The following is a 57671-nucleotide window of genomic DNA, read 5'->3' on the forward strand; positions in this document are numbered from 1 at the left end:
TCCCGTTGCAGACGCCGCGACAGGTCAACGTCGACCTCATGGGTCGCCTCGCCGCCTGCAAGCCGACCGTGTTCCTCAGCCTGCATATCGACCACCCGGACGAGCTGACGGACGAAGTGGTCGACCTGATCGGCCGGTTCCGCGCGCAGGGTTACATCCTGATCAGCCAGAGCGTGTTCCTGAAGGGCGTCAACGACGACGTGGAAACGCTCGCCACGCTCTTCGGCGAACTGTTCTTCCTGGGAGTGCGCCCCTATTACATCTACCACTGCCAGCGCATCGAGACGACCGCGCGCTTCGAGATGGAGTTCGACGACGAGATCAAGATCATGTCGACGCTCCGGGAACGCCTGAGCGGCCTGGCGTATCCCCAGCACGTACTCGACCTCCCCGGCGCCCGCGGCAAGGTCGTCGTGCCGACCACGCACTGGGACTTCGACCACGCCAGGACCCGGGACTTCGACGGCCGCGAACTGAGCACCGACACCTGGCAGGTCACGACGGCCGACGAGCAGAAGTCGTGACCGTCCTGCTCTACGACGTCCCGCGGACCGAACTCCACGACGAGGAGTCGATCGAGTACGAGATCCGGCGGAACTTCGAGACCGAGGAGAGCATCAAGGCCCTCGCCGACCACTGCCGGAGTTTCCTGCCCGGCCTGACCACGCTCAACGTCGCCGACGAGAACTGGACGGGCCGGCTGCACGGCCGGCGCGTCCTCAACTACACCTACGCCTTCGGCCTGCTCGACACGAGCGTCCGGCCCACGCTCCTCCTCGAAGCGGCCGGCGCCGACTACCTCGGGGCACGCCCGGCCGGCCTCTACCTCAGCGCCAACAAGCCGCACGTCTCGGACCTGATGGCGAGCCTCGGTTTCTCCTGTCCGCGCCAGCAGCTCGTCTGCGGGCCGCTGTCGCCCGCGGACGCGGAACGGCTTTCCCGGCGGCTGGAGCCGGCCGAGCACCTGGTGCTGAAACCGGCGTACGAGGAGTCGAGCATCGGCCTGGCCCTGCTGCCGAACGAGCCGAAGGCGCTGCGGGAGGCGGTGAACGGTCTCCAGCGCCGGCTGCCGTGCGTCGCGCTGCTCCAGGAGTACGTGGACGGGGTGGACGTGACGGTTCCGGTGATCGGCAGGTCGTCACCGCGCTGCCTGCCGGCGGTCGTCCTCGAACGCGACACCTGGGGATCCGTCCCGGCCGTGATGGACGCCGCCACCAAGGCGACGAAGGCGACCGTGCACTACGCGTCCACGGCCGGCTGGGACGGGGAGCTGCAGGCCCGGATCTACGCCATGGCCTTCGCCGCCACCGAGGTCGCCGGACTGCGGGACTACTCGCGACTCGACTGCCGGGTCACTCCCGCCGGCCGGTGCGTCTTCCTGGAGATCAACGCCAACCCGCAACTGGGCCTCGGCAAGGCGTCGTTCGCGGTGTCGGCGGGCGTGATCGGCAAGGAGGTCGGCGAGGTCGTCCGCGCGATCGTGCGGGACACCCCGGCGGCACTCCCCGGGACGGTGGGCCGGTGATCCCCGGGCCCGGCCGGCGGCCTCCCCGCCGGATCGCCCTGTGGTCGGGCCCGCGCAGCCTGTCCACCGCGCTGCTGCGCTCGTGGGAGAGCCGGGCCGACACGGCCGTCAGCGACGAGCCGTTCTACGCGTACTTCCTGACGGCGACCGGTGCCGACCGGCCCAACGCCGGCGACTCCCTGGACAGCCAGCCGCACGACTGGCGCGTCGTGCTCGGCCGGCTGCTGGGCGAGGTGCCGGACCGCCGGCCGATCTGGTTCCAGAAGCACCACGCGATGCACCTGCTGCCCGAGGTGCCCCGGTCCTGGATCGCCGGGATGACGAACTGCTTCCTCGTCCGCCACCCCGCGCGCGTGGCGGTGTCGTACGCCCGGATCAGGCCCGGGTTCACCGCGGAGGATCTCGGCTTCCGGCAGTTGCGTGCGGTGTTCGGCTACGTGACGGAGCACTGTCCCGGCACGCCTCCGGTGCTGAACGCCGCGGATCTCGCGAGGGACCCGCCCACGGCGCTCAAGGCCCTGTGCGCGGCGCTCGGCGTGGACTTCACCGAGGACATGCTCGCGTGGCCGCCCGGCAGGCACGAGCACGACCCCTCGCTCGGAGACCCCTGGTACCGGAACGTCCAGGGCTCCAGCGGCTATCTGCCGTACACCGAGGACGAGCCGCAGGTGCCGGCGGAACTGCGCGGAGTCGTCGACGCGTGCATGGACGACTACCTGCACCTGGACCGGCACCGCATCCACTGCTGAACAGACCGCACCCCACCCACCGCACACGGAGGCACGATGGCTGCGTCAACCGACCTGCGAAGGGAGCTGTCGGCGCTCTGGCTGGCGGCCCTCGCCCTGCCGCCCGGCGAGGAGGTCGCCGGCGGGGAAGCCTTCTTCGACGCCGGCGGCGACTCGCTCGCGGTGATCATGCTCCACACGACGATCGAGGAGCGGCTGAGGCTGGACATCGATGTCGGCGAGGTCTTCGACGTTCTCGCCACGCGCGACTTCGACGCTCTGGTCGCACTGGTCTCGGCAACCGCCGGACCCGGGGCCGCGGCTCCCGCCGCCGCTGACGCCCCCGGTGCCACCGCCGCCGGCGACGGGGACGGCGTACGCGCGCACCAGCACATCGGCGAGCGCATCGGCGTGCTGGCCGCGCGCCATCCCGACCGTACGGCCGTGATCAGCGTCCGGCCGGACGGCGCCGAGACCTCTGTGACCTGGGCCGAACTTCAGGCGCGCAGCAACGCCGCCGCCCGGGCGCTCGCCGCCGCCGGGGTCGGCGGGGACGACGTGGTCGTGGTCTGCCTGCCCAACGGCATCCCGCACATCGTCTCCACGCTGGCCGCCTGGAAGGTCGGCGCGCTCGTCGTGCCCGTCAACCCCGCGCTCCCCGAGCGGGAGCACGCGGAACTGCTCGCCCGGGTTGCGGGGGCCCATGTCATCGGCGGCCGCTCCGGTTCGCCACCACCCGCGGACCTGCCGGCCACCGCGGCGGACGGGGCGGAGTACCCGTCCTCCGGGGTGCCGCGGTCGGCGGCCCTGACCGGCGGAAGCACCGGCACCTCGCGGATCGTGCTGCGGCGGCATCCGTGGACGTACGACCCCGACGCACCCGCGCCCGCCGGCTACAGCCTGGAGGGGATGCGGACCGGCCAGGTCCAGTTGGTCTCCCTCCCCATGTACCACGGCGGTTTCCTGGAGACCCACAACGGGCTCGCGATGGAGCACACCGTCGTGGTGATGGAACGGTTCTCGCCGACGTTGTTCCTGCGTCTCGTGGAGCGGCACCGGGTCGCCTTCCTGGTGCTGGTGCCGACCCTCATGCGTGCCATCGCCTCGGTGCCGGACGTCGAGTCCTTCGACCTCGGCAGCATCGAGGCCCTGTACCACGGGTCCGGGGGCTGCCACGAGTCGGACAAGCGCCGGTGGCTCGACCTGCTCTCGCCGGAGCGCGTGTACGAGGACTACGGCTCCATCGAGGACATCGGCTTCCTCACCATCAGAGGCGACGAGTGGCTGAAACATCCGGGAAGCGTGGGGCGGCCGTCCGGGGACGTGACCGTACGGATCCTCGACGACGACGGCGCCGGCGTGCCGGCCGGGACGGTCGGCAACGTGTACGTCCGTTCGTCGCGCTCGACGCAGCCCCGCTACCTCGGCGGCGGGCCGCCCCTCGCCGGGAGGGACGGGTTCCTGACCGTCGGCGACCTCGGTTACCTGGACGAGGACGGCTACCTGTATCTCGTCGACCGCCGGGCGGACATGATCAACGTCGGCGGGATCAACGTCTATCCGGCCGAGATCGAAGGGGTGCTGGCCGAGCTTCCCGACGTCGCCGACGTGGCGGTCGTGGGACGGCCCCACGACGTCCTCGGCGCGGCCGTGCACGCCGTGGTCGTACCGGCCGCGGGGAGCCGGCCGCGCGAACAGGACCTCGACGCCCACTGCCGCGGCCGGCTGGTGCGCACCAAAGTCCCCGTCTCCTACACGTTCACCGACCGGCTCCCCCGGGACGCGGCCGGCAAGCTCCGCCGACGCGACCTGTGACCCTTCGCCCGCGAGACGCCCCGGAGTACCGATGACCACCCGGACCCCCGCCGACGACGTGCTGCTGCACGCCCGCGGCCTGGTCAAGCGCTACCGCAGGAGCCGGCACGGCGAGCCGTTCACCGCCGTCGACGGCATCGACTTCGCCGTACGGCGCGGCGAGGCGTTCGGCTTCCTCGGCCCCAACGGCGCGGGCAAGTCCTCCACCATGCGCATGATCGCCTGCGTGTCGCCCGCGACGGCCGGCACCCTGCGTATCCTCGGCCGCGACCCGGCGACGGACGGGGCACTGATCCGCAGCCGCATCGGCGTCGTACCGCAGGACGACACGCTCGACGCCGAACTGACCGTCCGGGAGAACATCCTCGTCTACGGGCGCTACTTCGGCCTGCCCCGCCGGGCCGTCCGTGAGAAGGCCGCGGAGCTCCTGGAGTTCGCGCAGCTCGGCGAGCGGGCGGACAGCCCGGTCGAGAGCCTCTCCGGGGGCATGCGCCGCCGGCTCACGATCGCCCGTTCGCTCGTCAACGACCCCGAGGTCCTGCTGCTGGACGAGCCCACCACCGGACTCGACCCGCAGGCGCGGCACGCCCTGTGGGACAAGCTCTTCCGCCTCAAGCGCGGCGGCATCACCCTCATCCTGACCACCCACTACATGGACGAGGCGGAACAGCTCTGCGACCGCCTGACGGTCATGGACCACGGCAGGATCGTCGCGACGGACACTCCCGCCGGGCTGATCGAGCGGCACTCCACCCCCGAGGTGCTGGAGCTGCGCTACCACCCCGAGGTCCAGTCCGTCATGGCGGAGAAGCTCGCCGGCCTCGCCGAACGGATCGAGGTACTTCCCGAGCGCCTGCTGCTCTACACCGGCAACGGCAGGGCGACGCTGGCCCGGGTCCTCGCCGGGAACGACGAGCCGCTCACCAGCCTGGTGCGGCGGGCCACCCTCGAGGACGTCTTCCTCACCCTCACCGGCCGCAGCCTCGTCGACTGAGGAGCCCACCGCCGTGAACGCCCCCGCCCTGCGCGAGTTCTCGTACCGCATGATCCGCTACCGGCGCACCTGGCGCGGCACGGTCGTGGTCAGCGTCGCCAACCCGCTGATGTTCCTGCTCGCCCTCGGCGGCGGGCTGGGCACGCTGATCGACCGCAACGCCCCCGCCTCCCTCGGCGACGTCTCCTACGTGGCCTTCCTCGCCCCGGGGCTGCTGGCGGCGGCCACGATGCAGACCGCCGTGCTGGAGTCGACCGGCCCCGTCTACGAGTCGACGCGCGGGCGGGGCAACTACCGGGCCGCTTCGGCGACCTGCGTGGAGCCGTTCCAGATCTATCTGGGCCATCTGTTGTTCATCGCCTTCCGGGCGGTGACCAGTGCCCTGGCCTTCGTGGCGGTCATGGCGGCCTTCGGCCTGTCGCGATCGCCCGGCACCGCGGCGGCCCTGGTGGGCGCCGCGGCGCTGACCGGGGTGGCGTTCGCCGCCCCGATGGCGGCCTGGGCGGTGGGGGTGCGCCGCCCGGCGTCCCTGGACAGCGTCTTCCGGTTCGTCGTCATGCCCCTGTACATGCTGTCCGGCACCTTCTTCGCCGTGGACCAACTCCCCGCCGCGGTCCGGCCGCTGGCCTGGGTGACACCCCTGTGGCACGGGGTGGACCTCTGCCGGACCGTCAGCCTCGGCACCGACCGGCCGGCCATGACGATCGTGCACGTCTGTTGTCTGGTCGCCCTCACCGTGGCCGGCTGCGCGGCCGGCCGGGTCACCTACCGGCGACAACTGCACCCGTGAGAGAACGAGGAGCAAGGCGTGAGCACGGAGACTTCCGGCGGGGCGTTCGCCCACCGGCCCGGTGGGTGGAAAGACCTGTCACTGCGCCGCTCCGGCCGGCTGGTGGAACGCCATCTGCTGATCTACCGGCATACTCCGGGGGTGCTGGTGGCGGAGATATTCGAGCCCCTTCTCTACCTGCTCGCCATCGGCGTCGGAATCGGCCATCTCGTCGGCGACGTGCCCGGAGTCGAGGACTCCGCCGACGGCTACAGCGCCTTCGTCGCGCCCGCGCTGCTCGCCACGGCCGCTATGAACGGAGCGATGAACGAAACCACCTTCAACCTGCTGCGCAAACTGAGGGTGGACAGAATCTACGACTCGGTGCTGACCACCCCGATGACGGTCTCCGACATCGCCCTGGGGGAGGTCTGCTGGGCGGTGCTGCGCGGCACCCTCACCTCCACCGGATTTCTCGCCGTCATCGCTGCCCTCGGGCTCGTCCAGTCGCCGTGGGCGGTGCTGGTGATCCCGTGCGCGGCCCTGGTCGGCTTCGCCTTCGCCGCCGTGGGACTCGCCGTGACGACCTTTCTGCGGGGCTGGCAGGATTTCCAGTACATCCAACTGGCCATGCTCCCGATGTTCCTCTTCGCGACGACCTTCTATCCGCTGGACGTCTACCCGCGCCCGGTCCAGGCCGTGGTCGCGTGTCTGCCGCTCTACCAGAGCATCGAGCTGACCCGGGGGATCGCGCTGGGCCGCTTGGCTATCTCTTTGCCGGTAGCCGTCGCCTACCTGGTGCTCATGGGACTGGCCGGCCTGGTGATCGCCCGCGGCAGGCTGGCCCGGGTACTTCTCCGTTAGGAGCCGTCCCTGGCCGCCCGTCGCCCGGTCACCCTTCGGGGTACTGCTTGCAGTACTCGTACAGCGCCATCGCCGTCGCGGTCGCGACGTTGTAGCTGTGCGGCATTCCCCAGACGGGAATCTCGACGCAGTCGTCGACGAACTTCAGTTCCTCCTCGGTGAGGCCGAGCCGTTCGTTTCCGACGGCGAGGGCCGTTTTCCGGGGGAAGGAGAAGCTGTGCAGGCTGTGCGAGTTCGTCGTCTGCTCCAGGCCGATCGTCCGGTATCCCGCCGCGCGGAGATCCCTGAGTACGGGGGGAAGCGTCCGCCGGACCTCGATCGTGACGTGCTCCAGGCTGTCCCGTGCGACGTCCGGGTCGATTTTCGCGTTGCCGCACGCGATGACCCGGGTGATTCCGCAGCACCCCGCGGTGCGCACAATGCTGGACAGATTCGCGCGGGTACGGAGAGGAGCGCAGGCCAGCACGATTTCGCGCTCTCTGGTCAGCGTCGCCGGTGGCCGATGCCGAATGTGGTCGAACATGATCGGCTCAGTCTACAAGGGGCACCCCCGCCACCCGCCCCCGCTACCCGCGCCCGGACAGCGCACGGCGGTGGACCGGGAAGTCGAAGTAGGTGTCGGGGAACGGCTCGTCCGCGAGCCCGAAGTGCCACCATTCGTACTCGTAGTTGACGAAGCCGGCCGCCTCCAGTCCTTCCTTGAGCCGCAGCCGGTTGGCGCGCTGCTCGCCCCGCACCCGCTCGTCCAGCGTGTGGCTGAGGGTGTCGAAGCAGTCGTAGCCGGTCGCCATGTCGACCGAGTTGTCGGGGAAGCGCTCCTGCCGCGGGGCGGCGCAGTCGACGAGCGGTTCGCCGGGGACGTACGGCCGGGTGGGTTCGGCCGGCAGCTTCACCAGCGTGAGGTCCACGACGCTGCCCCGGCTGTGCCCGGAGCGTTCGGCGATGTAGCCGTCCTCGAAGAGCCGGGACTTGTCCACGCGCGGGTAGAACTCGTCCTTCATCCGCTGGTCGTCCAGGTCCTCGGCCCACGCCACGAACTGGTCCACCGCGCGCTGCGGGCGGTAGCAGTCGTAGACCTTCAGCGAGTAGCCGTCCCTGCGGAAAGCCCGCTGCGCCTTCTTCAGCGCCCGGGCGGCGTCCTCGGTGAGGATGCACATCGGCTGGCGGTAGCCGTCGATGCGCTCGCCGGTGAAGTTGTGCCGGGTGACGTAGCGGATGTCGTGCAGGATCGTGCGGTCCACGTCGGAGAGCGCGACGAACTCCTTCGGGGCCTTCGGCTCCGGCTTCGCGGTGGCCGGGGGCGCCACCGTGGCGGTGACGGCGAGAGCCGCGGCGGAGGCCAGGACGGCGAGCCGGCTCAGGGGGCGCGCGAGGGCGGCGTTCTTTGGCATGGCCCTTTCACTATCGCGCTCGCGGGCGTGTGGGAAGGGGGCGGCGGCGGCCATTCGGGTGGCCGGTCCCGCCCGCGCTCACTCGCCCCGCACCCGCACCGGCAGGTCGGGCTCCGCGCCGTCCTCGCGCTGGACCGTCGTACGGCCCGTCCACCGCGTCACGTACCGGTCGAGGCGCGGTGCCTCCCAGCCGTCGCCGTCGTTCCGCACGACCACGCCGCCGCCGGTGACGCCGGGCGCCGGCGCCCAGACCTCCAGCTCCATGCCGCCGTCCGCGCCCGTGACCGGCAACACCGCGCCCGCCCGGGCCAGCACCGGCACGCGGTCCTGCGGCGCCGCCAGCTCCACGGTGCCCGGGCCCCTCAGCGCGCGGCCCGTCGCCGTGTCGTACCACCGCCCCGCCGGCAGCCGCACCGCGCGCCGCCGCACCCCCGCGGCCAGGACCGGCGCCACCAGCAGCGCGTCGCCGAGCAGAAAGGCGTCCTCCGTCTCGCGCAGCGCCCGGTCCGCGGGGTCGTACCACCACACAGGACGGACGAAAGGCGCGCCTGTGCGCTCCGCGAGCCGGGCGAGCGTCCTGAAATACGGCCGCAGGCGCTCCCGCTCGCGCAGCGCCGCGCCGGCGTGCGCCAGCACCTCGGGCCCGAACTCCCACGGCTCGCGCCGGCCCGCGTCGAACGCGCAGTGCGTGCGGAACAGCGGAAGGTACGAGCCGAGCTGGAGCCAGCGCAGATACAGCTCCGGCTCCGGCCGCCCGTCGAACCCGCCGACGTCCGGTCCCGAGTACGGCACCCCGCACAGGCCGAGGCCGACGACGAGCGCCAGCGACGCCGCCAGGCCGGGCCAGCCGGTGGCCACGTCGCCGGACCAGGTGCCGCCGTAGCGCTGCAGGCCGGCCCAGCCGGAGCGGGAGAACAGGAAGGGGCGGCGGTCGGGCTGCAGACCGGTCAGCGCCCCGTACGCGGCGCGGGCCATGAGCAGTGCGTAGACGTTGTGCGCCTCGCGGTGGTCGCCGCCGCGGCCCTCCAGGGCGTGCCGGGCGGAGCGGGGCAGGGTCTGCTCGCCGAAGGCCGCGAAGGACGCGGGCTCGTTCATGTCGTGCCAGAAGCCGGTGAAGCCCTGCTGCAGCCGCTCGGCGTAGAGCCCGCCCCACCACTTGCGCGCCCGCGGGTCGGTGAAGTCGGGGAAGACCGCGTCGCCCGGCCACACCACGCCGCGTACGGGCCTGCCGCGCGTGTCCCGTACGAACGCGTCGGCGGCCACGCCCGCGTCGTACACCGGATAGCCCGGCTCCGCCTTCACCCCCGGGTCGACGATCGAGACCATGCGCACGCCGTCGGCGGCCAGCTCCCGGGCCAGCCGGGGCAGGTCGGGGAAGCGCTGCGGGTCGGCGGTGAAGACGCGGTGGCCGTCGTAGTGGTCGATGTCCAGGTGCACCGCGGCCAGCGGCAGACCGCGCTCGCGGTACCCGCGCACCACGCGGCGCACGCCCTCGGCGCCGCCGAAGCCCCAGCGGGCGTGCTGGTGGCCCAGCGCCCAGCCCGGCGGGACGGCGGGGGCGCCGGTGAGCGCCGTCCAGCTCTGCAGGACGCGGGCCGGGGAGCCGGCCATCACCCAGTAGCGCAGCGGGCCGCCGTCCATGCGCACCTCGACGCGGCCGGGGCGGTCGTGGCCGGAGCCCGCGCCCTCGGCGCCGCGGTACAGCTCGACGCTGCCGTCCCAGGAGTTGTCGTGGAAGAGCAGATGGCAGCCGGCGTCGGAGACGACGAACTGCACGGGCATCGTCAGCGACAGCGGATCGTCGCCGGGGGTGAAGGCGCCGCCGGGATCGGTGTTCCACAGGCGGTAGCGGCCGTCCGGCAGGGAGGGGCCCGCGGACCGGCCGCCCAGGCCGAAGAACCGGGCGTCGGGGGCGACGTGCGCGCGCTGCACCCAGCGCCGTACGCCGCCGGCCTCCGGGCCCGCCGGGCCGCCGGGCGACTCCCACCAGCGCGGCGGCTGCTCCCGGCGCAGCGCCACGCCGGCCGGCGTGCGGACCTCCACCGCCCCCCGGCGGGACACCGCCACCGTGACCCGCTCCGACACCACCCGCCAGCCGCCGCCCGCCGCGTCCGGTTCGAGCTCCACGCGCGCGTCCGTCTCCGGCCCGCGGGCGAGCGCGTACGAAGGCTCCGGCTCGGTACCGTCCCAGCCGCAGAACACCGCGCCGGTCGTCGTCACCCGCAGTTGCAGCGTGGAGCGGCCGAAGCGGATCACGCCCCCGCCGGGGGCGGGTTCGGCCGCGACCGCGAGCCCCGGCACCCGGGCCCGTTCCACACGGCGGCGGGGGAGCGCGGCGGCGTCGGCCCGCCGGTTCCGCACGGCGGCGCGCAGCGCGCGGGCACGCCGGGTGAGGACGGAGGGATCCATGCTGATCAGCCTGCCACCGCGCACTACGGCGAGCGAGAGAGTTCAACCGCTGTTCACCGGGAGTGCGGTCGCGCGCCCCCTGCGCACACCGCACCACGGCCCGGCCGGGTCGTACTGGTGCCGCATTCGATCACGTGGCATCGTCTCACCGGAGCACCGGCCACCCTCGCCGGGCGCTCCGCGAGCGCCGCGGCCGCCCCACCGGACCGGCGGCGGCGCAGACCCTCATGCGGATGCCGTACCACGGGAGTCACGCCATGCCGAGCCAGCCGCCCACAGAACCGCCCGCGCCGACCGCGGCTTCCTCGCCGGCTGCGTCGCCTCCGTCAGCTCCGCCGCCCGCGGCGCTGTGGCGGCCGGGGCCGGAGCGCGTCGCGCGGGCGCAGCTCACCCGCTTCCACCGCTGGGCCGCCGCGCACCACGGCGCGCCGGAACCCGTGCCCGGCGACCCGGAGGCGGACTACGCGGCGCTGCACCGCTGGTCGGTGGCGCCGGACGGCGGCCTCGCGCGGTTCTGGCAGGCGGCGGCCGAGTGGTTCGACGTCCGGTTCTCCAGCCCGTACGAGACGGTCCTCGCGGACGCCGCCATGCCGGGCGCCCGCTGGTTCCCCGGCGCCCGGCTCAACTACGCGGAGCACGCGCTGCGCCACGACGTCGGCGACGGGGGCGGTGCCGCCGCCGGGCCGGCACTGCTGCACGTCGCCGAGGGCGCCGAGCCGCAGCCCGTGAGCCGGGCGGAGCTGCGGGCGCGGGTCGGCTCGCTGGCGGCGGAGCTGCGCCGGCTCGGGGTGCGGCCCGGAGACCGCGTGGGCGCCTACCTGCCGAACATCCCGCAGGCCGTCGTCGCGCTGCTGGCGACCGCGGCGGTCGGCGCCGTCTGGACCTCCTGCTCGCCGGACTTCGGCGCCCGCAGCGTCCTGGACCGCTTCCGCCAGGTGGAGCCGGTGGTGCTCGTCACCGTCGACGGCTACCGCTACGGCGGCAAGGAACACGACCGCCGCGAGACCGTCGCGGAACTGCGCCGAGAACTGCCCACCCTGCGCGCCGTCGTGCACGTACCGCTGCTCGGCACCCCGCCGCCCGACGGCGCGCTGGAGTGGGACGCGCTGGTGGCCACGGGCGCCGAACCGGTCTTCGAGCAGGTGCCGTTCGACCACCCGCTGTGGGTGCTGTACTCCTCCGGCACCACCGGCCTGCCCAAGGCGATCGTGCAGTCCCAGGGCGGCATCCTGCTGGAACACCTGAAGCAGCTCGCGCTGCACTGCGACCTCGGCCCGGGCGACCGCTTCTTCTGGTACACCTCCACCGGCTGGATGATGTGGAACTTCCTCGTCTCCGGCCTGCTGGTGGGCGCCACCGTGATCACGTACGACGGCAGCCCCGGGCACCCGGACGTGGCCGGGCAGTGGCGGGTCGCGGAGCGCACGGGGGCGACGTTCTTCGGCACGTCCGCGGCGTACGTCATGGCCTGCCGCAAGGCGGACGTGCACCCCGGCCGCGACCTGGACCTGGCGCGCGTGCGCTGCGTGGCCACGACGGGTTCGCCGCTGCCGCCGGACGGATTCCGGTGGATCCACGACGAGTTCCACCGGGCCGGGCCTTCGGGCCCGGCGGACATGTGGATCGCGTCCGTCAGCGGCGGCACGGACGTGTGCAGTTGTTTCGCCGGCGCGGTGCCGACGCTGCCGGTGCACGTCGGCGAACTGCAGGCGGCGGGCCTGGCCACCGACCTGCGGGCGTGGGACCCGGCGGGCGAGCCGGTGACCGACGAGGTGGGTGAGCTGGTGGTGACGCAGCCGATGCCGTCGATGCCCGTACGTTTCTGGAACGACCCGGACGGCGGGCGCTACCGGGACAGCTACTTCTCCACGTACCCCGGCGTCTGGCGCCACGGCGACTGGATCACGCTCACGTCCCGCGGCTCGGTGGTCATCCACGGCCGCTCCGACTCGACGCTGAACCGGCAGGGCGTGCGGATGGGGTCCGCGGACATCTACGAGGTGGTGGAGCGGCTGCCGGAGGTGCGGGAGTCGCTGGTGATCGGCGTGGAGCAGCCCGACGGCGGGTACTGGATGCCGCTCTTCGTCGACCTGACCCCCGGCGCGCGGCTGGACGACGGGCTGCGGAACCGGATCCGCGACGCGCTCCGCGCGCAACTGTCGCCGCGGCACGTGCCGGACGAGGTGATCGAGGTCGAGGCCGTGCCGCACACGCTGACGGGCAAGCGGCTGGAGGTGCCGGTCAAGCGGATGCTGCAGGGCACGCCCCTGGAGAAGGCGGTCAACCCGGGGTCGGTCGACCGGGTGGAGCTGCTGAGGTTCTACGAGCGGCTGGCGCGCGAGCGGGACTGACCGCTCCCGGCGGGACTGTCAGACCCCGCGACTACGGTGCGTAGTGACTGGTTGCGCTCCGTAGAGGGGGAGTCATGGCGCGTACGAGGACGGACGCCCGGCTGGTGCGCCGGGAGATGCCGGGCACGGTGGGGCTGTTGGCGGATGCCGCGGACTTCGCGGCGATGCGGCGGTATGCGAGCTTTCTCTTCGACGATCACCCGGCGTATCTGCGGCAGGTGGGGGGTGTGCTGCGGGCCCGGGCGGCCCAGGGGGCGTACACGGCCGTGGCGCTCTTCGACCCGCCGGGCTTCGCGCGCTACTGCGCGGAGCGGGGACTGGAGCCGGACAGCCCGACGAGCCGCTGCCGGTACGTCGCGGAGGCCGCCGCCCGTGGCCCGGCGGTGCCGTACGGGGGACAGCCGATGGACCGGCTGGTGCCCGAACTGCTCGACACCGCGGCCCGCGGCCGCTCCCGCGAGCGCGCGGCGACGCTGCTGGCCGCGGCGGGCCGGTGCGAGGACTGCGGCGAGCACCGCGCGGACGCGGCGCTGGCCCGCGCGGGCGTGCTGGTCGACAGGCTGACCGAGGCGCTGGGGGCGGGCGCGCAGCACGTGGTGTGCACCGTCCGCTCGGCGGGCTTCCCCCTGGTCGCGGTGGCCCGCGGCGCGGCGTCGCCGGGGGAGGGGGCGCCGCGGCTGCGGCTTGCGGACGCGGAGGCACTGCGGCTGGTGCTGGCGGCGGGCATCGCCACGTCGGGGACGGGCGGGGTGGTGGCCCGTACGACCCGGGCGGACGGCGGGGAGCGGGTCCGCGGCTGGCGGCTGCGGAACGGCTGGCTGGAGCCGCTGACGGAGAAGGAGGTCTACGCGGCGTACTGCACCGACGCCAGGACGGGAGCCCCGCTTCCCCCGGAACCCGGTGTCGGGTACCGCGCCGGCACGCCGCTGCCCCGCCCGGAGAAGGGCTGCCACCGATGACGGCCAGGTCCGCCTCGCCGCACCCCCGTGCGCCACTCCCGTGCCGCACGCTCACCGGGGCAGTCGCGCGGCGCACACCCCGCCGGCCCGGCCGGCCGGGCGGCCTACTCGCCGGACAGGACCGTCCGTGCCGCCTCCCGGGCCTCCTGCGCCGTGTCTGCGGCCCGTGCCGCCGACGCCGCGCGCTCGCACTGCGCCAGCGTGTGCTTCGCCAGCGTCGCCCGGACGTACGGGATCGCCGCCGCCCCCATCGACAGCGACGTGACCCCCAGCCCCGTCAGCACGCACGCCAGCAGGGGATCCGACGCCGCCTCACCGCACACGCCGCAGCTCTTGCCCTCCGCCCTGGCGCCCTCCGCCGTGAAGGACACCAGGTCCAGCAGCGCCGGCTGCCACGGGTCCTGCAGCCGCGACACCGCCCCGACCTCGCGGTCGGCCGCGAAGGCGTACTGCGCCAGGTCGTTCGTGCCCAGCGACAGGAACTCGACCTCCTGGAGGATCGCCCGCGAACGCAGCGCCGCCGCCGGGATCTCCACCATGACGCCGGCCTTCGCGGGCAGCCCCGCGTCCCGGCACGCCGCCGCGAAGTCCGCGGCGTCCCGGCGGTCGGCCACCATCGGCGCCATCACCTCAAGGTGGACGGGCAACCCGGCCGCCGCCTTGGACAGCGCGGTGAGCTGCGTGCGCAGCACGTCGGGGTGGGCCAGCAGCGAACGAAGTCCGCGCACGCCCAGCGCCGGGTTCGGCTCGTCGGCAGGGGTGAGGAACTCCAGCGGCTTGTCGGCGCCCGCGTCCAGGACGCGCACCACGACCCGGCCCTCCGGGAACGCCTCCAGCACCCGGCGGTACGCCTCGATCTGCGTCTGCTCCGACGGCGCCGTCCGGCTGTCGTCCAGGAACAGGAACTCCGTGCGGAACAGCCCCACGCCCTCCGCGCCGGCCGCGACGGCCGCCGGCACGTCGGCCGGGCCGCCGACGTTCGCCAGCAGCGGCACCCTGTGCCCGTCGGAGGTCGCCCCCGGGCCGGTGACCGCCGCGAGCGCCGCCTTGCGCTCGGCCGCGACCTGCTCCATCTCCGCGCGCTTGTCGGGCCCGGGTTCGACGAACACCTCGCCGGTCGAGCCGTCGACGGCCACGACCGTCCCCTCGGCCAGTTCCCCGGCGCCCGGCAGCGCCACCACGGCCGGCACGCCGAGCGCGCGGGCGAGGATCGCGCTGTGGCTCGTCGGCCCGCCCTGCTCGGTGACGAAGCCGAGGACGAGCGAGGGGTCGAGCAGGGCGGTGTCGGCCGGCGCCAGGTCGCGGGCGATCAGCACGTACGGCTCGTCGCTGTCCGGCACCCCCGGCATCGGCACGCCCAGCAGCCGGGCCACGATCCGGTTGCGCACGTCGTCCAGGTCGGCGACCCGGCCGGCCATGTACTCCCCGGCCCCGGCGAGCAGCTCGCGGTAGGCCGCGAACGCGTCGTACGCGGCGCGCTCGGCGGAGGAGCCGACCGCGATCCGCCGCTCCACGTCCGCCGCCAGCTCCGGGTCCTGCGCGATCATGGCCTGCGCCTCCAGTACGGCCTGCGCCTCGCCGCCGGCCAGGTTGCCGCGCGCCACCAGGTCGGCGGCCACCGCCTCCACGGCCTTGCGCACGCGCTCCTGCTCCCGCGGCGCCTCCGCCGCCGGAATCTGCTTCGCCGGCGGTTCGAGCACCGCCGTGCCCATGTGCCGTGCCTCGCCGATCGCCACCCCGTGGCTCACGCCGACGCCTCGCAGGGTCGTCTCCATGTCACCAGTCTTCCGCAAGTGCGCGGCGGCGTCCCACCGCGGCTGTCGTACACGCACGGGCCGCGGCACCGGGGCCCGCCGGAGGGTCACCGCCGGCTCGTCACCCCCAGGTGAACAGCGCGTCGCCGGCCTTGATCTCCCCGCCCTCGGCCACCGTGGACAGCGCGCCGCCGGCCGCGTCCAGGGCCACCACCGGCGAGATCGGCGACTTGCCGGCCTCCTCGACGGCGATGGTGTCCCAGCGGATCACGGGCTGGCCGCGCTCGACCCGGTCGCCCTTGGCGACGAGCAGTTCGAAGCCCTCGCCGTTGAGCTGCACGGTGTCGATGCCCAGGTGGGTGAGCACGCCGTGCCCTCGTCGTCCACGACGACGAACGCGTGCGGGTGCAGGGAGACCACCAGGCCGTCGATCGGCGCGACCGCCTCGGCGGGCCCGCGTGCGGGGTCCACCGCGGTGCCCGGACCGACCATCGCCCCCGAGAAGACCGGATCGGGCACGGCGGCGAGCCCGATGGCGCGGCCGGTGAGCGGGGACGAGACTTGAGTCATGCCGGGGCCTCCAGAAAACAGCGGGGGGTCGGCGCCGCCCGCGTCCGTGGGGGCCGCGCCGCTCTTGAAGCGTAACCAATCGGAATTTGACGTTCCGCACCGAGTCGGGCCAGGCCGGGCGCACCGCCGCCCGGCCCCCGGACCGTCCACACCGCCACTGCCCGGACCCGCCCCCGCACCTGCTCCCTCACCCGCTCCCGAACCGGCTCCCGAACCGGCCTGCGCGCGGGCCCGTTGGCGCCGACGGGTAAGGTCAGAACGCATCGCCGGTGCGTCCGGCGGCACCGGCGGGAACGGACGGGGAGGCACGCGGGTGGAGGTCCAGGAGACGGCTGAAGCGAAGGACCGCGTCTTCACCGTCCCCAACCTCCTCAGCATGTCCCGGCTCGTCCTGGTGCCCGTCTTCCTGTGGCTCATCCTGTGGCCCGAGTTCGGCGGCCCCGACGCCGACGGCTGGGCGCTGGGCATCCTGGCGTTCAGCGGCGTCAGCGACTATCTCGACGGCAAGCTCGCCCGGCGCTGGAACCAGGTCTCGAACCTCGGCCGCATCCTGGACCCGGCCGCCGACCGGCTCTACATCCTGGCCACGCTCGTCGGCCTGACCTGGCGGGAGATCCTGCCGCTGTGGCTGCCGGTCCTGCTGCTCTCCCGCGACGTGATCGTCGGAGCGGCCGTCTGGCTGCTCGGCCGCCACGGCTACCCGCCGCCGCAGGTGAACTTCCTCGGCAAGTCGGCCACCTTCTGCCTGATGTACGCCTTCCCGTTGCTCCTCCTCAGTGACGCAAGTGGATGGCTGTCGTCACTCTCTGCTATTTTCGGATGGGCGTTCGCCGGCTGGGGTACAGCGCTGTACTGGTGGGCCGGCGGCCTCTACCTCATCCAGGTGCGCCGTCTCATCCGAGAGGACGCCCGCGCGGACACCACCCCCGACTAGGCGGCAGCCGGCATCGCCGTCTCACGCCCAAGGAGGACGCTTCCGATATGAAGGCCGTCGTGATGGCTGGGGGCGAAGGCACCCGCCTGCGCCCGATGACCGCGAGCATGCCCAAGCCCCTGCTGCCGGTGGTGAACCGGCCGATCATGGAGCACGTCCTGCGGCTGCTCAAACGCCACGGGCTGACGGAGACGGTGGTGACCGTCCAGTTCCTCGCCTCCCTGGTGCGGAACTACTTCGGGGACGGCGAGGAGCTCGGCATGGAGCTCACGTACGCCAACGAGGACCGTCCGCTGGGCACCGCCGGCAGCGTGAAGAACGCCGAGGAGGCGCTGAAGGACGACTCGTTCCTGGTGATCTCCGGCGACGCGCTGACCGACTTCGACCTCACCGACCTGATCGCGTTCCACCGCGAGAAGGGCGCGCTGGTCACCGTCTGCCTCACCCGGGTCCCCAACCCGCTGGAGTTCGGCATCACCATCGTCGACGAGGAGGGCAAGGTCGATCGGTTCCTGGAGAAGCCCACCTGGGGCCAGGTCTTCTCCGACACGGTCAACACCGGCATCTACGTGATGGAGCCCGAGGTCTTCGACTACGTCGAGGCGGACACGTCAGTCGACTGGTCCGGTGACGTCTTCCCGCAGTTGATGAAGGACGGCAAGCCCGTCTACGGCTACGTGGCGGAGGGCTACTGGGAGGACGTCGGCACCCACGAGAGCTACGTCAAGGCGCAGGCCGACGTGCTGGAGGGCAAGGTCGACCTCGATCTCGACGGCTTCGAGATCTCGCCCGGCGTCTGGGTCGCCGAGGGCGCGGAGGTGCACCCCGAGGCCGTCCTGCGCGGCCCGCTCTACATCGGCGACTACGCCAAGGTCGAGCAGGGCGCCGAGGTCCGCGAGCACTCGGTGCTCGGCTCCAACGTCGTCGTCAAGCAGGGCGCGTTCCTGCACCGCGCCGTCATCCACGACAACGTCTACATCGGCGGCCACAGCAACCTCCGCGGCTGCGTCATCGGCAAGAACACCGACGTCATGCGCGCCGCGCGGATCGAGGACGGCGCGGTCATCGGCGACGAGTGCCTGATCGGTGAAGAATCGATCATCCAGGGCAATGTGCGGGTCTACCCCTTCAAGACCATCGAAGCGGGCGCCTTCGTCAACACCTCGGTCATCTGGGAGTCGCGCGGCCAGGCCCACCTCTTCGGCGCCCGCGGGGTCTCCGGCATCCTCAACGTCGAGATCACCCCCGAACTCGCCGTCCGGCTGGCCGGCGCGTACGCCACCACCCTGAAGAAGGGCTCCAGCGTCACGACCGCCCGCGACCACTCCCGCGGCGCCCGGGCGCTCAAGCGCGCGGTGATCTCCGCGCTGCAGGCCAGCGCCATCGACGTACGCGACCTGGAGAACGTGCCGCTGCCCGTGGCCCGGCAGCACACCGCACGCGGCAGCGCCGGCGGCATCATGATCCGCACCACGCCCGGCGTCCAGGACTCCGTCGACATCATGTTCCTCGACGAACGCGGCGCCGACCTCTCCCAGGCCGCCCAGCGCAAGCTGGACCGCGTCTACGCCCGCCAGGAGTACCGCCGGGCGTTCCCCGGCGAGATCGGCGACCTGAGCTTCCCCGCCAGCGTCTTCGACTCCTACACCGGCTCGCTGCTGCGCGCCGTGGACGCCGGCGGCATCGCCGAGGCCGGCCTCAAGGTCGTCGTCGACGCCTCGCACGGCAGCGCCGGCCTGGTCCTCCCCAGCCTCCTCGGCCGCCTCGGCGTGGACGCGCTGACCATCAACACGGGCCTGGACGAGTCCCGGCCGACCGAGACGCCGCAGTCGCGCCGCGCCGGACTCGTCCGCCTCGGCGAGATCGTGTCCTCCGCGCGGGCCGCCTTCGGTGTGCGCTTCGACCCCGTCGGCGAGCGGATCTCGCTCGTCGACGAGAAGGGCCGGATCGTCGAGGACGACCGGGCGCTGCTCGTCATGCTTGACCTGGTCGCGGCGGAGCGGCGCAGCGGCCGGGTGGCGATGCCGGTGACGACGACACGTATCGCCGAGCAGGTGGCCGCCTACCACGGCACGCAGGTGGAGTGGACGACGACGTCCCCCGACGACCTGGCCCGGGTGGCGCGGATGGACGACGCCGTCTTCGGCGGCGACGGCCGCGGCGGCTTCATCGTGCCGGAGTTCTCCTCCGTCTTCGACGGCGCCGCCGCCTTCGCCCGGCTCACCGGCCTGGTCGCACGCACCCAGCTCACCCTCAGCCAGATCGACGCCCGCATCCCGCAGGCGTACGTGCTCTGCCGTGACCTGGCCACGCCGTGGGCCGTCAAGGGCATGGTCATGCGCCGGGTGGTGGAGGCCGCGGGGTCCCGTGACGTCGACACCACCGACGGCGTCCGGGTCGTGGAGGCCGACGGCCGCTGGGTGCTGGTGCTGCCGGACCGCGCCGAGGCGGTCACGCACCTGTGGGCCGAGGGGCCCGACCAGGCGTCGGCCGAAGCCCTGCTCGACGAGTGGGCTGCAGTTGTCGACGGGGGCGGCGACGGGAGCGGCGACTGACGCGGGCACAGCGGAGCGAGAGTTCACCCAACCCAGGGGTCGCGGCACCATAAGGCCTCCCGGCGTGCAACGATGTCCGGCATGCCGCAGCAGCCCCCCGAACGGAGCAGCGCACCGGCACGCCCCCGTCCGGACGCCTCCATGTCGCTGCTGACCCGGCTGATGGACCACAGCCTGGACGACGGGTACGCCGAGGCCGCCGCGCGCCACGGCGCCCGCCCGCGCGGCGAGCGGCTTCCGCAGCGCCTGCGCGGGCGGGCCTGGCTGGCCGCCGGCCTGGTGCTGACCGCGCTGGTCCTCACCGTCGGGGCCGCCGAGGCGCGGATCGAGGCGCCGGACCTCGCCCGCGAGCGCGAGGAGCTGATCGAGCGGGTCGAGGACCGTACCGACGCGGCGGACGACCTCGACCGCACGGTCGAGCACCTTCACGACGAGGTCGCCGACCGGCAGCGCGAGGCGCTGGAGGAGAGCGGCGGCGACCGGGCGGCCCTGCTCGCGCTGCTGGCCGGGGCCGCGGAGGCCGAGGGCCCCGGCGTACGGCTCGTGGTCGACGACGCCGCCGACGCGGGCACCGGCGCGACCGGCGGCCCGCGCAGCTCCACGAGCTTCGCCGACGACGGCCGGGTACGCGACCGCGACCTGCAGCGCATCGTCAACGGCCTCTGGCTCGCCGGCGCCGAGGCCGTCTCCGTCAACGGCCGCCGGCTCACCGCCCTGTCCGCGATCCGCGCGGCCGGCGACGCCATCCTCGTCGACAACCGCCCGCTGGCGCCCCCGTACACGGTGCTGGCCATCGGCGACGGCGAACGCCTCCTGGAGCGGTTCCGGGAGAACGCCGACGGCCACTACCTGGACGTGCTCCAGGACAACTACGGCATCAGGGCCGGGGTCTCCGCGCGCGACGACCTCCGGCTGCCGGCCGCCACCGGCCTGTCCCTCCGCCACGCAGAACCGAAGGAGAACAACCCCTCGTGATCGCCGTACTGGGCCTCGTCGCGGGCGTCGTCATGGGCCTCGTGGTCCAGCCCGTGGTGCCGGCGGGCCTGGAGCCGTACCTGCCCATCGCCGTCGTCGCCGCGCTCGACGCGGTCTTCGGGGCGCTGCGGGCCATGCTCGACGGGATCTTCGACGACAAGGTCTTCGTGGTGTCGTTCCTGTCGAACGTCGTCGTGGCGGCGCTGATCGTCTTCCTCGGCGACAAGCTGGGCGTCGGCGCGCAGCTCTCCACGGGCGTCGTGGTCGTGCTCGGCATCCGGATCTTCTCCAACGCCGCCGCCATCCGGCGGCACGTCTTCCAGGCGTGAGGCCCGTGTCCGACGAGACTCCTCCGAACCCCCCGCGCCCGGGCGACCCGCCCGCCGCGTACCCGCAGGGCACGCCGGGCGGCCCGGCCGGCGCCCCGGAGCCGCCCCGCCCGCCGGCGCCGCGGCACCAGCCGCCGCGCCACTCCCGGAAGCAGCCGCCCCAGCCGCAGCCGCCGCGTCAGCCGCCCCCGCAGCCGCCGGAGGCGCCGCAGGCGCCGACGCCGCCCGCACAGCAGCCGCCGCGCCGGCCCGACGTCCGGCAGCGGCCCCCGGAGCAGCGGCGACCTCCGGCGCCGCCGCGACCGCCAGAACAGCGGCGGCCCGCCCTGCCGCGGCCGGCGGGGCCCCCGCCGCCCGAGGGCGCGCCACCCGCGGAGAGCACCGCGCCCGCCGAGCCGCCGCCCGCCCCGCCCGAGCCGTCGCTCGGCGCCGGCCGGCGCCGCCTGGTCGACGCCGTGTGGCCGCCCCGGCTGACCCGCTCCCAACTGATCGTCGCCCTGCTGCTGTTCGTGCTCGGCCTGGGCCTGGCCATCCAGGTCCGCTCCACCGGCGAGTCCAGCGCGCTGCGCGGCGCCCGGCAGGAGGACCTCGTGCGGATCCTGGACGAGCTGGACGACCGCACGCAGCGGCTCGAGGACGAGCGCGAGCGGCTGGAGGACCAGAAGGCGGAGCTGGAGAACAGCTCCGACCAGGCGGAGGAGGCACGCCGCCAGACGGAGGCCAAGGAGCGCCAGCTCGGCGTGCTGGCGGGCACCGTCGCCGCCGAGGGCCCCGGCATCGAGATCACCGTCCGTGGCCCCGAGGGGGCGGTCGAGGCGGACATGCTGCTCGACACGATCCAGGAGCTGCGCGCCGCCGGCGCGGAGGCGATCCAGATCAACGGCGTGCGCGTGGTCGCGGGCACGCACTTCGCCGGCGCCGGCGAGGACGACGTGGCGATCGACGGCCGCAGGGTCTCCCAGCCGTACGTCTTCCGCGTGATCGGCCGCGCCGAGGATCTGGAGCCCGCGCTGAACATCCCCGGTGGGGTGGTTCAGACCATGGAGGAGGAGCAGGCTACGGTGTCCATCGAGCCCCGCGACACGGTCCTCGTGGACGCCTTGCGGCGGGAGAAGCGGCCTGACTACGCTCGGTCGTCGCCGTGACCTCAAGGTTACGGGGGGTCGACGCAACGGCCGCGGTTGCGTAAGGGAAACTGTCCGGGGGTTGTGGACGTTCAGTGAATGTCCGGTGCCGCTGATGCGCGTGTCGAGTGACCTGCTCGAACACGGGCCTGTCCGACGGTCAAGGGGAAATCGCCCGTGAAGTTGTTCGCTAAGTTGTTCGGGAGGGGCTCGGCGGATCGGCCGGGTCGGCACCGCGCCGCGTCCCAGGGCGGCGAGGCCGGCGAGCGTGCCTTGTACCGGGACCAGGCGCCTCCGCCGCCCGGCGACATTCCGGGCGGCCAGGGCGAGTCTTATGTTGACCCTGCCGCGTCGGGCCGCATAGGTTTCGGGGAACCGTCAACCTCAAGTGCGGGTGGAGGGTTCGCCCCCGGCTCGCATCCGCCCGACGCCGCTGCGGGCGTTCCGCAGCAGGAGGCTCAGTCCATGGACCTGCCCGTATGCAACAGGTGCGGGGCCCGTAACGCCCAGGCGAGCCGGTTCTGCTCCAACTGCGGCGCCCCGCTGCGGGCAGGTGTGGCCGAGCGTCCCTCGGAGACCACCACCACGATCTCCATCTCGGGCCTCGAGGCGTACGAGGCCGAGGTCGCCAGCGGCGGGCAGGCGCTGCCGCCGCTGTCGCCCGAGGCGCAGGCGGCCGTCGACGCGCTGCCGCCCGGCTCCGCGCTGCTCGTCGTCCGCCGGGGCCCCAACTCGGGGGCCCGGTTCCTGCTGGACAGCGAGCTGACCACGGTCGGGCGCCACCCGCAGAGCGACATCTTCCTGGACGACGTCACGGTCTCCCGGCGGCACGTGGAGTTCCGCCGGACGCCTGACGGCCGGTTCTCGGTCGCCGACGTCGGCAGCCTGAACGGCACGTACGTCAACCGCGAGCGGATCGACGAGTTCGAGCTGACCAGCGGGGACGAGGTGCAGATCGGAAAGTTCCGGCTGGTGTTCTTCGCCAGCCGGCGCGCCGCCTGACGGCGGGAGCGGACGACCACGGGACGGAAGCGATGGGCGACACCCCGGAGGGCGGCACCGCCGCCCCGGAAGCGGACCGGCCGGACGGGCGCCGGGAACGCGACCGGCAGCTCAGCATCGGGGGCGTCCTCGCGCTGCTCCGCGAGGAGTTTCCGGAGGTCACCATCTCCAAGATCCGCTTTCTGGAGTCGGAGGGCCTGGTGGAGCCGCAGCGCTCGCCGGGCGGCTATCGCAAGTTCGGCGCCTCGGACGTCGAGCGGCTGGCCCGGATCCTGCGCATGCAGCGGGACCACTACCTGCCGCTGAAGGTCATCCGTGAGCAGTTGGACGCCGATCCCGGGGCCGGCGCCGTGCCCGGGGCCTCCGCCGGCGCGGAGGCCCCCCACGACCCGCGTATCGACCGGGCGACGCTCCTGCGCACCGCCGCCGTCGGCGAGGACGAGCTGGCGTCGTGGGAGGAGTTCGGCCTCCTCACCCCGGACGCCGACGGGCTCTACGACGCGGACGCCGCCGCCGTCGCCCGCCTCGTCGCCGAGCTCGGCAGTTACGGGCTGCAGGCGCGCCACCTGCGCGGCCTCAAGGCCGCCGCGGACCGCGAGGCCGGCCTCGTCGCACAGGTCATCGGCCCGCTGCGGCGGCACCGCAGCCTCCAGACGCGGGCCCACGCGGAAACCACCGCCGAACGGCTGATCGAGCTGTCCGCGCGGCTGCACACGACCCTCGTACGGTCCTCACTGCGCGTCGCCGGCAACTGACCGGTCCCGTGCTCGACTACCCAAAACCGCCGGGGTCGGCCTAGGGTTGCTGTGTGAACGAGCTCGACGTTGTGGGTGTCCGGGTGGAAATGCCCTCGAACCAACCGATCGTTCTCCTGCGTGAAGTGGGCGGCGACCGGTACCTCCCTATCTGGATCGGTCCCGGGGAGGCGACGGCGATCGCCTTCGCGCAGCAGGGCATGACCCCCGCGCGCCCGCTCACCCATGACCTGTTCAAGAACGTGCTGGACGCGGTCGGCCAGGAACTCTCCGAGGTCCGGATCACCGATCTGCGGGAGGGCGTGTTCTACGCCGAGCTGGTGTTCTCCGGCGGCGCCGAGGTGAGCGCCCGCCCCTCCGACGCCATCGCGCTCGCCCTGCGCACCGGCACGCCGATCTACGGCAGCGAAGGAGTGCTCAACGACGCGGGTATCTCGATCCCGGACGAGCAGGAGGACGAGGTGGAGAAGTTCCGCGAGTTCCTCGACCAGATCACGCCCGAGGACTTCGGTACGAACCCTCAGTGACATCCGCCCCGGCAGCCCGCGGGCCTACCGCACGGGCGCCGCGCGCAAACCACCCGTAGGGTGATGAGCACCCGGCGTGCCCCGTGTGGCGTTCGTTGACGCGCCCCGGGCGACTGCCTACCGTCGGGAGGCAGGTCAGGGAGCGGGAGGTCGGCGTGGTGGTCACGGGCGGCGGGAGATCGGCCGGAGGGGGCGGACCTGTTCCGCTGTACGGTCACGGCGCGGAGCGCGCGAGGCGGCCGCAGGCCGCCTCCGCGGACCCGGACGAGGTCGGCTACCGGGGACCCGCCGCGTGCGCCGCGGCCGGCATCACGTACCGCCAGCTCGACTACTGGGCCCGCACCGGCCTGGTCGAGCCCGGCGTCCGCGCCACGCACGGCCCGGGCGCCCAGCGGCTCTACGGCGCCCACGACGTCGTCGTCCTCAAGATCGTCAAGCGGCTGCTGGACGCCGGGGTCTCGCTGCAGAGCATCAGGACGGCCGTGCGGCACCTGCGCGCCATCGACGCCGCAGACCTGCGGCGCCTGACGCTCATCAGCGACGGCGCCACGGTCTACGAGTGCACGTCGCCCGAGGAGGTCGTCGAACTGCTCCAGGGCGGCCAGGGCATCTTCGGCATCGCCGTCGGCGTGGTCTGGAGCGACGTGCAGGCAGCCCTCGCGCAGTTGCACGCGGAGCGCGTCGACACCGGCGAGACGCTGGTCGGGCACAACGCCGCCGACGAGCTGGCCCGCCGCCGCAGCCGCGCCGGCTGACGCCCGCCGCGCCGGGCCCGGCCCCGTAGGGCGCCCCGGGACCGTACGGCGCCGGCACGGGCGCCCTGCGGGCGCCGACGGGCCGATGTCGTACCCATGGGGGACCATTCGAGCGTGAGAAGCGCGCCGTCGGTCCTGCACCTGGACATGGACGCGTTCTACGCCGCCGTCGAGCAGGCCGCCAAGCCGAGCCTGAAGGGCAAGGCCGTGATCGTCGGCGGCCTCGGCCCGCGCGGCGTGGTGGCCACCGCGTCGTACGAGGCGCGGGTCTTCGGGGTGCACTCGGCGATGGCCATGGGCATGGCCCGCAGGCTCTGCCCGAACGCCGCCTTCCTCATCCCCCGCTTCCGGCTCTACCAGCAGGTCAGCGGCCAGGTCATGGCGCTGCTGGGGGAGCTTTCCCCGCTGGTGGAGCCGCTGAGTCTGGACGAGGCGTTCGTCGACCTCGAAGCCGGCGGCGTGCCCGCCGAGGAGGCGGCGCTGCGGGGCGTGGCGCGTCGGCTGCGCGCGGACATCCGCGGCGCCACGGGACTGACCGGGTCCGTCGGCCTCGCCGCCTCCAAGATGCTCGCCAAGGTCGCCTCCGAGCTGGCCAAGCCGGACGGGCTCGTCGTGGTCCCGCCGGGCGGCGAGCGGGCGCTGCTGGGGCCGATGAACGTGCGTACGCTGCCGGGCGTGGGACCGGCGACGGCGGACGTGCTGCGCCGGGCCGGGATCACCACGGTCGGGGAGGTCACGGACGCCGGCGAGGACGAGATGGTGCGCCTGCTGGGCAAGGCGCACGGCACCGGGATCCACGTGATGGCGCTGGGCCTGGACGAGCGGCCGGTGGTGGCGGACCGGGACACCAAGTCCGTCTCCGTCGAGGACACCTTCGACGTCGACCTCACCGACCGGATCCGCATCCGCACGGAGGTCGAGCGGCTGGCGCGGCGGTGCGTGGAGCGGCTGCGCCGTGCGGGGCGCTCCGGCCGCACGGTGGTCCTGAAGGTCCGGCGGTACGACTTCTCCACCCTCACCCGCTCCGAGACGCTGCGCGGGCCCACCGACGACCCGGCCGTGGTCACCGAGGCCGCGCTGCGGCTGCTGGACGGCGTCGAGACGACCGCGGGCGTGCGGCTGCTGGGCGTCGGCGTGAGCGGGCTCGCGGACTTCACCCAGGAGGACCTGTTCGCGCAGGCCGGCCAGGCGCCGGACGTGGTGCACGGGCCGGTGGACGCGGACGGCCCGGTGGCGCTGCCGCAGCCGGAGCCGCCCCCGCCGCCCGCCGCCGAGCCGGAGCCGGCGGCTCCGCACTGGCTGCCGGGGCTGGACGTGCGGCACGCGGAGCACGGTCCGGGCTGGGTGCAGGGCAGCGGCGTCGGCCGGGTCACGGTGCGGTTCGAGGTGCCCGGCTCGGCGCCCGGGCGGGTGCGTACGTTCGCCGCCGACGACCCGGCGCTCCGGCCGGCGGACCCGCTGCCGCTGGTGCCCGGCGGCTGATCAGTCGTCGGAGCCGGCGACCTCGCCGAAGTCCCGGTCCGGCTGCGGCTGCCGGTTGGGGTGGGTCTTGGCGACGTCCGGCGGCAGCGCCAGGCCGTAGTGGTGGTAGAGCTGCAGTTCCTGCGCGGGCGAGAGGTGCCGGCCGACGCCGAAGTCCGGTGCGTCCTTGATCAGCGCGCGGTCGAACGGCACCCGCAGCCCCTCGTCGGCCAGTTCGCTCGGGCCCAGCGGCACGAAGGCGTCCCGGTGGAACAGCCCGGTGCGCAGCGCCGCCCACTGTGGGGCGCCGGTGACGTCGTCGAGGTACACCTCGTCGACGGTCCCGAGCTTGTCGCCGTTGCTGTCGTACGCGCGCACGCCGATCAGGCTCCGGGGGTCGATGTCGGTCTGCACGCTGCCTCCCACGTCTCGTCACGGCTCCGCCTGTCCTCCACGTAACGCCACAACGTGCCCCGCGGCCACTCGGCGGGCGCCGCCCGGGCGCACCCGGCGAGCGCCCGCGCCGGGATGCGCTGGGGCGTGCGCTGGTACGCTGGCCGTGGCCGCAGACCCCGTGCGGGAGAGTCCTCCGTCCGCCAGCCGGAGGCGCCGAAGGAGCAACTCCTCCCCGGAATCTCTCAGGCCCCCGTACCGCACGGACGAGGTCACTCTGGAAAGCAGGGCGGGCCGCCGCGCGGCCCCACCCTCACCGACGGTGCAAGCCGGCGCGCGCCCAGCCAGGGCGTACCGGTGAAGCTCTCAGGTCCGGATGACAGAGGGGGAGGCCGTACGGGTGCCCGGCCCAGGGGCATCCGCGAAGGTCCGTGCGACCAGGAGGCCCCGTTGTCCGAGACGAACGCCCACCACATCCCGCTGTCCGCCCTGGAGCGCGGCACGCCCTTCGAGCAGCGCCACATCGGCCCGGACGCGGGCGACCGGGCCAAGATGCTCGCCCAGGTCGGCTTCGGCTCGCTGGACGAGCTGACCGAGGCCGCCGTCCCCGCCTCCATCAAGGACACCGGCGCCTTCGCGCTGCCCGCGGCCCGCTCGGAGGCCGGGGTGCTGGCGGAGCTGCGCGGCCTGGCCGCGCGCAACCAGGTGCTGACCTCCATGATCGGCCTCGGCTACCACGACACCCACACGCCGCCGGTCATCCTGCGCAACGTCATGGAGAACCCCGCCTGGTACACGGCGTACACCCCGTACCAGCCGGAGATCTCCCAGGGCCGGCTGGAGGCGCTGCTCAACTTCCAGACCGTCGTCGCCGACCTCACCGGGCTGCCCACCGCCGGCGCCTCGCTGCTCGACGAGGGCACGGCCGCCGCCGAGGCGATGGCGCTGTCCCGGCGCGTCGGCAAGGTCAAGGACGGCGTCTTCCTGGTCGACGCCGACACCCTGCCGCAGACCGTCGCGGTGCTGCGCACCCGCGCGGAGCCGACCGGCGTCGAGGTCGTCGTCGCCGACCTGGCCGGCGGCATCCCCGCGGAGGTCGCCGAGCGCGGCGTCTTCGGCGTGCTGCTGCAGTACCCGGGCGCCTCCGGTGCGGTACGCGACCTCGCCCCCGTCATCGAGGCGGCGCACGGGCTGGGCGCCGTCGTCACCGTCGCCGCCGACCTCCTGGCGCTGACCCTGCTGACCTCGCCCGGGGCGCTCGGCGCGGACATCGCGGTCGGCTCCAGCCAGCGCTTCGGCGTCCCGATGGGCTTCGGCGGCCCGCACGCCGGCTACATGTCCGTCCGCGACAAGTTCGCGCGCAGCCTGCCCGGGCGGCTCGTCGGCGTCTCCAGGGACGCGGACGGGGCGCAGGCGTACCGGCTGGCCCTCCAGACGCGCGAACAGCACATCCGCCGCGAGAAGGCCACCAGCAACATCTGTACCGCGCAGGTGCTGCTCGCGGTGATGGCCTCGATGTACGCCGTCTACCACGGCCCCGAGGGCCTGGCGGCCATCGCCCGGCGCACCCACCGCTACGCCGCGATACTCGCCGCCGGCCTCAGGGCCGGCGGCGCGGACGTGGTGCACGGCGCGTTCTTCGACACCGTCACCGTCCGCGTCCCGGGCAGGGCCGCGGAGGTCACCGCCCGCGCCCGCAACGCCGGCGTCAACCTGCGCCTCGCCGACGCCGACCACGTCGGCGTCTCCTGCGACGAGACCACCGTCCGCGACCATCTGGCCGTCGTCTGGGACGCCTTCGGCGTCGCCCATCAGGACGTCGAGGAGCTGGACGCCGCGACCGCCGACGCGCTGCCCGGGGAGCTGCTGCGCGCCGACGAGTACCTGACCCACCCCGTCTTCCACCGGCACCGCTCCGAGACCGCCCTGCTGCGCTACCTGCGCACGCTCGCCGACCGGGACTACGCGCTGGACCGCGGCATGATCCCGCTCGGCTCCTGCACGATGAAGCTCAACGCGACCGCCGAGATGGAGGCCGTCACCTGGCCCGAGTTCGCCGGGCTGCACCCCTTCGCGCCGGCCGACCAGGCCGAGGGCTATCTGACCCTGATCCGCGAGCTGGAGGACGGGCTGGCCGCCGTCACCGGCTACGACAAGGTCTCCCTGCAGCCCAACGCCGGGTCGCAGGGCGAACTGGCGGGCCTGCTGGCCGTCCGGGCGTACCACCGCGCCAACGGCGACGAGCGCCGCACCGTCTGCCTCATCCCGTCCTCCGCGCACGGCACCAACGCCGCCTCCGCGGTGATGGCCGGCATGAAGGTCGTGGTCGTCAGGACCGCGGAGAACGGCGAGGTCGACGCGGACGACCTGCGCGCGAAGATCGAGCAGCACGGCGACGAGCTGGCCGTGCTCATGGTGACCTACCCCTCCACGCACGGCGTGTTCGAGGAGCACATCACGGAGATCTGCGACGCCGTGCACGCCGCCGGCGGCCAGGTGTACGTGGACGGCGCCAACCTCAACGCGCTCGTCGGCCTCGCCGGGCCGGGGAAGTTCGGGGGCGACGTCTCGCACCTGAACCTGCACAAGACGTTCTGCATCCCGCACGGCGGCGGCGGCCCCGGCGTCGGCCCGGTCGCCGTCCGCGAGCACCTGGCCCCGTACCTGCCGAACCACCCCCTGCAGCCCGTCGCGGGCCCCGAGACGGGTGTCGGCCCGGTCTCCGCGGCGCCGTGGGGCTCGGCGGGCATCCTGCCGATCTCGTGGGCGTACATGAAGCTCATGGGCCAGGACGGCCTGCGCCGCGCCAGCCAGGTCGCGGTGCTCGGCGCCAACTACGTGGCCAGGCGGCTGGAGCCGCACTTCCCGGTGCTGTACGCGGGTCCCGGCGGGCTCGTCGCGCACGAGTGCATCGTCGACGTACGGCCGCTGACGAAGGCGACCGGGGTGTCCATCGACGACGTGGCCAAGCGGCTGATCGACTACGGCTTCCACGCCCCGACGATGTCGTTCCCGGTGGCCGGGACGCTGATGATCGAGCCGACCGAGAGCGAGGACCTGAGCGAACTCGACCGGTTCTGCGAGGCGATGATCGCAATCCGGCGCGAGATCGAGCGGGTCGGCACGGGGGAGTGGGACAAGGACGACAACCCGCTGGTCGGCGCTCCGCACACCGCCGCCCAGCTCGCGGGGGAGTGGAACCACCCGTACGGGCGGGACGAGGCGGTCTTCCCGGCCGGGGTGACGCCCGCGGACAAGTACTGGCCGCCGGTGCGCCGGATCGACGGCGCCTACGGCGACCGCAACCTGGTCTGCTCCTGCCCCCCGCTGGACGAATACGACGCCTGACGTACGTCTCCGCGCGTACCGCACCCGGCCCGGCGCCCCGCGCCGGGCCGCCGGCGTGCGGGGCGCGAGCGAGGGGCGCGGAAGACCGGCGGGTGTACGCCGGCCGGGGTGGGCCGCCGCGCCCGGCCGGGTGCTAGGCCGCGGCGGTCACGTCGTCGGCGTTCGGCGGCCGGTGCGGTGCGATGATCCGGCCGTCGGGCAGCAGCTCGCCCGTGTCCTCGAACAGCAGAACGCCGTTGCAGAGCAGGCTCCAGCCCTGTTCCGGGTGGTTCGCCACCGGGCGCGCCGCCTCCCGGTCGGTGGACTGGGCGGTGGGACAGAGTGGCTGGTGCTGGCACATGGCTGGGTACTCTCGCCGTTTCGTGGTCTCGGTCCTGCGGTCTGCAGATGTCATCGCCGCCCCCGTGTCGACTCGTTCCGCAACCAGTGTTCCCCCGTGCGCGTCAGTTCGCAGGGATTTACCGGCAGGTAGTCTCCGGGGTAGAAGACGCATCACCCTCGCGGGCGGTTGCCCGGTGCAGAACCATCCTTTCGGGGGGTGCCCCGGAAGGGAGTGGACTAGTCCACAGCGGTGATCAGACCGTGACCTCGCCGTGATCAGGCCGAGGAACCGAGCAGCCGCGCACCGGCCAGCCGGTCCCGCAGCGCGGGCAGCAAGTCGCCCGCGCGGTGCGCGCGGTGGGCGCGGATGCCGGGCGGCGCGGGCGCCAGCGGCACCAGCAGATCGGCCGGGTCGATCTCGCCCGACTCGGCCGGTGCGGCGGCATCGGTGCGCAGCCAGAGCGTGACCATGTACAGCTCGGGCACGGACAGCAGCCGGGGCTGCAGGAGAGCCGGCAGCGACTCGGCCTGGCGCAGCGCGCGTTGGGTGGAGGCGACGTACGGGCCCTCGGAGAAGTGCGAGAACGCCCAGCCGTCCGGGGTGATCCGGGCCTCCGCGGCGGCGACGACCCGGCCCTCGGCGGCGAGGTGGAACCGCCAGCCGGTGAGCGCCGCGTGCGGGGCGCCGTCCCCGGCGCCGACACCGTCCAGGACGTGGACCGGCAGCGGGTCCGTGCTGCCCGCCGGGCCCGCCCAGGCCGACGGTGCGAGCTTGCGGGTCCCGCGCACCGCCGTCGGGGACTTCAGCGCGGCGTGGACGCTGCGCAGAGCCGGGGAGGGGGGCGTAAGCACGCTGAGCGGCATAGGGGTCGCCTACCTTCGACAGACGTGGAGCAGAGCAGGAAGATGCGGACGGCGCTGTCTGCTAGCGGGGTCAGAGGGGACCGCATCCGTGCAAGGGGGCGCCAACTCTCTGCCTCGTTCGCGAATTTTATACGACTAGCGGTGGAGGTCCTTCCGCCTTGCCGTCCCGGCGAATTGCACAAGAGGGTTCTCGGCCGAATATTCTCTGGACTTTCGGGAAGATCAGCGAGAATCACCTGGCGGGCGTGGTGGCGGCCGGCACCCGGGGTCGGCCGGATCTCGTCGGTGAGGGTGACCGATCGGCGATCGGTGTGGCGCGCGTAGCCGACGAGGAGCGGCCGCGGGCGTCAGGGTACCCGCGCCTGGGCATCATCCCGGGCAGCCGAGCCGAGGAGGAACCTCGATGGGCGAGAAGGTCGTGGCCGGCGGGTTCGACCTGTCCGACCGCCACCGCTATCGGCAGCGGCTCCGCGAGTGCCTCGCGGGGCTGGAGCGACTGCTGGAGGAGAAGAGATTCGACCGCCCGCAGAATCTGATGGGGCTGGAGATCGAGTTGAATCTCGTGGGCGCGGACGGCATGCCGCGCATGATGAACACGGAAGTGCTGGAGCGCATCGCGAGCCCCGACTTCCAGACCGAGCTGGCCCAGTTCAACCTGGAGGTCAACATCGCCCCGCACCGGCTCGGCGGCCGGGTGCTGGACCAGCTCGCGGAGGAGCTGCGCACCGGGCTGTGGTACGCCGACCGGCAGGCGCGCGAGGTGGACGCCGGGATCGTGATGATCGGCATCCTGCCGACGCTGACGGGCGCCGACCTGGTCTCCGCCAACCTCTCCGAGGTCGACCGCTACCACCGGCTCAACGAGCAGATCCTCGCCGCCCGCGGCGAGGAGATCCGCCTCGACATGCGCGGCGTGGAGGAGCTGACGTACACCAGCGGCTCCATCGCCCCCGAGGCCGCCTGCACCTCCGTCCAACTGCATCTCCAGGTCACGCCCGGGCGGTTCGCCGACGTCTGGAACGCCTCGCAGGCCGCGGCGGCCGTGCAGATCGCGCTCGGTGCCAACGCGCCGTTCGTCTTCGGCCGCGAGCTGCTGAGCGAGTCGCGGCCCGAGCTGTTCCTCCAGGCCACCGACACCCGGCCGCCGGAGCTGCGGGCGCAGGGTGTGCGCCCGCGGGCCTGGTTCGGCGAGCGCTGGGTCACCGAGCCGCTGGAGCTGTTCGAGGAGAACATCCGCTACTTCCCCGCGCTGCTGCCGTTGTGCTCCGCCGAGGAGCCGCTGCGCGTGCTGGACGAGGGCGGGGTGCCCGAGCTGTCGGAACTGGTGCTGCACAACGGCACCGTCTACCGCTGGAACCGGCCCGTGTACGACGTCGCCGGCGGCGTCCCGCACCTGCGGGTGGAGAACCGGGTGCTGCCCGCGGGCCCCACCGTCACGGACGTGGTCGCGAACGCGGCGTTCTACTACGGGCTGGTGCGCACCCTCGCCGACGAGCAGCGGCCCGTCTGGGGCCGGCTGCCCTTCGACGGCGCGGCGGCCAACTTCGCCGCCGCCTGCCGGGACGGCATCGACGCCACGCTCGTGTGGCCCGGCCGGCGGCGGCTCGGCGGGGTGGCGCGGGTGCCGGTGGCCAAGCTCGTACGGGACGAACTGCTGCCCATGGCCGCGTCCGGGCTGGACGCCTGGGGCGTCGACCCCGCCGACCGGGACCGCTACCTCGGCGTCATCGAGGAGCGCTGCCGGCGCCGGGTCAACGGCGCGTCGTGGCAGTCGGCGGTGTTCCACCGGGCGCTGGGTCGCGGTCTCGACCGGGGCGCGGCGCTCGCGGAGATGACGCGGCGGTACGTGGAGCTGACGCGCACGGAGGAGCCGGTGCACCGCTGGCCGGTGGACTGACGCCGGGCCCGGCGGCGGGCGGGCCGGGGCGCCGGGGCGTAGGGCCGGTGCCCCGGGCCCGTACCGCTCAGGACAGCGCGGCCTTCGCGCCGGCGTCCGTCACCGCGCGCAGCAGCACCGCGTGGATCTCCTTGGGATCCGTCACCCGGTACGACTCGCCGCCGACCGCCTTCGCGATCCGCCCGCACGCCTCGATGTCCGCGTCCGGCCCGACGCCGATGGCGATCAGGCCCACCGGCCGCTCGGGATCGGCGGTCTCGCGCAGCCGCGCGGCGAGGTCCGCGGCGGAGATGCTGCCCGGGTCCTCGTTGGCGCCGTCGGTGAGGAGGACGACCGCGTTGAAGCGGCCGGGCGCGTACTCCTTGACCTGGCGCTCGTACGCCGCGAGCGCCGTGTCGTACAGGCCCGTCGCGCCGTTCGGCACCGGCTGGAGCGCGCCGAAGGCGCTCGCGAGGCGTTCGCGGTGGCTGGTGCCGTCGTCGGTGCGCTGGGCCAGCCGCGAGGTGCCGGTGACCTCCTCGTAGTCCTGCTCGCCCTCCAGCCGGGTGGAGAACCGCCACAGGCCGATCTCGTCCTCGCCGGTGAACTGGGCGAGCGCCTGGATCAGCGCGTTCTTCGTGACGTCCATGCGGGTCTGCCCCGGCTCGCCCGGCACCGGCTCGCCCATCGAGCCGGAGACGTCGACCACCGTCGTCAGCCGGGCGCTTTGCACCGTGACGGTCCACATGCCGAGGACCGAGGCGACCTCGTCGGGGGGCGGCGGCTCCGCGGCCGGCGCGTCGAAGGGCTGCGGTGCGGCCCCGCCGGCGGCCATCGCCAGCTCCGCGTCGAGGCGCCCCTCGGGGGAGCGGAAGCCCTGGCTGCGCAGCAGCTCGGCGGACGTGGCGTCGGTCAGCAGCCGCTGGAAGCGACTGGCGGCGCGCACCCGGTCCATCGCCATGGCGTCGTTGTTGACGATGGCGTACGGGTAGTCCAGCGCGACCGTGCCGCCCTCGGGGTAGAACATGTCGAGCCGCCCGCCGGTGCCCGCATCCGCGTTGTGGCGGAAGGCGGCCTGCTCGGAGAGGAACAGCGCGTCGTTGTCGCGGGGGTCGTCCAGACCGGAGTCCGGGAGCGAGGCGAGCACCGCGGTGTCGTCGGGCTCGACGCGCTCGGCGAGCAGCTTGGCGGTGGCGGCGGTACGGGTGTCCGCGTTCTTGCCGCCCGCGCGGTGCATCGCCGTCAGCGCGAGCGCGCCGGTGGCGCTCACGGCCGGGTCGGCGGTGCCGAGGCGCAGGCCGGCGTCGTCGCCCATCGCCGCGTCCGTCAGCTCGGCCCAGCCGTACGTCTTCTCGGGCCAGCCGAGTTCGCCGGAGCCGTCGGGGAGGACGGCCATGCCCACCGGGGACGTGGCCAGCCGGGTCACCTCGTCGATGGTCGCGCCCTCGCCGCCCGCGGTGACCATGCCCGTCCAGATGCTGGAGTCGGGGATCCAGACCTGGAAGCCCGGCCGGGTGTCCTTGCTGCGCAGCGACTGGGCGACCTCGGCGGCGGGCCGTGCGGTCACCTCGATGTCCAGGCAGCGGCCGTCCGACTTCAGCTCCGCCCTGCGGGCGCGCTCCGCGGTCCTGCGGACGGCGGGGGCGATGTCGGGCGAGGCGACGACGGCGAGTTCGAGGTCCGCGCCCTCGCACGGCTCGTCCTCGGGCAGCAGCCCGGTCTGCCGGGCGACCAGCGTCCCCCCGGCGATCGCCAGGACGAGGGCGGTCGCGATGACCACGGCACGCCCCCGTACGCTGCGCCGCAGCACGGCGTCGTCCGTTCCGTACGCATCGGGCAAGCTGTGTCGTCCCATGGTCGTCCCCCCGGACAGCCGCATATTGGTCACGTGTTTTTTCGGCGACCCTAGCGAGACGGTGGGGCCCGTGGGGAGGGATTGACCAATTGGAGGAGCGAGTGCAGGACCAGTCCCGCCGGCTGCTGAGCAGCGAAACGCTGCTGGTGCTGGCGCTGTCCCTGGGCGCGAGCGCGGTCTCGGCCCTCATCAGCTTCACCGGCTCGGTGACCCGGTCGGGCGGGCTGAAGGAGCAGTCGGCCAACCTCAACTCCTCTGCCGCGCCCGGCCGTCCGTGGCTCGACCTCGCGTGGCAGCTCTTCGGGATCACCACCGCGCTGGTCCCGGTGGCGCTCGTGGCCTACCTGCTGGTGCGCGAGCGGGCGGGCGGGCTGGGCGCGCTGGGGTTCGACCACCGGCGGCCGGGCTTCGACCTGGGCTGGGGCGCGGCCGTGGCGGCGGTGGTCGGCGGCACGGGTCTGGCGTTCTACCTGGGCGCGCGGGCGGCGGGGTTCAACCTGACCGTCGTACCGGAGTCGCTGCCTGACGTGTGGTGGAAGATCCCGGTGCTGATCCTCTCCGCGGTGCAGAACTCGGTGGTGGAGGAGGTCATCGTCGTCGGCTACCTGCTGCGCCGGCTCGACCAACTGGGCTGGACCCCGGCGGCGGCGCTGGCGGCCAGTTCGCTGCTGCGCGGGACGTACCACCTGTACCAGGGGATCGGCGGCTTCCTCGGCAACGCGGCGATGGGCGTGCTGTTCGTCCTGCTGTACCGGCGGTGGGGGCGGGTCGGGCCGCTGGTGGCGGCGCACGCCTTCATCGACATCGTGGCGTTCGTGGGGTACGCGCTGCTGGCGGGGAAGGTGGGGTGGCTGCCTACGGAATGAGCAGTTCCGGCGTTGTCCTCCGGGCGGGCCGGCGCAGTCTCCCTGGTCCACACCCTTGACGGTGGTCTGACAATAGATAAAGTCTAGACCAATGCCCCCCATGCAGGGAGAGAAGATGCGCAGTCTCAAAAAGCGTGTAGCGGTCGTCGCTGCGACCGTGGCTCCGATGGTCGTCCTCGCCCTCCCGGCCCCGCAGGCGAACGCACACGGCTGGATCACCTCGCCGCCCAGTCGGCAGCAGCAGTGCAAGGCGGGCACCGTCTCGTGTGGTCAGATCCAGTGGGAGCCGCAGAGCGTCGAGGGGCCCAAGGGCCTGACGAGCTGCCATGGCGGTAACAGCCGGTTCGCCGAACTGAACGACGACAGCAAGGGCTGGGCGGTCACGACGATCAACCGGACCCAGTCGTTCAACTGGCAGATCACCGCCAACCACCGCACGAGCACGTGGCAGTACTTCGTCGGTGGCCAGAAGGTCGCGGAGTTCAACGACGGCGGCGCGCAGCCGCCTTCGCAGTTCAGCCACACGGTCAACTTCGGCAACATCAGCGGCCGGCAGAAGGTGCTCGCCGTGTGGAACGTGTACGACACGGCAAACGCCTTCTACGCCTGCATCGACGTCAACATCCGGTGACGACGGCGCGGCCGTAACGGCGACGGAAGACCCCCGGAGAGCAGCGACTCTCCGGGGGTTTCGGCGTGTCCGGGGGTGTGGCTTGCTCGACGACTGTTCTCGATATATCGTTGACGTGTCGCAACCGATCGCAGAAGAGACCAAGAAGAGGTGATGATGACCATGCGATCACATGGATACGGACACGGATACGGGCCGCGCGACGGGCGTCGCTCGGCCTTCGGCGGGTTCGGCCCGCCGTTCGGGCCTCCCTTCGGCCGCGGTCGCGGCGGCCCGCGGGGCCGCGCGCGCCGCGGCGACGTGCGGGCGTCGATCCTGGCGCTGCTCAAGGACCGTCCCATGCACGGCTACGAGATGATCCAGGAGATCTCCGAGCGCAGCGGCGGCGCCTGGAAGCCGAGCCCCGGCTCGGTCTATCCCACGCTGCAGATGCTGGAGGACGAAGGGCTGATCGTCAGCGCCACGGAGGGCGGCAAGAAGCTGTTCTCGCTCACCGGCGCCGGGCGCGAGGAGGCCGAGTCGGGGCCCGAGGCGCCCTGGGAGGACGCCGGGCGCGGGGTCGACTGGGAGGCGATGCAGGAGGTCCGGCAGTCGGGCTTCGCGCTCGCGGAGGCCTTCCGGCAGGTGTACACCACTGGCACTCCCGAGCAGCGCCAGGAGGCGCTGGCCGTCGTCAACGAGGCCCGCAAGAAGCTGTACCTGATCCTCGCCGAGGATCACTGAGCCCCGGTGCCCGGTTCGGCCGGCCGGGCACCGCGGCTCAGCCGCGCCTACGCTCCCGCCGTCACCGCGCGGGTCCTTCGCCCTTCGCCAGCGGCAGGGCCTCGATGCGGCCCGCGTCGCAGACCTCGCCGAGCCGCCACGCGGCGTCCGTGTGGTGGTACGTGTCGGGCGGGATGACCTGGAGTTCCGCCGGCTTCGGCCGGCAGGCGCCGCTCGCGTCGTCCGAGCCGGCGGCCACCACCGTCCAGTGCAGCCGGCTCCAGGCCGAGGAGCCTGGGGTGAGCGTCTGCATCGACGGGGTGCGGCTGCCGTCCCGTACCACCGTGGTCGGGATGTCGGAGCCGTCGGCCCTGACCAGTTGCAGGCCGGACCAGCCGCGGGTGCGGCACGTGTTGTCCGAGTCGTTGGTCAGGACGAGTGCCGCGTAGCGGTTGCCCGCGGCCGGGTTGAGCGAGCGTACGGAGGCCGAGAGGTCGCCCGTACGGCACCAGGGTGCCGCGGCCGGATCGCCGGCCGCCGCCTTCGGCTCCGCCTTGAACGGGTCGGCGGCCACGCCGTCGTCCGCCCTGGCGTCGGTGGTGTCGTCGGTCGTCTCGTCTTCCGCGGTACCGGCCTCCTTGTCCGGCGCCGCGCCGTCCTCGCCGGGCGCGTCCCGCTGTGCCCCGTCCCCGTGCTGCGCGCCGTCACCGTCGGCGCTCTCGGCCGGCTGGGGCTTGGAGTTGCCCGCGGTGTCCGTGCGCGCCGCGTCGGAGTTCTCGCCGCAGCCTGCGGCCAGCAGCCCCGCCGCCGCGAGGGCGGCGAGGGCGATGCGGGTGCGGGCGCGGCCGGGCTGTCGTGTCATGTCTTCCCCCTGGCTGCTCGGAGTGACCAGAACGTGGGGTGTCGGTCGTTGGACCCGTGCGGGGAGCGATCGGTTCCACCAAGGGGGTTCCCGCGCGGGCGGCGGAGGATGCGCGGTCTGCGCCCGCACGCTCCCTGTCAGCAGCAATGAAGAATGACACTCATGTACGGCGCTGACATAATCGCCCGCATGCAGCAGTCATCCGACAGGCGCGCGGGGCTCGGGCTCGCGCTGGCCTCCGCGCTCGCGTTCGGCGGTTCCGGGGTGGCGGCCAAGCCGCTCATCGAGCAGGGCATGGACTCGCTGCACGTGGTGTGGCTGCGTATCGCCGGGGCGGCGCTGGTGCTGCTCCCGCTCGCCTGGCGGCACCGCGCGCTGGTACGGGAGCGGCCGGTGCTGCTCGCCGGGTTCGGCGTGCTCGCGGTCGCCGGCGTGCAGGCGTTCTACTTCGCGGCCATCGCCCGGATCCCGGTGGGCGTGGGGCTGCTCATCGAGTTCTTCGGCCCCGCGCTGGTGCTGGGCTGGGTGCGGTTCGTCCAGCGGCGGCCGGTCACCCGGCAGGCGGCGGTCGGCGTGCTGTTCGCGGTCACCGGTCTTGCGTGCGTGGTCGAGGTCTGGGCCGGGCTGGGCTTCGACCCGCTCGGGCTGCTCCTCGCCTTCGGCGCGGCGTGCTGCCAGTGCGCGTACTTCGTCCTCGCCGGGCACGGCACCGACGCGGCGGACGGCACGGCGCCGCACCCGCTGGGCGTGATCGCGTACGGGCTGATCGTCGGCGCCGTCGTGCTCACCGTCGTCTCCCGGCCCTGGAACCTGCGGTGGTCGCTGCTGGGCGAGCGCGCCGAACTCGGCGGCATGCGCCCGCCGGCGTGGACGCTGATCGTCTGGATCGTCCTGGTGACGACCGTGCTGGCGTACCTGTTCGGCGTCCTCGCGGTGCGCCGGCTCTCGCCGCCGGTGGCGGGCGTCGTCGCGTGCCTGGAGGCCGTCGTCGCGACCGTGCTGGCGTGGGTGCTGCTGGCCGAACACCTGGGCGCGGCCCAGATCGTGGGGGGCGCGCTGGTGCTGGCCGGCGCGTTCACCGCGCAACTGGCGGCGCCGGCGACCGGCTCGGGGGAGCGCGGTGAGCCGGTCGCGGGCAACGTGCCGCGACCGCGGGACGAGGAGCGGCCGGCGCCCGCGGACGCGCCGCCGCCGGGTCAGCCCGCCGGGAGGTAGCCGGGCGCCTCGACGCCCGGCGCCAGGTCGTCGGCCGGTACGGGCGCGCCGTACACGGACGCGACCGGCACCACCCCCGTCCAGTACGGCAGCTCCAGGTCCTCCGGCTCGTCGTTGGGGCCGCCGGTGCGCAGCTTGACGGAGACCTCCTCGATGGCGAGCCGGATCACCGCCGTCTTGGCCAGCTCCTTGGCGTTGGCGCGCCGGGAGTCGTCTGCCCGGCCGGGGACGACGTGGTCGACGATCGCGTCGAGTGCCCTCGTCCGCTCGTCGTGGTCGGTCACCGCGTACGCGTCGCCGTGCACCACCGCCGAGCGGTAGTTGATCGAGTGGTGGAAGGCGGAGCGGGCCAGCACCAGCCCGTCGACGTGCGTCACCGTCAGGCACACCGGCAGCCCGGCGTCCTCGGCCCGTCCGGCGGTGCGCAGCGGGCGGGAGCCGGTGGAGCCGTGCACGTACAACTGCTCGCCCACGCGGGCGTAGAGCGTGGGCAGGACGACGGGGCGGCCGTCGCGGACGAAGCCGAGGTGGCAGACGTAGCCGGCGTCGAGCACGGAGTGCACCAGGTCGCGGTCGTACGAGGCGCGCTCGCGGGAGCGCGTGGGCACGGTGCGGTCGGTCGGGCGGTAGGCGGCGGGGGGCGTGGCGGACACGGGCGGCTCCCTCGGTGCTCGGTGGTGCGGGGTTGCGGTGTGCATTGCACTAGTGCAATATATTCTTTGTGCTAGGAGAGTATCGGATCGAGGGGCGGGGCGCAGCAGAGATCTGCGCCAGCATCGAGCGCGGCATCGGCGCCGGCGCGCTGCGGCCCGGTGCCGCGCTGCCGCCGCTGCGCGCGCTGGCGGCCGAGCTGTCGGTCAACCCGAACACGGTGGCGGCCGCGTACCGCATGCTGCGCGAGCGCGGCGCCGTCGAGACCGCCGGCCGGCGCGGCACCCGGGTGCGCGCCCGCCCCGCCACCGCCCCCCGCGAGCAGATCAGCGTCGCCGTGCCGCCCGGCGTCCGCGACCTGTCCACCGGCAATCCCGACCCCGCCCTCCTGCCCCCGCTCGCCGGCGCACTCGCCGCCGCGGCCGCCCGCCACGCCGATCGCCCGGTGCTCTACGGCGACGAGGGCGTCTCCCCCGAGCTGGCCCGGCTGGCCCGCGCCGACTTCGACGCCGACGGCGTGCCGCCCGGCCCCGTGGCCGTCACCTCCGGTTCGCTGGACGCGATCGAGCGCGCGCTGGCCGCCCATCTGCGCCCCGGCGACGCGGTCGCGGTCGAGGACCCCGCCTGGGGCAGCCTGCTCGACCTCGTGCCGGCGCTCGGCCTGCGGCCCGTGCCGGTGGAGCTGGACGACGAGGGGCCCCTGCCGGAGCGTGCCGCGGCGGCGCTGGCCGCCGGAGCGCGCGCCCTGGTCGTGACCTCCCGCGCGCAGAACCCGACCGGCGCCGCGCTCACCCCCGCGCGCGCCGCCGAGCTGCGCGCCGTCCTCGCCCGGCACCCGGAGGTGCTGCTCGTCGAGGACGACCACGGCCACGCGATCGTCGGCCTGCCGTTCCAGCCGCTGGCCGGCGCCGCGCGGCACTGGCTCGCGGTGCGCTCCGCCGCCAAGGCGTACGGGCCGGACCTGCGGCTCGCGGTGCTCACCGGGGACCGGGTGACCGTGGACCGCGTCGAGGGCCGCCAGCGCCTCGGCCCCGGCTGGGTCAGCCGGCTCCTCCAGGACACGGTCGCCCACCTGCTCGACGGCGGGGTCCAGGACCCGGCGGCGGTCGCCCGCTCGTACGACGGGCGGCGCGCGGCCCTGCTGACGGCGCTGCGGCGGCGCGGGGTCGAGGCAACCGGGCGCAGCGGCATGAACGTGTGGCTGCCGGTGCCGGACGAGACCTCCGCGGTCACGCAGCTCCTCGGGGCCGGCTGGGCGGCGGCGCCCGGCGCCCGCTTCCGCCTCGCCTCGCCCCCCGGCATCCGGCTGACCGTCTCGCCGCTGGCCGGCGCGGACGTGGAGCCGCTGGCGGACGCGGTGGCGGCGGCGGTACGGCCCGCGCCGGGACGGCGGTGGGTCTGAGGGGTACGCGAAGCTCCGGCGCCGGGCCGGTACGGGACACCCGTACCGGCGCGGCTATGTCCGCTCCGCGCGCGGGCGGCTGCGCGAGAGTGCCGCGCCCGCCAGGATCACCGCCGCGCCGACCGGCGTGTTCCACGTCAGTTCCTCGCCGAGCAGCGCCACTCCGGCCGCCGTGGCGATGACCGGGATGACGTACGTGACAGTGTGCGCGGTCGTCGGTCCCACGTCTGCCACCAGCCCGTGCTGCATGAGCATCGCGAGCCCCGTCCCCAGCACCCCCAGCGTGCCGACGGCCAGCAGCGGCCCGATCGGGAGCGCGGTCGGCACCGAGGTGAACAGCGCGGCGGCCACGGCCAACTGCGCGGTCCCGAGGAGCAGTTGCGTGCCGGCGATCGACAGGTGGGAGTGCCCGTGGCCGGCGAGCGTGCGGCGGATGTAGATCCAGCCGACCGCGTAGCTCGCGGACGCGGCCAGCGCGAGCACGGTGCCCAGCGGGTCCTGGCCGGTGAAGCCCCGCCACGCGCCGAGGACGATCAGCACGCCGGCGAAGCCGGTCCCCAGCCCCGCGACCCGGCGCCGCGTCGGCCGGTCCTCCCGGAGGGCGACGAGGGCGAGGAGCATCGCCCACAGCGGTGACGTGGCGTTGCAGATCCCCGCGAGCGAGGAGGAGATGTGCAGCTCGGCGTAGGCGAAGAGGGAGAAGGGCAGCGCGTTGACGAAGAAGGCGGCCACCGCGATGTGCCCCCACGTGCGGGCACCGCGCGGCAGCCGCTCCCGGCGCAGCGCGAGAGCGGCGACGAGGACGGCGGAGCCGAAGGCCATCCGGCCGAGCGTCACCTGCAGCGGGGCGAAGCCGTCGGTGCCGACCTTGATGAGCAGGAAGCTGAAGCCCCAGACGATCGAGAGGGCGGTGAACCGGACGCGCCAGTCGAGCAGCGGACGCCGCGAGGCGGCGAGCGGGGGAGCGGCGGGGTCGGTGGCCGGTGCCGGTGCCGTGGTCATGGAAGCTACGGTGAGCCCCACACTCCTCGTAGCACAAGCGAGACTTTATGGCACGTACCTCGTAGCATCGCTTACATGTTGAACCTGGAACGCCTGCGCACCCTGGCCGCCGTCGCCCGGCACGGCTCGGTGAGCGCCGCGGCCGACGGGCTGCACATCACCACCTCCGCCGTCTCCCAGCAACTCGCCAAGCTGGAGCGGGAGACCGGGCAGCAGTTGCTCGCCAAGAACGGCCGGGGCATCCGCCTCACCGATGCCGGACGGCTGCTCTCCGAGCACGCCACCCGGATCCTGTCGCAGGTCGAGGCGGCGCAGTCCGAGCTGGAGGCGCACCGCGGGCGGCCCGTCGGAGAGCTGGGGCTCGCGGCGTTCCCGACCGCCGCCCGCGGGCTGTTCCCCGCCGCGCTCGCCGCGCTCCGCCGCGACCACCCCGAGCTGCGCGTACGCCTGCGTGAGCAGGAGCCGGACGAGACGGTGCCCGGCGTCATGCGCGGCGACCACGACCTCGGCGTCGTGCTGGACTGGTACAACAAACCCCTGCCGCTGCCGCCGGGGCTGTCCCGGGCGCCGCTGCTCGACGACGTCGCGGACGTCGCCGTGCCCGCGGACCACCCGCTCGCGGATCGCACGGACGTGGTCCTGGAGGACTTCGCGGACGACGACTGGATCTCCTGGCCGGAGAGCGAGTTCTGCCACGACTGGCTGGTGTTCACGCTGCGCGCCACGGGCATCGAGCCGCGCATCGCGCACACCGCCGAGGAGCACCACACGCAGCTCGCGCTCATCGCCGCGGGACTCGGCGTGGCCGTCGCGCCGCGGCTGGGCCGCGGGCCGGTGCCCGCGGGCGTACGCATTCTGCCGGTACGGGGCGCGATGCACCGTCACATCTACGCGATCTGGCGCTCCGACGCCGATCGCCGGCCGTCGATCAGGGAGGCGGTACGCGCGCTGCAGGCGGCGGGCCGCGCCATCGGAACCGCGGGCTCCGCTGGCCGCCCGGCGGGGTCCGCCGACCGGCTCTGACGACCGGATCGCATGACCGGATCGCCCACGGGGCCGGTGGCCGCCCCGCGGCCGGAGCCGGGGGCCGGGCCGGTGGCCGCCCCACCCGCGACCGCCCGTCCCGCCCCGTCCGCCCGGCGCCTCAGCCGTGCGCCACGGCCGTACGCCCCTCAGCCCCGGCGCAGCGCGTCCCCCTCGACCCGTACGTCCTCCGCCGGCAGCGGCTGCGTCGCCGGGCCGTGCGCGACGCTGCCGTCCGCGATGGCGAACTTGCTGCCGTGACAGGCGCAGTTGATGGTGCCGTCCTCGACGCTGCTGACGAGGCACCCCTGGTGCGTGCAGACGGCGGAGAACGCCTTGAACTCGCCCGGCTCCGGCTGCGTGACGACGACCTTCTCGTCCTTGAAGATCTTGCCGCCGCCCTCGGGCACCTCTGCGGTGGTGCCGAGCTGCGCGCCGTCGTCTCCGCCGCCTTCCTGCGGCTGTTCCTGGGCGCCGCCGGTGTCGCCCGAGTCGCCGCCGTCGCCCGAGTCGTCGCCGCAGGCGGCGAGCGCGGCGGTGAGCCCGCCGGCGCCCACGGCGGCGACGACGGTGCGGCGGGCGGTGAACCGGGCCGGGTTGCGGGATTGCGTCATGGTGGGGCCCTTTCCTGGTGCGCCGGTCGTCCGCCCTGGGCCGGCGGGTCCGGCGTTCTGATCGTGTGCCTCAGCGCCCTCATACGTACGCCGGGGGTCCGGCGTTCAGCTCCCGCCGCAGGAACGCCAGCTCGAACCAGAGGAGATTCTCGGCGATCGCGTTGTCGGAGATCATGTGCGACGCGCCGGGCACCGGCAGGACGCTGTGCGACCGGCCCGCCGCCAGCAGCTCGGCGGACAGCCGCAGGGTGTGGGCCGCGACGACGTTGTCGTCCGCGAGGCCGTGGACGAGCAGCAGGGGGCGGCTCAGCCGGTGGCCGAGCCCCACGAGGGACGAACGGTCGTAGTGCTCCGGGTACTTCGCGGGGTGGCCCAGGAAGCGCTCCTGGTAGTGCGTGTCGTACAGCCGGGCATCGGTGACGGGTGCGCCCGCGACGGCGGCGTGGAAGACGTCCGGCCGGGTGAGCACCGCAGCCGCCGCGAGGAAGCCGCCGAACGACCAGCCGCGGATGCCGACCCGCTCCAGGTCGAGGTCCGGATGGCCGGCCGCCGCCGCCTGCAGCCCCCGCACCTGGTCCGCGACGGCCGTGTCCCGCTTGTCGCCGGTGTTCGTCCGCTCCCACGACGGCGGGCCCGGCGTGGCCCGCCCGTCGGTGACCAGGACGGCGAAACCCTGCTCCGCGAACCACTGCGAGACCAGCGTCCACCACCCGCGCGCCGGCACCGCAAGGCGCAGCCCCGGCCCGCCGTACGGGTCGAGCAGCACCGGCAGCGGACCGTCGCCCGGGCTGTGCCACGACGGCAGGAACAGGTTGCTGCGCAGCCCTTCGGGCCCGTCGAGGCGCCGCGGGCGGGGGCGGACCGCCGGCTCCTCGGCGACGGAGACCAGCGCCGCCGCCGCGCGGCCGGCGGCCAGCACCCGCGTCGCCGGCCCGGCGGGCGTCACGCTCTCCAGCACCGTGGTCCCGCCGCCCGCGGCCGCCGCGTGGTGGCCCGGCTCGCCGGTCAGCGGGGTGCAGCCAGGCCCCGGCTCGTACGACCACACGTGCCGTTCCGCCGGGTCCCCGGCCGCCGTGAACAGCACCCGCTCGCCCGTGACGCCGAGCACCGCGCGCACCTGCAGCCCGGCGGGCGTGACGGGCTCGCCGTCGCGCAGGAGCCGGTAGGTGTCCGTGGCGGTGTCGTTCGCGACCCGGAGCAGCGCGCCGGACGCGGTCCTGGCCGGGGTTCCCGGGACCAGCCGGGTCCAGTGCGCGTCGCGGGTCTCGGCGAGCACGCGGGTGTCGCCGGTGTCCGGGTCGGCGCCGAGGGTGAGCAGGATGCGCTGGTCACGACTCTGCACGCCGAGGAGCGGGCCGTGGGCGTCCCAGCGGACGGTGGCCAGATACTCGTACGCCGCCCGGTCCCAGCGCACTTCCGTACGCCGGCCGTCCAGCGTGACCACGTGCAGGGAGACGTCCGCGTTGGCCGAGCCGGCGACGGGGTAGCGCACGGCGCGCGGTTCGGCCGCGGGGTCGGCGGGGTCGGCGAGGTGCCAGCGCTGCACGCCGGCCTCGTCCACGCGCGCGACGAGCAGCGCGCCGGAGTCCGGGGCCCACCAGTGGCCGCGGTCGCGGTGCATCGACTCGGCGGCGACGTGCTCGGGCAGCCCGTACGTCACGTCGGGTCCCTCGGGCGCCGCGAGCAGCCGGTCCTCGCCGTCCTCGACGCGAACGGCGTGCAGCGCGCCGCCCGTGACGTACGCGACGTACCTGCCGTCGGGGGAGAGGCGCGGGTCGACGGCCGGCCCGGCGGCCGGCACCCGGAACGGTGCCGAGCCGCCGGTCCGTACCGCCCACAGCTCCCCGCCCAGCGCGAACACCACGAGCCGCACGGCGGCATCCGCGGCGTACGCGGTGATCCCCGCCGTCCGCGTCCGCGCCCGCTCCCGCCGCACCCGCTCGGCCGCGGGCTCCGCCCCGCCCCGCGCCAGCGCGGCCGGGTCCGCGAGCTCCCGCTCCTCACCCGCCTCGTACAGCCACAGCCGCGCCACGGGATCCGTACCGCTCCCGGTACGGAGGAACAGCACGCGCTCGCCGTCGGGCGAGACGGTCGTGCCGTGCGGCAGGCCGAGCGTGTACTTGCGGGTGCGGGCGAGGCGGTGGGGGAACTCGTTCGCGCGGTTTGCGTTCATGCAGGAGACCATGCCCCCAGACCGGCCGTCGCCACCAGGGGGGCAGCCCGGGGCGGCCGCACCTCACAGCGGGTTCGCCGGAGCCTCAGGTCCCGGCAGGAGGCGGGCGGGCGCTCATGTCCCCTTCGCCCGGCAACCCCGGCGGCGTCAGTCGTAGGTGATCGTGCCGTCCGCGTCCATCGTCGGATGGATCTTGCTCGGCCCGTACTCGTCCACGTCCGAGGAGCGCGGGGTCTCGGGTCCGTCGGCTCCGATACGCATCGTCCGCTCCACCCGCACGATGACGAACCGCCGCCCGCACACCTCGAGTTCGTCCCCGCGCCGGCGTCGGCGGAAGTCGTCCGCGGCCCGCCGGCAGGCCGCCGCGTCCTGTTCGGGCGGTCCCATCGGCGGGGGAAAGCCGTGCCTGTTGGTGAGGAAGTCGGCCAACTGCTGCCGCGCCTGCTGCGGCGTGGAGTGCTGGCAGCCGAGCATCTCCCACGCATCCTCCTGCTGCTCCAGCACCCGGAACGCCGGGGGCAGCATCACCACGTCCGGGTGGGAGACGACGGCCGCTTCGGAGTCGCCCCGCACCTGGCGCGGCAGCCGCGGGGAGGTGTACGCGAAGTCCCGCAGCGCCATCCGCAGCAGTCCCTCGGCCGGCCCGGTCGCGGCGCCCGCGTCGATGACGAAGCCGCGGGTGCGCGAGGGGGCGGCATCGGCGCGGTCCCAGCCGTCCGAGTCCGGGTCCGTGGGGCGCGGCGGCTCCGGGCGCCGCCCGTCGGTGCGGGTGAACTCGTCGGCGCGCACGATGCGGTGGCGGACCTCGCCGACCCTGACCTCGTCGACGGGCTCCCGTTCCAGCACCGCCACCGCCGCCAGCAGCCGGCGGCGGTGCTCGCGGTCGCCGGCCTTGTCCCTGGCGGTGAACCACAACTGCGAGTTGAGCGAGTCGCGGGCGTCCTGCGGCATGCCGGAGTCCATGTCGGAGCACAGCCGCCAGCGCGGTGCCTCGCCGGGCCGTTGCTCGGCGACGCCGAACAGCGGCCCGCGCACCAGCATGTACGGGTAGCGGATCGCGTACTGGGCGGCGTCCGTCTCGGTGACCCGGGCGACCGGATCGTCCGGGTCGGGCAGGCGAATCGTCACACGCTGGGGCTCGCGGTCAGCGTTGTCGCGCATGTTCCTCAGTGTGCCCCACCGGTCACCGCAGAGTGACCGCTTTTCGCCCGCGCCCCCGCCTCGAGTGCGCGTCGCCGGGCGGCGGTTGGGGAGCCCCGCACTGGAGTCCGGCCACAGGCCGGCGCCCTCAGGAGTGTGTGCCGCATCCGATGGCGCCACGCCGGTGCGTGCCTAACGTGCGGAGTCGGGTGCCCCGGCGCGGGCAGGACGCCCGGGCCGGGCACCCGTCCACCCACCCCCCTCACGACGGGAGAACCCCATGGCGGTTCGTGACCGCACCCGTGTGCGCTCCCGGGCGTTACTGTGCGCGCTGTTCGCGCCGCTCGCCCTGGTCGCCGGGATGCTCGCGGCGCCCGCGCCGGCGAGCGCCGCGCCGGCCGGCCTCACGCCGGTCACCGGCTTCGGCTCCAACCCCGGCAACCTCGGCATGTACGCCTACGTGCCCGACGGCCTGCCCGCCGGCGCCCCGCTGGTCCTCGCGCTGCACGGCTGCACGCAGAGCGCGAGCGACTACCACGGCCACTCCGGCTGGGCCGAGCTGGCCGACGCGCACGGCTTCGCCGTGGTCTACCCGCAGACCACGAGCGCCAACAACGCCAACTCCTGCTTCAACTGGTTCCAGTCGGCGGACACCGCGCGCGGCCGGGGCGAGGCGCTGTCCGTGAAGCAGATGGCCGATCACGCCACCGCGCTCTACGGCACCGACCCCGGCCGCGTGTTCGTCACCGGTCTCTCCGCCGGCGGCGCCATGACCGCGGAGCTGCTGGCCGCGTACCCCGACGTGTTCGCCGGCGGCGCCATCGCCGCCGGCATACCGGCCGGCTGCGCGCGCAGCCTCGTCGACGCCTACACGTGCATGTACGTCTCCTCCGGCAGGACCCCGCGGCAGTGGGGCGACCTCGTGCGCGACGCCTCGGGCGGCTGGGACGGGCCGTGGCCCAGGGTGGCGATATGGCACGGCACCGCCGACACCACGGTGGTGCCGGCGAACGCGACGGAGTCGCGTGACCAGTGGACGGACGTCTGGGGCACGGGTCAGACACCGGCGGAGACGACCACGCTGCCCGGCGGCACGACGAGGGCCTCGTACGCGGACGCGTCCGGCCGCTCCGTGGTGGAGACGTACATGGTCTCCGGGATGGGCCACGGCCTGCCCGTCGACCCGGGCACGGCGGCCGGGCAGTGCGGGACGGCGGGCACGTACTACCCGGACCGCATCTGCTCCGGCTTCCACACCGCGCGGTTCTGGGGTCTGCTCTGAACACCGGCGCACCGACGGGCCCGGCGCCGGCCGGGCCCGTCACCGCGGCTCCGCCGACGCGGAGAGCATGGCGTGCACCTTCACCGCCAGATGCGCCTGGAGCCCGTGGTCCCCGTGCCGCCAGTGCGGGCCCAGCAGCGCGGTGATGCGGTCGATGCGCTGGTAGAGGGTGTTGACGTGGACGTAGAGCTCGGCCGCGGTGCGGGTGAGGTTGGCGTCGCAGGCGAAGTACGTCGTGATGGTGTGGGCCAGGTCGCCGCTGCGGCGTTCGTCGTAGTCGAGCACCGGACCGAGGGTGCGGCGCACGAAGCGGCGCAGCTCGTCCCGGCCGGTCTGGTGGAACAGCAGGCCGTAGACGCCGAGTTCGTCGGGTGACGCGCCCTCGCCGTCGCGGCCCAGGGCGAGCAGCACGTCCAGGCAGCGGACCGCGTCCGGGTGGGCTTCGACGATGGCCTCCAGGCCGGCGGACGCGGCCGCGGCCCCGACGGTGACGGCCGTGTCCAGGGTGCGGCGCAGGTGCTCGGCGAGGTCGCGGGCCTGGGCGCCGGGGTCCGCGTCGCCGGACAGCAGGACGACGACGTCGCCGTGGTGCTCTCCGGCCAGGCCGCCGTGGCGCGCCGCGTAGGGGGCCGCGGCGTCCGCGATGCGCCGGCGCGGGGCGCCGTCCCGGGAGCGGGCGGTGAGCACGGTGTGCGGGCGGCCGTGGGCGATGCCCATCAGGGCGGCCCGGCGGCGCAGCCCTTCGGGGTCGCGGTGCGGAGACGACAGCAGATCGTCGAGGAACTCGCCGCGCAGCCGGTACTCGGCCTCGGCCACCGTCCGCTCCCCGAGCAGCAGCAGCGCGGTGACCATCGCCGCCCGCTCCAGCAGCCGCACGTCGTCGGCGCCGATGCGGCGGCACAGCAGCAGCAGGACGCCCTGCACCTCGCCGCCGGCGACCACGGGGGTGGCGCACGCGGCGGAGCCGCCGCCGGCGGCCGGCACCCGGCGCGTCCTGCGCGCGTCGGTGCTCAGCACGCGAGCCTCGCGCACGGCACGTGCCGCCGGACAGGAGTCGGGCAGGGCACCCTCGGCGCGGGCCTGCTCGACCACCGGGTCGGCGCCGGCCGCCGCCATCGTGCGCCCGTGCGGGTCGAGGACCAGCAGGCCGCCGCCGAGCACTTCCGCGAGGGTGTCGGCGACGTCCGCGAGGCCGCCACCGTCCAGGACGATCCTGGTCAGCCGCTCGTGCAGCGCCGCGGCCCGTTCGATGGACTCGCTGTGCGCCTGGACGACCGCGTTGGCCTCGGTCAGCTCCTCGACCGTGCGGCGCACGTCCTGGAAGAGGGTGGCGTTCTCGATGGCGATCGCCGCGTGGTCGGCGAGGGAGACCAGCAGCGCCACCTCGGCCGGCGAGAAGGGCCGGGCGCGGCGGTTGGCGGCGAAGAGCACGCCGATGACCCGGTCGCCCAGGGACAGCGGCACGCCCTGGATCGCCGTCACCCCTTCGCCGCCCACGACGTCGTCGATGGTGTGGTCGAAGCGCGGGTCGTCGAGGTAGTCCGGCGTGTGGTACGGCACGCCCGTCTTCGCGACGAGGCCGCCGAGCCCCGCACCCATGGCGAGCCGCACCTGCTTGAAGGCGTCCGTGCGGATGCCGTCGGTGACGCGCATGTACGTGTCGCCGCGGTCGTCGTCGTTGAGCATGAGGTAGGCGGCGTCGGTGCCCATGAGCTGGCGGACGCGGCGGACGATCGCCCGCAGCACGGCCTCCAGGTCGCGCAGCGACGACAGGTCGCCCGCCGTCTCGTACAGCGCGGCCAGCTCCGCCTCCCGCCGGCGGCGCTCCTCCAACTGCGCCCGCACCGCGAGGGCGTCGTCGACCAGCGGGCGCAGCGCCGCGGCGGTCCCGCCGTGCGCGCCGGCGAGCAACTCCTCGTACGCCTCCTTGGACGCGCCTTCGCGCAGGAGCCGCAAGAGGAGTTCGGCCGCCTCTCCGCCCGAGCCTGCGCCGCGGGCTTCGCCCTGCGGGTCCGCGCACATCGCGGCCTCCTCCCTCACGGCTCCCTGACCAGGGAGCGCTCCGGCCGGTCGCCGGTGGCGCGGTCACGGACCGTACCGTTCCCGGAGTCGGCGGGGCGCATGCCCGCGGTGGGCGCGCGCGGCTGGAGCAGGTGCGACACGGTGCCCCAGATGCCGCGGCGGAAGAGCAGCACGACGAGGATGAACAGGCTGCCGGTGACGATCCCGACCTCGTCGAACCCGGACGTGGAAAGCCAGTCCTCCAGCCGCACGACGGCCGCCGCCCCCAGCAGGCTGCCCCACAGGGTGCCGATGCCGCCGAGCACCGTCATCACCACGACCTTGCCGGAGGTCGTCCAGTACACCTCCTGCAGCGAGGCGAACCCGTGGTTGACGGCGTACAGCCCGCCGGCGAGACCGGACAGGAACGCGGAGACGGTGAAGACGACCACCTTGTAGCGGTCGACGGAGTAGCCGAGTGCCCGGGCGCGCGCCGGGTTGTCCCGTACCGCGGCGACGACGCGGCCGAACGGCGAGTGCACGATGCGCCAGGCGGCGGCCAGACCGGCCAGGATCAGCGGCAGTGCCGCGTAGTAGTAGACGAAGGAGTCCGACAGGTCCACGCCCGGCAGCTCGCGCGGGATGCCCTGCAGCCCGTTCTCGCCGCCCGTGACGTCGCCCCACTGGTTCGCGATGAAGTAGATCATCTGCGCGAAGGCGAGGGTGACCATGGCGAAGTAGATGCCGCTGCGGCGCACCGCGAGCAGGCCGATGGGCACGGCGACGACGGCGGCGGCCACCGCGCCGCCGGCCACCGCGAGCGGAAAGGGCACGCCGGCGTGGATGGCGATGAGCCCGGTGGTGTACGCCGAGGTGCCCCAGAACGCGGCGTGGCCGAAGGACAGCAGCCCGGCGTGGCCGAGCAGCAGGTCGAACGCGACGGCGAACAGCCCCCAGCAGAGGATGTCGGCGGCCACCGGGGGATAGAGGACCCACGGCAGTGCGAGGACGGACGTGAGCCCGGCGGCCAGCAGCCCCCAGCGCAGCCAGGCGGGCCGGCCGCGGAGCCGGTCGAGCAGGGCGAGGATCATAGGGCGTGTTCCTCCTTGCCGAAGAGTCCGGCCGGCCGGACCAGCAGCACCACGGCCATCAGCAGGAAGACCGACGTCTGCGACAGGACGGGGACGTAGAGGTTGCCGAGGGCCTGGAGCATCCCGATGGCGAAGCCGGCGACCACCGCGCCGGGGATGGAGCCGAGGCCGCCGATGACGACGACCGCGAAGACCACGATGATCAGGTCCCCTCCCATGCCCGAGTTGACCGCGCGCATCGGCGCGGCCAGCACCCCGGCGAGCGCGGCCAGCGCGACGCCGAAGCCGAACACGGGCGTGACCCAGCGAGCGGTGTCGATGCCCAGCGCCCGGGTCAGCTCCGGCCGCTCGGTCGCGGCGCGCACCACCGTGCCGATGCGGGTGCGGGTGAGGAGCACCCAGACGCCCAGGCAGACGACGGCCGCGGCGCCGAGGACGAAGACCTGGTACGCGGGGTAGTCGAAGAGCCCGAGGTCGACGGAGCCGGAGAAGGGCCCCTCGTCGTACGGGGTGGACTGGGCGCCGTACTTCATGCGCAGCAGGTCCTGGCAGACCAGCGCGATGCCGAAGGTGAGCAGGAAGTTGTAGAGCGGGTCGAGGGCGGCCAGCCGGTGGATGAACAGCCGCTCCAGCAGCATGCCGGCCGGGGCCGCGCCGAGCGGCACCAGCAGCAGCGCCCACCAGAACCCGAGCCCCGCGGTGTCCTGGAGGGCCACCGCGCCGAACGCGCCGAGCATGTAGATCGCACCGTGGGCGAAGTTGACGACGTGGAGCATGCCGAAGATGACGGCGAGGCCGAGGGCGAGCAGCGCGTAGAAGCCGCCCGAGACCAGGCCGTTGAACGCCTGTTGCAGGAAGGAGGTCATCGTGGGTTCCCGTTCGTCCGCCGCGGCCCGGGCGGAAGGCCGCGGGCCGCGGCCGTGGGTCGCGGGGTCAGGACATCGAGCAGTCGGGTGAGACCGGACCGAACGCCTCGTCGGCGGGGATGGTCTCCACCTTCTCGGTGTAGTCGCCTTCGGTCTCGCTGTCCGCGGGGTCCTTGACCCGGGCCAGGTAGGCGTCGTGCACGACGCGGTGGTCGGCCGCGCGCACCTCGGCGTTGCGGGCGAAGAAGTCGTCGAACTTCATGCCCTCCAGCTCCTTGTTGACCTCCTCCGGATCGTCGGTTCCGGCGCGCTGCACGGCCTGGAGGTAGTGCGTGGCGGCGGAGTAGTTGGCGGCGTGGTCGAACGTCGGCCAGGTGCCCGCCTTCTCCCTGAACCGCTCGGCCCAGCGCCTCGACTCCTCGTCGACGTTCCAGAACCAGGGGGAGGTGAACATCGTGCCGGTGAGCTTGTCCTGCCCGATCGCCTTGATGTCGGTGTCGAACATCAACCCGATGGCGAGCTGGATGTCCTTGTCCGCGAGCTTGAACTGCTGGTACTGCTTCACGACGTTGACCAGGTCGCCGCCCGCCTGCAGCGTGCCGAGCACGTCGGGCGCCGGCTTCTTCGCGGACGCCTTGAGCAGGAACGTGGAGAAGTTGTCGTTCGGGAACGGGGTCGGGTCCTTGCCCACCACCTCGCCGCCGGCCTTCTCGACGGCGGTGCTGAACTGCTTCTCCATGTCCTGGCCGAAGGCGTAGTCCGGGTAGATGAGGTACCAGCTCTCGCCGCCCTGCTTCGTCACCTCCGTGCCCGTCCCGTTGGCGAGCATGTACGTGTCGTAGGCCCAGGCGTAGGTGTACGGGTTGCAGGACTCGCCGGCGAGTTCCGTGGTCGCGGCGCCGATGTTGAAGTACAGCTTCTGCGACTGCTCGGCGACGTTCGCCACGGCGAGCGCCGCGGACGACGTCGGGACGTCGAAGACCGCGTCGGCCTGCTCCCGGTCGTACATGTCCCGCGCCTGGGTGTTGGCGATGTCCGGCTTGTTCTGGTGGTCCGCCGAGATGACCTCGATGTCGTCGGTGACCGCGTCGCCGCCGTGCTCCTTCTCGAAGTCCGCGACGGCCATCTCCACCGCCGTGACGGCGTCGGGTCCGGCCAGTTCGGCGTAGACGCCGGAGAGGTCGGTGAGCACGCCCAGGGTGATCCCGCCGTCGCTGATCTTCCCGCCGCCGGAGCCGGGTCCGCCTCCGCCGCACCCCGCCAGCAACGATCCGGCCACCACCGTGGCCGTGGCGACCGCGGCTTTCGACCAGGTGTGCACCATGCTTCCTCCTTGAAGTGGTCGAGTGGCCGATGTGGCCCTTGCGATGGCCGGGTTACAGGCCCAGGTAGCCGAGGAGTTCGTGTTCGCGCTCCCGCACGTCGTCGTTGGCCAGCGACTCCGCGATCCGCCCGCGGTCCAGCAGGTAGTGGCGGTCGGCGACGGTGGTGGCGAAGCGCAGGTTCTGCTCCACCAGCAGCACCGCCGTCCCGTCCCGCTTGGCCTCGCGCAGGATCCCGCCGATGCGCTCGACGACGATCGGCGCAAGACCCTCGGTCGGCTCGTCGCACAGCAGCACCCGCGCGCCGGTGCGCAGCACCCGGGCCAGGGCGAGCATCTGCTGCTCGCCGCCGGAGAGCTTGCCCCCGGGACTCCGCCGGCGCTCGCCGAGCACCGGGAACTCCTCGTAGATACGCGCCAGCGGCCAGCGCGAACCCGCCTTCGCCGGCGGCAGGGTGAGGTTCTCCTCCACGCTCAGCCCCGCGTAGACGCCCCGGTCGTCGGGCACGTACCCCAGGCCGCGGCGGGCCCTGCGGTGCGGCGAGACCGCGCTCAGGTCCCGGCCCGCCAGCCGGACCGTCCCGGCCGTGCGCCGGTGCAGGCCCATCACGCAGCGCAGCAGCGTGGTCTTCCCGGCCCCATTGCGGCCCACCAGCGTCACGACCTCGCCGGCGCCGACCTCCAGGGACACGTCGCGCAGCACCTCGGCCTCGTCGTAGTGGGCGGTCACGCCCCGCACCTCAAGCAACGCCGGCCCCCAGGTACGCCTCGACGACCCGCGGGTCGGAGCGGACGGTGCGGTACGGGCCCTCGACGAGCACCCGGCCGCGCTGCAGCACGGTGACGGTGTCGGCCAGCGAGCCGACCACGCTCATGTTGTGCTCGACGAGCACCACCGTGCGGCCCGCGCGGATGCGGTCCACCAGCGCGACGGTGCGGTCCACGTCCTCCAGGCCCATGCCGGCCGTGGGCTCGTCGAGCAGCAGCACCCGGGGATCGAGCGCGAGCGCGAGCGCCAGCTCCAGCGCGCGCTTCTGCCCGTACGGCAGGCTGCCCGCCGGCTGCTCGGCCCGGTCGGCGAGGCCCACCTCGTCCAGCAGCTCCAGCGCGCGGCCGGTGAACCGCGCCAGCAGCCTGTCCGACCGCCAGAACCGGCGGCCCAGGTCGGTGCCCGCCTGCAGCGCGAGCTCCAGGTGGGCGCGCGCCGTCACCGCGGGGAAGAGGCTGGTGACCTGGAAGGAGCGGGCCACGCCCAGGCGCGCCACCCGCTCCGGCGGCAGCCCGGTGATGTCCTGCCCCGCCAGCTCGATCCGCCCCGCCGATGCCGGCAGGAAGCCGGTCAGCAGGTTGAACAGCGTGGTCTTCCCGGCTCCGTTGGGGCCGACCAGGGCGTGGATGGTGCCCTCCGCGACGCCGAGGTCCACGCCTTGGACGGCGTGGAAGCCGCCGAACTCCTTGCTCAGGCCGTGGGTGGACAGAAGGGGGCGCGCCGGTGCCGGGCCGCCGCCGCTCGTCGTGTACGTCGTCTTCGTCGTCCTCGTCATGCCGGCCTCGGATTCCGCGGGTGGGGTGCCGACAGAGCGTCGGCGTCGGGGAGAACGTAGAAGCGGACGACACCCGCGACTACAGAGAAGACACCCACAAGAAGGCGGTCCGGAGTGTGGGATTCCTCCGTGGTCCGCGTCCGGAGCCCCGGTCAACATGTCCGCCATGGCGATGATGGACGTCCCGCTCAACAGCTGGCTGCTCTTCGACCACGGGCCGCGCTACTTCCACGACACCGAGGTCGTCACCCGCCTCCCGGACGGCAGCGAGCACCGCTACACGTACGCGGACTTCGGGCGCCGGGCGCAGCAGCTCATGCACGCGCTCGACGCCCTGGCGCTGCCGCCGGACGCGCGGGTGGCCACCCTGGCCTGGAACGGCTACCGGCACCTGGAGGCGTACTGGGCGGTGCCCTGCACCGGGCGGGTCCTGCACACCCTGAACGTACGGCTGTCCGCCGGTGAGCTCGCCTACATCGTCAGGCACGCGGACGACCGCGCCGTGCTCGTGGACGCCGACCTGCTGCCCCTGCTGGAGCAGGTGGCCGAGCACGGCGGTCTGGCAGGCGTGGAGCACGTGGTGGTGCTCGGCGAACGGGTGCCGGCCGGCACCACGCTGCCCGGGACCGTGGCCTACGAGGAGCTCATCGCCGGGCAGCCGGAGACGTACGGGCCGCGCGAGATCGACGAACGGGCGCCCCTCGGCCTGTGCTACACCTCCGGCACCACGGGGCGGCCCAAAGGCGTCGTCTACACGCACCGCTCGACCATGCTGCACGCCCTGGCCGGCTCCTCCCCGGCCGCGATGTCCATCGGCCCGGGCGACGCGGTACTGCCGGTGGTGCCGATGTTCCACGCCAACGCGTGGGGCCTGCCCTACACCGCCACCCCGTACGGCGCCAAGCAGGTGTTCTACGGCGGGCCGCTGGACGCGGCGGCGCTGGTGGAGCTGATGGCCGCCGAGCGCGTCACCGTCGCGGCCGGTGTGCCGACGGTGTGGATGGCCGTCGCCGACGCCCTCGCCGCCCGCGGCGGCGGCCTGCCGGACGTACGGCACCTGCTGTGCGGCGGCGCCCGGCCGTCGCGGGCGCTCATCGACCGTTACCGCGCCGAGTTCGGCATCCCCCTGGTGCAGATCTGGGGAATGACGGAGACGTCACCGCTCGCCAGCTTCGCCTGGCCGAAGGAGCGCATGCGCGGCTGGGACGAGGAACGGCTCGCGGACACGGTCCGCGGCATGGCCGGACTGCCGCTGCCGGGGGTGCAGACGCAGATCCGCGATCCGGACGGGCACCCGCTGCCCTGGGACGGCGCATCGATGGGCGAACTGCTGGTGCGCGGGCCGTGGGTGGCCGACGCGTACCTCGGCGACGACGGGGCCGGGCAGTTCACCGAGGACGGCTGGTTCGTCACCGGCGACATCGCGACCGGCTCGCCCGACGGCTACTTCGTCATCACCGACCGCGCCAAGGACCTCGTCAAGTCCGGCGGCGAGTGGATCTCCTCGGTCGACATGGAGTCGGCGGTGATGGCGATGGACGCCGTCGCCGAGGCCGCGGTGATCGCGGTGCCGGACGAGAAGTGGTCGGAGCGCCCGCTGGTGTGCGTCGTGCCGCGCCCCGGGGCGGCGGTGACCCGTGACGAGGTGCGCGCGCACCTGGAGCGCAGCGGGTTCGCGCGCTGGCAGTTGCCCGACCGGGTCGAGGTGGTGGACGCGGTGCCCCGCACCGGCACCGGCAAGTTCGACAAGAAGGCGCTGCGGGCACGCTTCGAATCCTGACGGCAGGGCCGCCCGGCGTGCGCGAGCAGCGCGCGCTGCCGCCGCCCGCGGGGACGTGCCACACCCCGCGGGCGGCGGCCTGCTCCAGACCCGGGCCGGGACCGAGCCCGTCAGTTCACCGACGCCGAGAAGGAGTTCACGCCGAGGCCGGTGCCGCCTTCCCAGGGCTCGAAGCCCGCCTGGACGCTGGTGAGGTACCACTGGTCCGTGGCCAGACCGGCGGCGACCGCCTGGTCGATGAAGGCCGTCAGGTCGAAGCTGAGGCTGTTCAGCGCGGAGGGAGCGACGAAGGAGATCACGTC

General features: G+C 73.9%; 49 protein-coding genes, 2 pseudogenes and 1 riboswitch (2 of these 52 running past the window's edge). Of the genes and pseudogenes, 29 read left to right on the top strand and 22 right to left on the bottom strand.

What is annotated here, in order from left to right:
- The 7 genes in view from O7599_RS35685 to O7599_RS35715 are tightly spaced (at most 36 nt apart) and all read left to right on the top strand, a layout consistent with a single transcriptional unit that may run on beyond the window.
- Positions 1–524, top strand: partial view of a radical SAM protein gene (locus tag O7599_RS35685; protein WP_281619749.1) — the 3' portion only. Its footprint begins 460 nt before the window's first position; only the last 524 of its 984 coding nucleotides appear in the window; its start codon lies beyond the left edge, outside the window; it ends in the stop codon at positions 522–524.
- On the top strand, positions 521–1525 hold the full coding sequence (locus O7599_RS35690; RefSeq protein WP_281619750.1) for a hypothetical protein: 1005 nt from the start codon (positions 521–523) through the stop codon (positions 1523–1525). The genes O7599_RS35685 and O7599_RS35690 overlap by 4 nt, the downstream gene beginning before the upstream one ends.
- The gene (locus O7599_RS35695) at positions 1522–2274 is read left to right on the top strand and encodes a hypothetical protein (protein WP_281619751.1); all 753 of its coding nucleotides are present in this window, start codon (positions 1522–1524) and stop codon (positions 2272–2274) included. The genes O7599_RS35690 and O7599_RS35695 overlap by 4 nt, the downstream gene beginning before the upstream one ends.
- A 36-nt stretch (positions 2275–2310) precedes the next feature.
- Positions 2311–4068, top strand: coding sequence for an AMP-binding protein (locus O7599_RS35700; RefSeq protein WP_281619752.1), 1758 nt, complete (start codon positions 2311–2313; stop codon positions 4066–4068).
- Positions 4069–4099: 31 nt separating this feature from the next.
- On the top strand, positions 4100–5062 hold the full coding sequence (locus O7599_RS35705; RefSeq protein WP_281619753.1) for an ABC transporter ATP-binding protein: 963 nt from the start codon (positions 4100–4102) through the stop codon (positions 5060–5062).
- 13 nt (positions 5063–5075) lie between these two features.
- Positions 5076–5852: an ABC transporter permease gene (locus O7599_RS35710; RefSeq protein ID WP_281619754.1), complete on the top strand. Its 777-nt coding sequence runs from the start codon at positions 5076–5078 to the stop codon at positions 5850–5852.
- Between the two features lie 18 nt (positions 5853–5870).
- On the top strand, positions 5871–6695 hold the full coding sequence (locus O7599_RS35715) for an ABC transporter permease (RefSeq protein WP_281619755.1): 825 nt from the start codon (positions 5871–5873) through the stop codon (positions 6693–6695).
- 28 nt (positions 6696–6723) lie between these two features.
- On the opposite strand, the gene O7599_RS35720 is transcribed toward O7599_RS35715, so the two are convergent.
- The 3 genes from O7599_RS35720 to O7599_RS35730 form a co-directional block, all read right to left on the bottom strand.
- Complete coding sequence (locus tag O7599_RS35720) at positions 6724–7218, bottom strand: RNA methyltransferase (protein ID WP_281619756.1); 495 nt, start codon at positions 7216–7218, stop codon at positions 6724–6726.
- A 43-nt stretch (positions 7219–7261) separates the two neighbouring features.
- Positions 7262–8086 (bottom strand): M15 family metallopeptidase, encoded by an 825-nt coding sequence (locus tag O7599_RS35725; RefSeq protein ID WP_281619757.1) that lies wholly within the window; start codon positions 8084–8086, stop codon positions 7262–7264.
- Positions 8087–8164: 78 nt separating this feature from the next.
- Positions 8165–10495 carry a TIM-barrel domain-containing protein gene (locus O7599_RS35730; protein WP_281619758.1) on the bottom strand — a complete coding sequence of 777 codons (2331 nt, stop codon included), beginning with the start codon at positions 10493–10495 and terminating at the stop codon, positions 8165–8167.
- Positions 10496–10752: 257 nt separating this feature from the next.
- On the opposite strand from O7599_RS35730, the gene O7599_RS35735 reads away from it, so the two are divergent.
- Positions 10753–12846 carry an acetoacetate--CoA ligase gene (locus O7599_RS35735; protein ID WP_281619759.1) on the top strand — a complete coding sequence of 698 codons (2094 nt, stop codon included), beginning with the start codon at positions 10753–10755 and terminating at the stop codon, positions 12844–12846.
- Positions 12847–12920: 74 nt separating this feature from the next.
- Positions 12921–13805: a hypothetical protein gene (locus O7599_RS35740; RefSeq protein ID WP_281619760.1), complete on the top strand. Its 885-nt coding sequence runs from the start codon at positions 12921–12923 to the stop codon at positions 13803–13805.
- Positions 13806–13909: 104 nt separating this feature from the next.
- On the opposite strand, the gene ptsP is transcribed toward O7599_RS35740, so the two are convergent.
- On the bottom strand, positions 13910–15580 hold the full coding sequence (gene ptsP / locus O7599_RS35745; protein WP_281619761.1) for a phosphoenolpyruvate--protein phosphotransferase: 1671 nt from the start codon (positions 15578–15580) through the stop codon (positions 13910–13912).
- A gap of 100 nt (positions 15581–15680) precedes the next feature.
- Positions 15681–16129: pseudogene (locus O7599_RS35750) on the bottom strand (PTS glucose transporter subunit IIA).
- Between the two features lie 313 nt (positions 16130–16442).
- Here O7599_RS35750 and O7599_RS35755 point away from each other — a divergent pair.
- The 10 genes from O7599_RS35755 to O7599_RS35800 all read left to right on the top strand — a co-directional run bounded on the left by O7599_RS35755 (position 16443) and on the right by O7599_RS35800 (position 26567).
- Positions 16443–17063 carry a CDP-alcohol phosphatidyltransferase family protein gene (locus O7599_RS35755; protein ID WP_281619762.1) on the top strand — a complete coding sequence of 207 codons (621 nt, stop codon included), beginning with the start codon at positions 16443–16445 and terminating at the stop codon, positions 17061–17063.
- A 47-nt stretch (positions 17064–17110) separates the two neighbouring features.
- Positions 17111–19618, top strand: coding sequence for a mannose-1-phosphate guanyltransferase (locus tag O7599_RS35760; RefSeq protein WP_281619763.1), 2508 nt, complete (start codon positions 17111–17113; stop codon positions 19616–19618).
- Between the two features lie 81 nt (positions 19619–19699).
- Positions 19700–20593 (top strand): DUF881 domain-containing protein, encoded by an 894-nt coding sequence (locus tag O7599_RS35765; RefSeq protein ID WP_281619764.1) that lies wholly within the window; start codon positions 19700–19702, stop codon positions 20591–20593.
- The gene (locus tag O7599_RS35770; protein ID WP_281619765.1) at positions 20590–20922 is read left to right on the top strand and encodes a small basic family protein; all 333 of its coding nucleotides are present in this window, start codon (positions 20590–20592) and stop codon (positions 20920–20922) included. The genes O7599_RS35765 and O7599_RS35770 overlap by 4 nt, the downstream gene beginning before the upstream one ends.
- 326 nt (positions 20923–21248) lie before the next feature.
- Positions 21249–22067: a DUF881 domain-containing protein gene (locus O7599_RS35775; RefSeq protein ID WP_281623653.1), complete on the top strand. Its 819-nt coding sequence runs from the start codon at positions 21249–21251 to the stop codon at positions 22065–22067.
- Positions 22068–22229: 162 nt separating this feature from the next.
- Positions 22230–23048, top strand: coding sequence for an FHA domain-containing protein (locus O7599_RS35780; RefSeq protein ID WP_281623654.1), 819 nt, complete (start codon positions 22230–22232; stop codon positions 23046–23048).
- Between the two features lie 32 nt (positions 23049–23080).
- Positions 23081–23803, top strand: coding sequence for a MerR family transcriptional regulator (locus tag O7599_RS35785; RefSeq protein WP_281619766.1), 723 nt, complete (start codon positions 23081–23083; stop codon positions 23801–23803).
- A 53-nt stretch (positions 23804–23856) separates the two neighbouring features.
- On the top strand, positions 23857–24330 hold the full coding sequence (locus O7599_RS35790) for a bifunctional nuclease family protein (protein ID WP_026276413.1): 474 nt from the start codon (positions 23857–23859) through the stop codon (positions 24328–24330).
- Between the two features lie 206 nt (positions 24331–24536).
- A complete protein-coding gene (locus tag O7599_RS35795; protein ID WP_281623655.1) occupies positions 24537–25085 on the top strand; it encodes a MerR family transcriptional regulator in 549 nt (182 codons plus the stop codon).
- A gap of 114 nt (positions 25086–25199) precedes the next feature.
- On the top strand, positions 25200–26567 hold the full coding sequence (locus O7599_RS35800; protein WP_281619767.1) for a DNA polymerase IV: 1368 nt from the start codon (positions 25200–25202) through the stop codon (positions 26565–26567).
- Here O7599_RS35800 and O7599_RS35805 read toward each other — a convergent pair whose 3' ends face one another.
- A complete protein-coding gene (locus O7599_RS35805; RefSeq protein ID WP_281619768.1) occupies positions 26568–26972 on the bottom strand; it encodes a PRC-barrel domain-containing protein in 405 nt (134 codons plus the stop codon).
- A gap of 141 nt (positions 26973–27113) precedes the next feature.
- Positions 27114–27210: riboswitch (glycine riboswitch) on the top strand.
- 179 nt (positions 27211–27389) lie between these two features.
- Here O7599_RS35805 and gcvP point away from each other — a divergent pair.
- The gene (gcvP, locus tag O7599_RS35810) at positions 27390–30287 is read left to right on the top strand and encodes an aminomethyl-transferring glycine dehydrogenase (protein WP_281619769.1); all 2898 of its coding nucleotides are present in this window, start codon (positions 27390–27392) and stop codon (positions 30285–30287) included.
- Positions 30288–30420: 133 nt separating this feature from the next.
- Here the strand turns inward: gcvP and O7599_RS35815 are convergent, their stop codons facing one another.
- Together O7599_RS35815 and O7599_RS35820 are read right to left on the bottom strand one after the other, a co-directional pair.
- Positions 30421–30627, bottom strand: coding sequence for a DUF5999 family protein (locus O7599_RS35815; protein ID WP_281619770.1), 207 nt, complete (start codon positions 30625–30627; stop codon positions 30421–30423).
- Between the two features lie 257 nt (positions 30628–30884).
- Entirely contained in the window at positions 30885–31472 is a 588-nt protein-coding gene (locus tag O7599_RS35820; protein WP_281619771.1) for a hypothetical protein, read from the bottom strand.
- Between the two features lie 403 nt (positions 31473–31875).
- On the opposite strand from O7599_RS35820, the gene O7599_RS35825 reads away from it, so the two are divergent.
- The gene (locus O7599_RS35825; protein WP_281619772.1) at positions 31876–33369 is read left to right on the top strand and encodes a glutamate--cysteine ligase; all 1494 of its coding nucleotides are present in this window, start codon (positions 31876–31878) and stop codon (positions 33367–33369) included.
- A 67-nt stretch (positions 33370–33436) separates the two neighbouring features.
- Here O7599_RS35825 and O7599_RS35830 read toward each other — a convergent pair whose 3' ends face one another.
- A complete protein-coding gene (locus O7599_RS35830; protein ID WP_281619773.1) occupies positions 33437–35203 on the bottom strand; it encodes a substrate-binding domain-containing protein in 1767 nt (588 codons plus the stop codon).
- Between the two features lie 101 nt (positions 35204–35304).
- On the opposite strand from O7599_RS35830, the gene O7599_RS35835 reads away from it, so the two are divergent.
- From O7599_RS35835 to O7599_RS35845, 3 genes are all read left to right on the top strand, one after another.
- Positions 35305–36069 (top strand): CPBP family intramembrane glutamic endopeptidase, encoded by a 765-nt coding sequence (locus O7599_RS35835; RefSeq protein ID WP_281623656.1) that lies wholly within the window; start codon positions 35305–35307, stop codon positions 36067–36069.
- Positions 36070–36184: 115 nt separating this feature from the next.
- Positions 36185–36700, top strand: a complete 516-nt coding sequence (locus O7599_RS35840; protein WP_281619774.1) for a lytic polysaccharide monooxygenase auxiliary activity family 9 protein — start codon at positions 36185–36187, stop codon at positions 36698–36700.
- A 162-nt stretch (positions 36701–36862) separates the two neighbouring features.
- Complete coding sequence (locus tag O7599_RS35845) at positions 36863–37423, top strand: PadR family transcriptional regulator (RefSeq protein ID WP_281619775.1); 561 nt, start codon at positions 36863–36865, stop codon at positions 37421–37423.
- A 61-nt stretch (positions 37424–37484) separates the two neighbouring features.
- Here the strand turns inward: O7599_RS35845 and O7599_RS35850 are convergent, their stop codons facing one another.
- Positions 37485–38264 (bottom strand): DUF4232 domain-containing protein, encoded by a 780-nt coding sequence (locus tag O7599_RS35850; RefSeq protein ID WP_281619776.1) that lies wholly within the window; start codon positions 38262–38264, stop codon positions 37485–37487.
- A gap of 162 nt (positions 38265–38426) precedes the next feature.
- Between O7599_RS35850 and O7599_RS35855 the strand changes: the two genes are divergently transcribed.
- A complete protein-coding gene (locus O7599_RS35855; RefSeq protein ID WP_281619777.1) occupies positions 38427–39479 on the top strand; it encodes an EamA family transporter in 1053 nt (350 codons plus the stop codon).
- Here O7599_RS35855 and O7599_RS35860 read toward each other — a convergent pair.
- A complete protein-coding gene (locus O7599_RS35860; protein WP_281619778.1) occupies positions 39461–40132 on the bottom strand; it encodes a pyridoxamine 5'-phosphate oxidase family protein in 672 nt (223 codons plus the stop codon). The two genes, O7599_RS35855 and O7599_RS35860, sit on opposite strands and share 19 nt — an antisense overlap.
- Before the next feature lie 68 nt (positions 40133–40200).
- Here O7599_RS35860 and O7599_RS35865 point away from each other — a divergent pair, with 68 nt between their 5' ends.
- The gene (locus tag O7599_RS35865) at positions 40201–41532 is read left to right on the top strand and encodes an aminotransferase class I/II-fold pyridoxal phosphate-dependent enzyme (protein ID WP_281619779.1); all 1332 of its coding nucleotides are present in this window, start codon (positions 40201–40203) and stop codon (positions 41530–41532) included.
- Between the two features lie 54 nt (positions 41533–41586).
- Here O7599_RS35865 and O7599_RS35870 read toward each other — a convergent pair whose 3' ends face one another.
- A complete protein-coding gene (locus tag O7599_RS35870; protein ID WP_281619780.1) occupies positions 41587–42534 on the bottom strand; it encodes an EamA family transporter in 948 nt (315 codons plus the stop codon).
- A gap of 75 nt (positions 42535–42609) precedes the next feature.
- Here O7599_RS35870 and O7599_RS35875 point away from each other — a divergent pair, with 75 nt between their 5' ends.
- Positions 42610–43557: a LysR family transcriptional regulator gene (locus O7599_RS35875; RefSeq protein WP_281619781.1), complete on the top strand. Its 948-nt coding sequence runs from the start codon at positions 42610–42612 to the stop codon at positions 43555–43557.
- A gap of 149 nt (positions 43558–43706) precedes the next feature.
- Here O7599_RS35875 and O7599_RS35880 read toward each other — a convergent pair whose 3' ends face one another.
- The 3 genes from O7599_RS35880 to O7599_RS35890 all read right to left on the bottom strand — a co-directional run bounded on the left by O7599_RS35880 (position 43707) and on the right by O7599_RS35890 (position 47505).
- Positions 43707–44171, bottom strand: a complete 465-nt coding sequence (locus O7599_RS35880) for a Rieske (2Fe-2S) protein (protein WP_281619782.1) — start codon at positions 44169–44171, stop codon at positions 43707–43709.
- A 79-nt stretch (positions 44172–44250) separates the two neighbouring features.
- Positions 44251–46344: a prolyl oligopeptidase family serine peptidase gene (locus O7599_RS35885; protein WP_281619783.1), complete on the bottom strand. Its 2094-nt coding sequence runs from the start codon at positions 46342–46344 to the stop codon at positions 44251–44253.
- A 147-nt stretch (positions 46345–46491) separates the two neighbouring features.
- Complete coding sequence (locus O7599_RS35890; RefSeq protein WP_281619784.1) at positions 46492–47505, bottom strand: DUF5954 family protein; 1014 nt, start codon at positions 47503–47505, stop codon at positions 46492–46494.
- 259 nt (positions 47506–47764) lie between these two features.
- Between O7599_RS35890 and O7599_RS35895 the strand changes: the two genes are divergently transcribed.
- Positions 47765–48766 (top strand): PHB depolymerase family esterase, encoded by a 1002-nt coding sequence (locus O7599_RS35895; protein WP_281619785.1) that lies wholly within the window; start codon positions 47765–47767, stop codon positions 48764–48766.
- Positions 48767–48805: 39 nt separating this feature from the next.
- On the opposite strand, the gene O7599_RS35900 is transcribed toward O7599_RS35895, so the two are convergent.
- From O7599_RS35900 to O7599_RS35925, 6 genes are all read right to left on the bottom strand, one after another.
- Positions 48806–50788 (bottom strand): GAF domain-containing protein, encoded by a 1983-nt coding sequence (locus O7599_RS35900; RefSeq protein WP_281623657.1) that lies wholly within the window; start codon positions 50786–50788, stop codon positions 48806–48808.
- Positions 50789–50802: 14 nt separating this feature from the next.
- Entirely contained in the window at positions 50803–51858 is a 1056-nt protein-coding gene (locus tag O7599_RS35905; RefSeq protein WP_281619786.1) for a branched-chain amino acid ABC transporter permease, read from the bottom strand.
- On the bottom strand, positions 51855–52724 hold the full coding sequence (locus O7599_RS35910) for a branched-chain amino acid ABC transporter permease (RefSeq protein ID WP_281619787.1): 870 nt from the start codon (positions 52722–52724) through the stop codon (positions 51855–51857). Before O7599_RS35910 ends, O7599_RS35905 begins: the two co-directional genes overlap by 4 nt.
- 67 nt (positions 52725–52791) lie before the next feature.
- The gene (locus tag O7599_RS35915) at positions 52792–54048 is read right to left on the bottom strand and encodes an ABC transporter substrate-binding protein (RefSeq protein ID WP_281619788.1); all 1257 of its coding nucleotides are present in this window, start codon (positions 54046–54048) and stop codon (positions 52792–52794) included.
- Positions 54049–54100: 52 nt separating this feature from the next.
- On the bottom strand, positions 54101–54775 hold the full coding sequence (locus tag O7599_RS35920) for an ABC transporter ATP-binding protein (protein ID WP_281619789.1): 675 nt from the start codon (positions 54773–54775) through the stop codon (positions 54101–54103).
- Between the two features lie 10 nt (positions 54776–54785).
- The gene (locus O7599_RS35925; protein ID WP_281619790.1) at positions 54786–55589 is read right to left on the bottom strand and encodes an ABC transporter ATP-binding protein; all 804 of its coding nucleotides are present in this window, start codon (positions 55587–55589) and stop codon (positions 54786–54788) included.
- A gap of 166 nt (positions 55590–55755) precedes the next feature.
- Here O7599_RS35925 and O7599_RS35930 point away from each other — a divergent pair, with 166 nt between their 5' ends.
- Entirely contained in the window at positions 55756–57369 is a 1614-nt protein-coding gene (locus O7599_RS35930) for a long-chain fatty acid--CoA ligase (RefSeq protein WP_281619791.1), read from the top strand.
- A 113-nt stretch (positions 57370–57482) separates the two neighbouring features.
- Here O7599_RS35930 and O7599_RS35935 read toward each other — a convergent pair.
- Positions 57483–57671, bottom strand: a pseudogene (locus O7599_RS35935) (glycosyl hydrolase family 5) (its annotated part continues 594 nt past the right edge of the window); the annotation flags it as partial.

The organism is Streptomyces sp. WMMC500 (genome assembly GCF_027497195.1).
In the GTDB taxonomy this organism is placed as follows: Bacteria; Actinomycetota; Actinomycetes; order Streptomycetales; family Streptomycetaceae; genus Streptomyces.

Excerpts from the sequence above, each read along its gene's own strand:
- O7599_RS35735 (WP_281619759.1), top strand. The coding sequence starts at position 10,753 with ATGCCGAGCCAGCCGCCCACAGAACCGCCCGCGCCGACCGCGGCTTCC.
- ptsP (WP_281619761.1), bottom strand. The coding sequence starts at position 15,580 with ATGGAGACGACCCTGCGAGGCGTCGGCGTGAGCCACGGGGTGGCGATC.
- O7599_RS35820 (WP_281619771.1), bottom strand. The coding sequence starts at position 31,472 with ATGCCGCTCAGCGTGCTTACGCCCCCCTCCCCGGCTCTGCGCAGCGTC.
- O7599_RS35915 (WP_281619788.1), bottom strand. The coding sequence starts at position 54,048 with ATGGTGCACACCTGGTCGAAAGCCGCGGTCGCCACGGCCACGGTGGTG.
- O7599_RS35870 (WP_281619780.1), bottom strand. The coding sequence starts at position 42,534 with ATGACCACGGCACCGGCACCGGCCACCGACCCCGCCGCTCCCCCGCTC.
- O7599_RS35850 (WP_281619776.1), bottom strand. The coding sequence starts at position 38,264 with ATGACACGACAGCCCGGCCGCGCCCGCACCCGCATCGCCCTCGCCGCC.
- O7599_RS35890 (WP_281619784.1), bottom strand. The coding sequence starts at position 47,505 with ATGCGCGACAACGCTGACCGCGAGCCCCAGCGTGTGACGATTCGCCTG.
- O7599_RS35760 (WP_281619763.1), top strand. The coding sequence starts at position 17,111 with ATGAAGGCCGTCGTGATGGCTGGGGGCGAAGGCACCCGCCTGCGCCCG.
- O7599_RS35845 (WP_281619775.1), top strand. The coding sequence starts at position 36,863 with ATGCGATCACATGGATACGGACACGGATACGGGCCGCGCGACGGGCGT.
- O7599_RS35700 (WP_281619752.1), top strand. The coding sequence starts at position 2,311 with ATGGCTGCGTCAACCGACCTGCGAAGGGAGCTGTCGGCGCTCTGGCTG.
- O7599_RS35730 (WP_281619758.1), bottom strand. The coding sequence starts at position 10,495 with ATGGATCCCTCCGTCCTCACCCGGCGTGCCCGCGCGCTGCGCGCCGCC.
- O7599_RS35910 (WP_281619787.1), bottom strand. The coding sequence starts at position 52,724 with ATGACCTCCTTCCTGCAACAGGCGTTCAACGGCCTGGTCTCGGGCGGC.
- O7599_RS35885 (WP_281619783.1), bottom strand. The coding sequence starts at position 46,344 with ATGAACGCAAACCGCGCGAACGAGTTCCCCCACCGCCTCGCCCGCACC.
- O7599_RS35830 (WP_281619773.1), bottom strand. The coding sequence starts at position 35,203 with ATGGGACGACACAGCTTGCCCGATGCGTACGGAACGGACGACGCCGTG.
- O7599_RS35815 (WP_281619770.1), bottom strand. The coding sequence starts at position 30,627 with ATGTGCCAGCACCAGCCACTCTGTCCCACCGCCCAGTCCACCGACCGG.
- O7599_RS35930 (WP_281619791.1), top strand. The coding sequence starts at position 55,756 with ATGGCGATGATGGACGTCCCGCTCAACAGCTGGCTGCTCTTCGACCAC.
- O7599_RS35925 (WP_281619790.1), bottom strand. The coding sequence starts at position 55,589 with ATGACGAGGACGACGAAGACGACGTACACGACGAGCGGCGGCGGCCCG.
- O7599_RS35840 (WP_281619774.1), top strand. The coding sequence starts at position 36,185 with ATGCGCAGTCTCAAAAAGCGTGTAGCGGTCGTCGCTGCGACCGTGGCT.
- O7599_RS35900 (WP_281623657.1), bottom strand. The coding sequence starts at position 50,788 with ATGTGCGCGGACCCGCAGGGCGAAGCCCGCGGCGCAGGCTCGGGCGGA.
- O7599_RS35740 (WP_281619760.1), top strand. The coding sequence starts at position 12,921 with ATGGCGCGTACGAGGACGGACGCCCGGCTGGTGCGCCGGGAGATGCCG.
- O7599_RS35825 (WP_281619772.1), top strand. The coding sequence starts at position 31,876 with ATGGGCGAGAAGGTCGTGGCCGGCGGGTTCGACCTGTCCGACCGCCAC.
- O7599_RS35720 (WP_281619756.1), bottom strand. The coding sequence starts at position 7,218 with ATGTTCGACCACATTCGGCATCGGCCACCGGCGACGCTGACCAGAGAG.
- O7599_RS35895 (WP_281619785.1), top strand. The coding sequence starts at position 47,765 with ATGGCGGTTCGTGACCGCACCCGTGTGCGCTCCCGGGCGTTACTGTGC.
- O7599_RS35880 (WP_281619782.1), bottom strand. The coding sequence starts at position 44,171 with ATGACGCAATCCCGCAACCCGGCCCGGTTCACCGCCCGCCGCACCGTC.
- O7599_RS35875 (WP_281619781.1), top strand. The coding sequence starts at position 42,610 with ATGTTGAACCTGGAACGCCTGCGCACCCTGGCCGCCGTCGCCCGGCAC.
- O7599_RS35855 (WP_281619777.1), top strand. The coding sequence starts at position 38,427 with ATGTACGGCGCTGACATAATCGCCCGCATGCAGCAGTCATCCGACAGG.
- O7599_RS35705 (WP_281619753.1), top strand. The coding sequence starts at position 4,100 with ATGACCACCCGGACCCCCGCCGACGACGTGCTGCTGCACGCCCGCGGC.
- O7599_RS35725 (WP_281619757.1), bottom strand. The coding sequence starts at position 8,086 with ATGCCAAAGAACGCCGCCCTCGCGCGCCCCCTGAGCCGGCTCGCCGTC.
- O7599_RS35765 (WP_281619764.1), top strand. The coding sequence starts at position 19,700 with ATGCCGCAGCAGCCCCCCGAACGGAGCAGCGCACCGGCACGCCCCCGT.
- O7599_RS35785 (WP_281619766.1), top strand. The coding sequence starts at position 23,081 with ATGGGCGACACCCCGGAGGGCGGCACCGCCGCCCCGGAAGCGGACCGG.
- O7599_RS35905 (WP_281619786.1), bottom strand. The coding sequence starts at position 51,858 with ATGATCCTCGCCCTGCTCGACCGGCTCCGCGGCCGGCCCGCCTGGCTG.